This window comes from Streptomyces sp. NPDC028711 (assembly GCF_055565415.1).
Genome location: NZ_JBVHUJ010000002.1, coordinates 1 through 54,879, shown reverse-complemented (window position 1 = coordinate 54,879; position 54,879 = coordinate 1). Strand labels below are relative to the sequence as shown.

The window sequence follows — 54,879 nt, the reverse complement described above, 5'->3', positions numbered from 1 at the left end:
GCGGGTCTACGCGAGGCGGGCCTACGCGGGACGGGCCTACGCGGGACGGGCCTACGCGGGACGGGCCGGAGCCACCGGGGGGTGCCAGTCGGCGATGCCGTCGAAGCCGCGCAGCACGAGGCCGGGGCCGAAGCGGGAGACCGCGCCGACCAGCGTGGAGCGCAGGGCGACGGCGGGCCGGGCGGAGAGCAGGGTGACAGCGCCGGTGCGGGCGGCCTTGCGGACGATGGCGGTGGTACGCGGCAGCCGGTCGGCGGTGTACGCGGCGAGGGCGCTGCCGGGCACGAACTCCGGCGCCGAGCGGGCGTGGTGGGCGAGGACGACGGCGTCCTCGATCGCCTGGTTCCCGCCCTGGCCGAGGCTCGGCATCATCGCGTGCGCGGCGTCCCCGAGGACGGCGACCCGGCCCCGGTGGAAGGCCGGCAGCGGAACGGGCAGGTGGTACACGTCGTGGCGCAGGACCTCGCCGGGCTCGACGGCGGCGAGGATCTCGGGGACGGGGTGGTGCCAGTCGCCGAAGAGCCGCAGGAGTTCCGCCTTCTCGTCGTCGGGCGCGCGGCCTCCGGCGGGGGCCGCGGCCATGGCGTACGCGTAGATCCGGCCGTCCTTGAGGGGCTGGGTGCCCCACAGGCGTCCCGCGCCCCAGGTCTCGTGCGGGGCGAAGGGCCGCTCGGGGGCGGGGACGACGACCCGCCAGGTGGTGCAGCCCGCGTACCGGGGGCCGGGGTGTCCGGGGAAGAGCGCGTGCCGGATCGCGGAGCGGATGCCGTCGGCGGCGACGACGAGTTCGGCCTCGACATCGCCCTGCGGGGTGGTGAGGCGGGCGGGGGCGCGGTCGTCGCCGGGGTCGGCGAGTGAGGCGGGCGCTCCGGTGCGGACGGTTCCTTCGGGAAGAGCCGAGAGGAGGATCTCGACGAGGGTGGCCCGGTGGAGGAGGACGAGCGGCCCGCCGAAGCGCGCGGCGGCGGCCTTGGCGTTCGTCCGGGCGAGCCAGCGGCCGCCGGGGGTGCGCATGCCGCCGTCGCCCTGCCAGGCGGCGAGGGCGCGGACGCGGTCGCCGAGGCCGATGACGTCGAGCGCGCGCTGGGAGTTGGGGGCGAGGCCGATGCCGGCGCCGACGGGGGCGATGTCAGGGGCGCGTTCCAGGACGGTGACCTGCCAGCCGTTCCGGTGGAGGCCGACCGCGGCGGTGAGTCCGCCGATTCCGGCTCCGACGACGACGGCGCGGGGCTGTTCCATGGGTACTCCTCGGATCTGAAAACTACAGGTGTAGTGCATCCGGCATCCCGACCGTACTACAGGTGTAGTCGGCTCGGTAGTAGGTTGTCCCCATGACCGCATCCACGGAACCGACGGCGCCCGCAGCCTCCTCCGTCCCTTCCGCCACCTCCGGCTCCTCCACGGCCGGTGCCCGCGACGCCTCCGGCCCGGACACCCCCGGCCCGGAGACCCCCGCCTCCCGCGCCGAGCGGATCGGCGACGCCGCCCTCGACCTCCTGGTCGAGCGCGGCATGCGGGGTCTCACGCATCGCGCCGTGGACGAACGGGCGGGGCTGCCCCAGGGATCGACGTCCAACCACGCGCGCACCCGCCAAGCCCTCCTGGAGGCGGCCGTACGACGCCAGGTGGAGCTGGAGGCCCGGGTCCTCACCCCCGACGAGATGCCGCGCGGTACCGGCGGCGACGGCACCATGCCCGCCGGCGCCGGCGGTGACGCCACCGTGGACACCACCGCACTCGCGGACGCCCTCGCTCTCGCCCTGCACCGCTATCTCACCGACCACCGCGCCCTGCTCGTCTCCCGTTACGAGCTGGCCCTCGAAGCCACCCGCCGCCCCGAGCTCCGCGCCTTCTTCGACAGCGCGGGCTCCGTGTTCCACCGTCCACTGATCGCGATGATGACGGCGGCCGGATCGAAGGAGCCCGAGCGGCACGCGCTCTCCCTCATCGCCTGGAGCGAGGGGCTGATGTTCTCCTGCGCCGCCGGCTCCTTCCACACGGCCGTGCCCGGCCGCGCGGAACTGCGCACCGGTATCGACGAGTTGCTGAGAGGCATGCTCGGGAGCCGCACCCTCACCGCCTGACGGGAACCGGAAAGCGGTGGCACGAACCGTGGTCCTGGGGGACGATGCCGCGCATGACCACCGAACGCACCGAAACCGTCCCCCGCGTCGACCCGTCCACCACCTCGGGCGAGCGCGAGGCGCTGGAGCAGTGGCTCGACTTCCACCGCGCGACCCTCGCGAGGAAGTGCGAGGGGCTCGACGACGCCCAGCTGCGCACCCTCTCCGCCGCGCCCTCGGACCTCAACCTGCTCGGTCTCGTCCGCCACATGGCCGAGGTCGAACGCGGCTGGTTCCGCCGCACCCTGGCCGGCGAGGAGACCCGGGCGATCTACTCGACGGACGAGGACTACGACCGGGACATCCACGCCACCGAGGAGGACACGTACGAGGAGGCGTACGCCACCTGGCAGGCCGAGATCGCCCACGCGCGCAGCGTCGCGGCGGGCCGGGGCCTCGACGAGCTGGCCACGGGCAAGCACAGGAGCGGGAAGAGCTACAACCTCCGCTGGATCTACCTCCACATGATCGAGGAGTACGCCCGCCACAACGGCCACGCGGATCTCCTCCGGGAGCGCATCGACGGCGCGACCGGCGACTGAGCGGGTCAAGGCAGGCCCCGTGGCGGCTCACCCGTGCGGGGCATTCCCCGCCGGTAGGGGCGCGAAGATCACCGCGGGACCAGCAGAGTGGCGCGGTGCATGGAACCCGAACCACAGCGAAGATCCTGGTCGGAGCGGCCGTCGCCGCCCTCGCGGGCTGCGTCTCGGTGGACGCCCCGCCGACGGCACCCGCCCCCGCCCCCGCCGCGGAGACCGTACGCCCTGGCCAGGACGTGGCGCCGCAGATCGTCGAGGGCCCGGCCCGCGAGGCCCTCGAAGCGGCTCTGCCCGCTCCCCCGCCGACCGCCACGCCCCGTGTGACGCCCACGTCGGAGGTACGCCGGCAGGCGGCGGCACCGCCCCGCCCCGAGGCGCGGCACCCCAAGGCCGTACCGCGACAGCGTGAGCGTCCACGCCCGGCGCCCCGGCCGACGCTCCCCGAACTGCCGGAGCTGAGGGGGCTGCCGACGAAGGCACCGGTGTCCCGGGCGGAGGTCTGCGAGCTGGGCGAGCGGTACGGCGGCTGGGCCCCCGGCAGCGATCCGTCCAGGATCTGCCACGGCACGTACGGCCACTGAGCGGCCCACGGGCGGCCCCGCCTGGTGCGGACCGCCGCCGGGCGCGCCCCGGTCCCGTCCGCCGCCTCACTCCGCGCGGAGTCGTAGCTCCAGGCGCTCGATGGCGGCCCGTACCCCGTTCCCGTAGCCGTCGTCGTCCAGGTGGTCCGAGGCCGCGCGGGCCCGGTCCAGGTGGACCCGGGCGGCGTCGAACCGCTGGAGTTTGACGTAGTCGGCGGCGAGGTTGAGGTGGAGCGAGGGGTACAGCGCCCGGAGCGCGACGGCCGAGTCGTGCGCGGCGAGCCGCTCCTCCGCGAGTCCCTCGGCCGCGCTCAGGGCCCGGAGGTCCCAGGCCAGCTCGGTGTCGGGGTCGTCCTGGGCATCGGCCATGTAGTGCGCGAGGGTGCAGCGGTGCAGCGGGTCGCCGTCGGGGCCGATCTGCTGCCAGAGGAGCCCGAAGCGGTTGCGGGCCTCCTCCCGGTCGCCACCGTGGAGCAGCATCATGGTCTGCCCGATCCTGGTCATGACCCCGTCGTCCGACACCTGCTGCTGCTCGGTCACCGCGACCTCCACCCGCTCACCCACTGGGAGGGTCGACGCTAGCCGCACCCGGGCCCGATCGGGCCGAGGCTCAGCCGAGGTCCGGGATGCGCCAGTCGATCGGCTCGTGTCCCTGGGCCGCGACGGCCGCGTCGATCTGCGTGAAGGGCTGCGAGCCGAAGAACTTCTTCGCCGAGAGCGGCGAGGGGTGGGCGCCCTTCACCACCACGTGCCGCTCCTCGTCGATGAGGGGCAGCTTCTTCTGGGCGTAGTTGCCCCAGAGGACGAAGACGGCGGGGTCGGGGCGCGAGGCGACGGCGGTGATCACCGCGTCCGTGAACTTCTCCCAGCCCTTGCCCTTGTGCGAGTTCGCCTCGCCGGAGCGGACCGTCAGTACGGCGTTGAGCAGGAGGACGCCCTGCTCGGCCCACGGCATCAGATAGCCGTTGTCCGGGATCGGGTGGCCGAGCTCGGCCTGCATCTCCTTGTAGATGTTCCGCAGGGAGGGCGGGGTCTTCACCCCGGGGCGGACCGAGAAGCAGAGGCCGTGTCCCTGCCCCTCGCCGTGGTAGGGGTCCTGACCGAGGATCAGCACCTTCACCTTGTCGTACGGCGTGGCGTCGAGCGCGGCGAAGACCTCGTCCTTCGGCGGGAAGACCGGCCCCCGGGCGCGCTCCTGCTCGACGAACTCGGTGAGCTGCGCGAAGTACGGCTTGCGCAGCTCCTCGCCGAGGACGTCCCGCCAGGACTCGGGCAGCATGCTGGTGTCGGTCACGGTCAACAACCTCCGGTGGACGTTCCTGTCTATGTCCACGAACCTACCGGGGGCCACTGACAGTGGCCCCCGCAGGCCTCCCGCGACCGTCTTCTACCAGCTGGCCCGGCGGTGCAGCTGCCAGAGCTGCATGACCGTCTGCGGGTCGAGGGCGACCTCGCCGCCGCCGATGTCGTCGCTGGCCGCGATGTACAGCTTGCCCTGCCACAGCGGCAGCAGCCGGACGTCCTGGACCATGATCTCCTGGGCCTCGACGAACTCGTCCGTGACGGTCCCGCGGTCGCTCTCGCGGCGGGACTTCGGAAGCAGCTCGCCGGTGATCTTGGAGCTCACGTAGGGCGTGCCGAGGACGTTCTCCTCGCCGATGAAGGGGGCGACGAAGTTGTCCGGGTCCGGGAAGTCGGGGAACCAGCCGCGGCCGAAGACCGGGTACTCGCCCTTCTGGTAGCCCGCCTGGAACTCCTTCCAGGGCTTGCCCTCCACGGTGACCTTGAAGAGTCCGGACTCCTCGAGCTGGCGCTTGAGCTCCTTGAACTCGGCGGCGGTGGAGGAGCCGTACCGGTCCGTCGTGTACCAGAAGGTCAGCTCGACGGGGTCGGTGATGCCCTCGTCGCGGAGGAGCTTCTTGGCCTTCTTCGCGCTCGGCGAGCCGAAGCGGTCGAAGAACTTGGTGGTGTGGGCCGCGATGCCCTTGGGCACCATCGAGTACAGGGGCTCGGCCGTGCCCTGGTAGACCCTGTTGACCAGTTCGTCGCGGTCGACGAGCTGGGCGATGGCCTTGCGCACGGCGGGCTTGGCGACCGAGGGGTCCTGGGTGTTGAAGACGAGGTAGCGAATGTCGGCGCCGGTCGACTCGATGAGCTGCAGGCCCTTGTTCTCGGGCTTGTCCTCCTGGAGCGCGATGACCTCCTCGGCGGTGAGGCCGCGGTAGGTGGCGTCGATCTCCTTCTTCTTCAGCGCGGCGACCATCGCGTCGGACTGGTCGAAGTACTTGAGGGTCACGCCGCCGTTCTTACGGTCGGCGAAGCCCTTGTACGTGGGGTTCTTGGTCAGCTCCGCCGACTCGCGCTCGGTGTACGAGTCGAGGACGTACGGTCCCGAGCCGGTGATCTTGCCGTCCTTGCGGAGGCTGTCGGCCGGGTAGTCGGCCGGGTCCACGAGGGACATGGCCGGCGTGGCGAGGACGAACGGGAAGGTGGCGTCCGACTTGTTGAGCCGGAAGACGACGGTCCTGTCGCCCACGGTCTCGATCTTGTCGAGCGAGCCGAGCATCCCGTTGGGGCCGCCCTTGTGGTTGATCGTGCGGATGCGCTCGATCGAGTACTGCACGGCCTTCGCGTCCAGCTTGTGCCCGTTGGAGAACGTGAGGCCCTCCACGAGCTTGCACTCGAAGACCCGGCTGGCGGTGTCGGAGAACTTGCATTCGGCGGCGTCCGAATCCGGGATCGTACTGCCGGTCGGAAAACTCACCAGGGTCTGGAAGACATTCCGGAAGAGCTCCCAGGAATTGTCCCAGGCGGCGGCCGGATCAAGCGTGGTGGGAGAACTCGTCGTGCCGACGACGATTCTCTGATCCCCGGCGGATTCACTGTCCGAGAAGACACTGCATCCGGACACCAGGGATATGGACACAAGGGCTGCAGCGGCCTGCAGACTGGTCCGGTTGAACACGTGCACGCTCCTCGTTCAGCCAGGGGTCGGCCGACGATACCGCAGCACCCCGCCAGGTCAATCTTCGAGCCTGACGGGGCACTTGAGGCATTCTCTGCGCAACCGGGCGCAATCCGGACACAGATTCCGGAAAGTGTCCGGATATCGGTCACCCGACTCCGGCGTTCAGGAAAATCCCGCCGTCGACTACGAGCGTCTGACCAGTGATCCACTCCGACTGTGACGAGGTGAGGAAGGCGGCGGCGCCGCCGATGTCCTCGGGCTCGCCGAGCCGACCGAGCGGGTAGGCGGCGGCCGCCTCCGCTTCCCGTCCCTCGTACAGCGCCTGCGCGAATTTCGTCTTCACGACGGCCGGGGCAATGGAATTGACCCGCACGAGCGGGGCGAATTCATGCGCCAGCTGCAGGGTGAGATTGACCATCGCGGCCTTGCTCATGCCGTACGCGCCGATAAAGGGCGAGGCGGATACTCCGGCGACCGACGCGATGTTCACGATGGCGCCGCCGTGCTCCTTCTGCCAGGCGTGCCAGGTCCGCTGGGCGAAGCCGAGCGCGGAGACCACGTTCGTCTCGAAGACCTTACGGGCCACCCCGAGGTCCAGATCGGCGATCGGCCCGAAGACCGGATTCGTACCGGCGTTGTTGATCAGGAAGTCCACCCGGCCGAAGCCGTCCATCGCCGCCTCGACGGCGGCGGCCTGGTGGGCCTCGTCGTGGGCCTTGCCGGGGACGCCGATCGCCCGGTCGGCGCCGAGCCGCTCGACGGCCTCCTTGAGGGCCTCCTCGCCGCGCCCGGTGATGACGACGCGGTCACCGCGGGCGACGAGCGCCTCGGCGATGCCGTACCCGATGCCCCGGCTCGCGCCGGTGACGAGGGCGACCTTGCCGGACAGCTCCGGCCGTTCCTGTGCGGTCATGTCTGCCTCGCTCCTCTCGCTGCCGGTCGTCAGTTGAGCGGGCCGCCGGCCACGTACATGACCTGGCCGGAGATGAAGCCCGCGTCGTCGCCGGCGAAGAAGGCGATGGCGTTGGCGACGTCCTCGGGGCGGCCGACCCGCTGCACCGGAATCATGGACGCGGCGGCCTCCTGGAACTCCTCGAAGCCCATGCCGACGCGCTCGGCGGTCTGCGCGGTCATCTCGGTGACGATGAAGCCCGGGGCGACGGCGTTGGCGGTGATGCCGAACTTGCCGAGCTCCTTGGCGAGGGTCTTCGTGAAGCCCTGCAGACCGGCCTTCACGGCGGCGTAGTTGGCCTGGCCGCGGTTGCCGAGCGCCGAGGAGGAGGAGAGGGAGACGATCCGGCCGAAGCCCGCGTCCACCATGTGCTTCTGGCAGGCCTTCGCCATCAGGAAGGCACCCTTGAGGTGCACGTTCATGACGAGGTCCCAGTCCGACTCGGACATCTTGAAGAGCAGGTTGTCGCGGAGCACACCCGCGTTGTTGACGAGGATCGTCGGCGCGCCGAGCTCGGCGGCGACACGCGCGACGGCGGCCTCCACCTGGGCGCTGTCGGAGACGTCGCAGCCGACCGCGAGCGCGGTGCCGCCCGCGGCGGTGATCTTCTCGACGGTGTCCTTACAGGCCGCCTCGTCGAGGTCGAGTACGGCGACGGCGCGGCCCTCGGCCGCGAGGCGGAGCGCCGTGGCGGCCCCGATGCCCCGTGCGGCACCCGTGACGACGGCTACGCGCTGCTCGGTGGTGGACATGCTTGGTTCTCCTCGCCCTTGGATCGTCCCTTTGGCGGCCGAACCGGTCACCCGCTCCTGCGTCCCGCACATGAGCGACCGCTTAGTATCGTCCGCAGACGAGACGCTAGAAGCCCTGGCACCCGGTGTCAACGGCCCACCGGGTGCACCCCGTCACTCCCCGTCCCCGCCCTTGTGCGCTCAGCGCACCAGCAGGTCGAGCAGCCGTTCGACCTCGGCCTCGGGGTCCGCGGTGAGTCCGGTGTGCACGGGCCCCGGCTGGACGACCGTGGAGCGCGGCGCGATCAGCCAGCGGAAGCGCCGCCCCGCGTCGTCCCGCGCGGCCTGACCCGCGGCGTCACCCCCGAGACACACCCCTTCGACCGCGCGAAGGGCGGCCCGGACGCCGGCCACGTCGGCCGCCGGGTCGAGCACCGACAGCTTCGCCTCGTCCAGATGCGTACGGGCGGCGACGAAGGACCGGGCGCGGCAGTAGACGACCACCCCGGCGTTGAAGCACTCGCCGCGCTCGACCCGCGGCACCACGCGCAGCAGCGCGTACTCGAAGACATCGCGGTCGGTCACGGGGTGCTGTCCTTCTCGGTGGAGTGCGTCCGGGGCGCGAGGCGCTCGGCAAGCCAGCCGGGCGGCTGCTGCGGCCGGTTCTCGGTGCGCGGGCCGAGCGTGATCCGCTCGTGGATGGTGGCGGCGCGCGGCAGCAGCGCCCCGACGTACGCGGCGCGTACCTCGTCCGTGCTGTCGAAGCCGGGCTCGTCGACGAGCCACTCGTCGGGCACGTCGGCGGCGACCTCGTCGAGCAGCTCGCGGGTGACGAGCGGCGCGAGTTCGGCGGCCGCGGCGGCGACGTCCGGCGCGAAGGGCGCGAGAGCGTGGTCGGAGGCGTCGTACGCCTTGGCGGCGGAGGCCTGCGCGCCCGGCCAGTTGTGGTGCCAGATCATGGTGGCGCCGTGGTCGATGAGCCACAGGTCGCCGTGCCAGACGAGCATGTTCGGGTTCCGCCAGGAGCGGTCGACGTTGTTGATGACGGCGTCGAACCAGACGACCCTGCCGGCCTCCGCGGGGTCCACCTCGTACGCCAGCGGGTCGAAGCCGAGCGAGCCGGGCAGGAAGTCCATCCCCAGGTTGAGCCCGCCGCTCGCCTTCAGCAGCTCCTGCACCTCCTGGTCGGGTTCGGAGAGCCCGATGACGGGGTCGAGCTGGATGGCGGCGAGCTCCGGCACGCGCAGCCCGAGCCTGCGGGCGAGCTGCCCGCAGATGACCTCGGCGACCAGGGTCTTGCGCCCCTGCCCGGCGCCGGTGAACTTCATGACGTACGTGCCGAGATCGTCGGCCTCGACGATCCCGGGGAGCGAACCACCCTCACGCAGGGGCGTGACATAGCGGGTCGCTACAACCTCTTCCAACACTTTCCCAGGCCACCCATCTCGTCAGCCTTACGATCCACGGACGGACTCTTCCGGGGTGCGAAGGCGTGAATCACCGGTCGGCGGCGCTGGGGAGAACCTGGGGAGTTTCGGCCGGCGAGCTGGTCTCCCCGCTCCCCCGACAGACCCGCCGATGGCCGCGCCCCTCGCTGCACGACTTCCGGCACGAAGTGAGCATGGTACCGAGAGTGATCGCCGGTGAGGAGCGCCCGGCCCTGGTGCCGGCGGTGGCGCGCGGCGGTCGTCCGTCCGTCGTTTGCGGGCACCGTGCCCGGGCAGGCGCCGGAGCGACACGAGGCGCTCGGGCGGGCGCCGGAGCGATACAGCGCCATGGAGGCAGACGTGAAGTGGTCGCACCGCACGGTTCTCCTCGGTGTCGGACCGACCGCCGCCGCAGCAGCCCTCGACACGGTTCGGCGCTCGGCCCCGGACGACCCGAACCGCCGGCTGGTGGTCACGGTCGACCGGGCACCGACGGACGTGTATCCGGTGGGCGCTCCCCCACCACCGCTGGACCAGGCGCCGGGGGCCTACGACATGTTCAAGCACAAGACGGACGGATGCGTACGCGCCGTCATCCGGCCCGGGACGTAGCACCGTCCCCGGTCCGCGCCATCGGGAAGGAGAACCGTCATGACCACCCGCACCCGAGCCGCTTCCCGGACACCCGTGCAGCTCGCCGCCCTCCTGATGGGAGCGGTCTTCCTCCTGGTGGGTGTCCTCGGTTTCATCCCCGGCATCACCACCGACTACGACACCCTGAAGTTCGCCGAGCACCACTCCGAAGCCAAGCTGCTCGGCGTCTTCCAGGTCTCCGTCCTGCACAACATCGTGCACCTGCTGTTCGGCATCGCCGGCATCGCCATGGCCCGCGCAGCCGCGACCGCCCGCGCCTACCTCATCGGCGGAGGTCTGATCTACCTGGTCCTGTGGATCTACGGACTGGTCATCGACCACGACAGCTCCGCCAACTTCGTCCCGGTGAACACGGCGGACAACTGGCTCCACCTCGTCCTCGGCGTCGCCATGATCGCCCTCGGCGTCCTCCTCGGGCGCCGCGCCGCACTACGCACCTGAACGGAAGGCCGCCCCACGCCCCTGCCCCTTTCGCAGCAGAGCGTCGACCAGCTCGGCGGGGAGGCCGACGTCCTCGCCCGCCAGCGCCGCGACCACGCGGAACTCGACCGTCGGATGCACCTGTACGAGTCGCCGGGGCCGCCCCTGACGGGCGGCAAGAGGTCCTCAGGGACATCTTCCAGCTGACGTTCAGCCACGCCTTCGCGGAGGAGACCTCGGCTCAGCCTGGGAGACCGTACGGCGCACCGCCTTCACGCGACCCCACCCCGCCGTGTCGCGCCGGCCCCCCGGCAACGCACCGCCGCGCTGCGCCGCAAGCGCTGAGCGGATCAGCCGGGCGTCACCGCGGCCTCCAGCGCTCCGAACCACTCCTCCAGCGCCTCCGCCAGCCCTGCCGTCGACGTCGGCGCACCCATGTCGGCCGCCCAGGCCGTGAAGCCGTCCGGACGGACGAGGACCGCCGCCAGTTCCGGGCGGGAAGGGCACCCGGCCGTCAGGGTGTCGACGCGGCCGGCGTACCCCGCAGCGAGGGCCCGGAGCTCCGGGTCGTCGGTGAGGTCGAGCAGGAGCGCCCGGCCGCCGTGGAGGTGGTCCGCGAGGCGGCTGCCGTCGGTGAGTTCGAGGTCCGGGGCGCTGCGGCCGGTCAGCGGGTGCTCGCCCGGCAGCTCGTACCGCACGCCGCCACCGTTGAGCCGCGCGGTGAGGTACGTGGTGCCCGCGACCGTCCCCGCCAGGTCGCTGACGATCTCGCGGAGGGCCCGGGACTGCGGGTCCGGGCGCATGGCGGCGACCTGGGACCGGGTCCAGTCCAGGGCCCACGCACCGACGGGGTGCCGCTCGGAGGTGTACGTGTCCAGCAGCCCTTCCGGCGCTCGGCCGCCGATCACCGCGGCGAGCTTCCAGCCGAGGTTCATCGCGTCCCCGATGCCCAGGCTCAGCCCCTGGCTCCCGAACGCGGAGTGCACGTGCGCCGCGTCACCCGCCAGCAGCACCCGGCCCTTGCGGTACTCGGGGACCTGGCGGGCGTGGTCGGTGAAGCGGGTCGCGGTCCGCACACCGGTGATCGTGACGTCCACGCCGGATACGCGGCGCAGCCGCGCCTGGAGGTCCTCGCTGGTGACCGGCGCGTCCCGGTCGGCCGGCGGGCCGTCGAACTCCACGGTGACGACGCGGCCCGGCATCGGCCCGTGGGCGTACACCCCGGTGTCCGTGGCGGTCCAGCCGACCTTCAGGTCCTCGGCGCCGGTCATCTCCACGATCGCCTGGTGACAGGTGGTCTCCGGGTCCGTACCGGGAAATGCGAACCCCGCGAGCTTGCGGACCGTGCTGCGGCCACCGTCGCAGCCCACGAGCCAGCCGGCGCGTATCGCCCCGTGGCTGGTCCGTACGGTGACGGCCCCGTCGTCCGCGTCGAAGCCGGTCAGCTCCACTCCCCGGCGCACGTCGACGCCGAGCTCGTCCGCCCGCCCGCCGAGCAGCCGCTCGATGTCCTGCTGCGCCACGAAAGCGATCTCGGCGGCGGGTCCGGCGTCGCCGAGGCCCGGCTCCGTACGGTCGACCAGGTCGGCGCGCAGCATGATCCCGGCGAAGTGCCCGACGAACCCGAGCCCTTGGCCCGCGGCCTCACCCCCGTCCCCGCCGTTCCGCTCACGCAGGTACGCCTGGAAGCGGTCCATCGCCTGCCGCTGCACCTCGGCAAGGGCGGGCAGCATGCCCCGGCGGTAGAGCGCCTCGGCACTGGGCGTGGTGATCGCCCCGCCCTTGATCGTGGGCTCCACCTCGGTGAGGCGCTCCAGGACGGCCACCCGCGCGCCTCCGAGCCGGAGTTCGCAGGCCAGCATCAGTCCGACCGGGCCGCCTCCGGCCACCACTACGTCATAGTCCATGACGGCCACTATGACCGAGGGTCAAAGAGGCCCCATCACCGCCCTGACCAGCCACAACAGGCGCCGCGATGTCAAGGGACCGACGCGCGAGGAGGGACGGAATCGCGCTCTGCGGACAGGACGGCGACCCGACCGACTCCGACAAGGAGTCCCAGGAGGTCTCGATCCTCGCCCTGCACCTGCTCCAGTGAGTCCGTCACCACGTCACCACGTCACCAGAGGGCTGCACGAACCACCAAGGCCGCACCCGACAGTTCCTCAACGGTCCTGTCCGGTGCGGCCAACGGGTGTCACGGGCGGGTGGGTGTCATCCGTCGGCTCGTCCCCGCGTCACCCCCGCTCCCTCGTGCCGGTCCCGGCGTCGCCGGGGGCGTTCGGGGCGCTCGCGAGGCAGCAGGGCCACCGCAAGCAGCAGCGGTACGAGGACGAGCAGCGAGAAGGTCACGCGCCCTCCCCCACGCACTCCTTTCCGTGACGGGCGCGTCGCCGCGCGGTGGGTGGAGAGGCGCCCCAGGCGGCCGCGCGCAGCCGCTCCATCGCCGGGGTGATGCCGGTCAGCCGCAGCCTCCTGCCCCGGTCCGTCCAGTCCGTGAGGATCCGCAGGAGAGCGGAGTCCGCGAAGGTGACGCGCGAGGTGTCGAGGACGAGCCGGTGGTAGCCGTGGGCGGGTGCGACGGCCAGCATCACCCTCAACGGCCCCGCACTGTGATGGTCGACCTCACCGTGGAGTTCGACCCGCAGGGTGTGCGCGTCGGGGGTGGTGCAGGAACGGACGCTTATGGCGCAGGGTGCGGAGTCCGCACCCTGGTCCAGCGGTCCGGCGCCCGACGGGGCTGCGGGGGCTGCAGGAACGGCAGGGGTGGAAGGGGCGGTCAGTATCGGAAGGTTGCTTGCGGTACGCACACCGGGGCAACGGGGCCGGGGCCGCGGACGGCACGCCGACTCACCCCGCTGGACGGGCGGATGCGCACGTGCGGGGGAAATCAGTCACTCGTACGAGCCACGGGCGCGTGGCCCGGCGGGCGCCGGTGTCCCGACGCCGGCCGCCCTGCTCAGGCCCTAGTCGGGCATCAGAACGGTGTCGACGATGAAACGGTGGCGTTGGCGGTGGGAACGTTGCACGACCACCCCGGCCGGGAGTGCGGTGACGCGACCGGACCACCGGTGGGAAGCTCCCCGCCGAGGCCCTGTTGTCGTAGGTGTTTCGGAGACCGCGGCCGTGTGGATGGGTCATTCACCCGTTCGGGGACGGGGAGAGGCCGCGCGTTAGGGTGTGGGGTGCTTCCCCGAACCCTCCTCACCAGCGCGTCCCTCGCTGACGCCGCCCTCGGCACGCATGAGGAAGGGGGCCGCGCGTGGCCGCTCTTGGTGTGGGCCCCCGGGCCGGGCGTGCGCATGGTGTCGAGCGCCGTGCTCGGCGGAGGCATCGGGGAACGGGGGTGGGTGCTCAACGCCCAGGTCCCGCCCGGCTACGACCGGCACGACCCCGTGGCGCACCTACGTGACCTGGCATCGGACGCCGGGCTCGCGGGCCCCGGCGTGGGGCTGATGACGGCGGCCTCGGTCGCGGACCGGCGGCACGCCGAGGACGGCGGGGTACGGGCCGTGGTCACCGCCGGAATCGGTGTACGGGGCTGGGCCGCCGCACCGGGACCCGGAAGCGTCGGGGCCCCGCGCCCGGGGACGATCAACATCATCGTGTCGCTGCCGGTGGCCCTCACGGACGCCGCGCTCGTGAACGCGGTCGCCACCGCCACCGAGGCGAAGACCCAGGCCCTGGTCGAACTCGGGGCCGACGCCTCGGGAACGCCCACGGACGCCGTCTGCGTGGCCGCGCCCTCGCCCACCGGGACCGACGCCGAGCTGTTCGCCGGTCCGCGCTCGCTGTGGGGAGCGCGACTCGCCCGCGCGGTACACCGGGCCACCAAGGAAGCCTGCGCGGGCCTGCTGGCGGCCGAGGACCCGCGCCCGGCCGGCTGAGGCACTCGCATCGTTGGCGCGTCACACGCTCCACGCATGCCCGACATGGAGCAGGCGGTGGGACGCGGGTGAGAACTTTCGGCCGGCAGTACCGCTGGCTAGGGGTGTCAGCCCCGTCTGTCAGCATGCTGCCGTGACAGCCGTACATGATCAGCGTCCCGCCGAAGCCACTCTCGAATTCCTCCGCTCCGCGTTCCCGCCGGAATGGCGGGAACCGGCGCTCGGCCAGGAAGCCGTCGCAGCATGGGAGGCAGAGAACGGGGTGGTCCTCCCGGAGCCGTACAGAACCTTCGTCGCGGAGATCAGCAACGGTTCGAGCCTCGGACCCGCCGGCGACGGTGGTCTCCAGCCACTCGGCCGGTTGCCCGACGCCTGGCCCGACCTCGGCCCACGGCAGCCAGGGAAACCGTTCCCCCTCCAGGCAGCGTGGCACTGGGAGGACGATGAGGACGTCGACCCCGAGGACCCCCGGATCGATGCCACGTTCAACCAGGGGTCCGTCGTTCTCGGATGCGAGGACGGCCAGTCCTTCTGGCTTCTGCTGACCACGGGGCCCCGCCGTGGCGCAGTCTGGATGGTCGCCGACGTCGGCGCCGTCCCCTCACCCGGTGACCAGGCATGGGGCTTCGAGGAGTGGGTGCGGCGCTGGCACACCGGCGACGACTGGTGGGACTGAACGCTCCGTCGCCCGGCCGCGGTCGTGCTCTGGCGGCGGGCCCGCTCGACCGCGAACCATGCCCTGGCGCAGTACCCCCTCAGCCGTGCGAGAGCAGCGCCGCGGTGAGCTCCGCCGCGCGGCGGTGCCAGAGGTCCGCGCACCTGAGCATGGCGTGGCCTCCCGTCGGCATCGGGATGCCGACGGCGTCGGCGCCCGCCGCCCGTGCCCTGCGGACGAAGTCCCACGACTCACGCGCCGAGGTGACGCGGTCGTTCTCGTCGTGGAGCAGGTAGAGCCGCCGGCCGCCGAGGTGGTCCACGGGCTCGTCGGCGGGGCACCACGGCGCGAGGGCGACGACTCCGCGGACGGCCGGGTCGCCCGCCGCGCGGAGTGCCGCTCGGCCCCCCATCGAGTGGCCGATGAGGACAACCGGCACGGACCCGGCCCGCTCCCGGAGGGCGGCCAGCGCCGTCTCCGCGTCCCTCGCGGCGTCGGCACGAGAGCCGTTCCACCCCCGGTGGCGGTAGCGCACCTCGCCGATGAGTACGTCCCTGCCGCGTACGGCGCGGGTCACCGCGGAGGCGAAGGGGCGCATCCGCAGCGCCGGGAGGTTGAGGGCCGGCGGCGGCTCGGGCCCGTCGGCGCGCCCGCCGTGGAGCAGCAGCACGGCCGCGGTGGGCGCGGCCGGCGTGGTGCGGACGACCAGGGCGCTCGGGGTGACCGGCTCGGCCCGCCGGGTGCGGCAGGTCATCCCCGGGCCGTCCCGTTCGCACGCCGGCGCGGTGGCCGGGGGAACAACCCGCTCGTGCGGGCCGCGTGTCCGGGCCGCTGCGCCATAAGGGCCTCCATGAGTGGTTTGCCGTTTCCTCGGATGAGCGGGGCGCTCACGACGAGGGGGACGACCGTGAGGGGCGCAGTCTGCCAGGTCCGGCACGGCGTCAGATACGGCCCCTACCGCACGTGGAAGTCACGCGAGCCGAGCCGCCTCATGGCGGTCCGGCGGCGGACGTCCCGTCCGCCGCCACTGGCTGTCAGCCCCGCCGGCCCGTATGCCGCCGTGACAGCCACACATGATCAGCGTCCCGCCGAAGCCACTTCGCGTTCCGTCGCTCCGCGTTCCCGGGACCGGGCCCCTCCCCGTCCTCCCTCAGTCCCGACCCCTTGCCTGCCGGAACCGGCTCAGGCCCTCGGCGAGGTCCACCAGCGGTTCCGGGTAGTCGTACGCGGCCCGGTCCTGGCCCTTCAGCCGCCACGGCTCATGGATCAAGCGCCGTGGGAGGTGGGACAGTTCGGGCACCCAGCGCCGGACGTAGGCGCCGTCGGGGTCGTACCGCTTGCCCTGGAGCACGGGGTTGAGGACCCGGTTCGGCCGCGTGTCGGTCCCCGTGCCCGCCACCCACTGCCAGTTCAGCTGGTTGTTCGCGATGTCACCGTCCACCAGCAGGGCGAGGAAGTGCCGGGCCCCCTCACGCCAGTCGAGGTAGAGCGTCTTGGAGAGGAACGAGGCCGCGAGCAGTCGGCCCCGGTTGTGCGTCCAGCCCTCGTACGCCAGCTGGCGCATGGCCGCGTCGACCACGGGGTAGCCAGTTCTGCCCTCCTGCCAGGCCCTGAGGTCCGCCTCGGCCTCCTCGCCCCGCCGCCACAGGTCGTGCCGGGGCCGGTAGTCCTCGACGGCGGTCGCCGGCCGCGCCGCGAGCACCTGGTGGTGGAAGTCCCGCCAGCACAGCTGCCGTACGAAGGCCTCGGCGCCCGCGCCGCCACGGGCCCGCGCCCTGTGCACGGCCTCGGTCGCCGAGACCGCGCCGAAGTGGAGGTAAGGGGAGAGGCGGGAGGTCGTGTCGCCCGCGAGATCGTCGTGCGCCTCCTCGTAGGAGTCGGCGTGCCGGGACAGCCAGGCCCCGAGCCTCCGGCGCCCCTCGGTCTCCCCTCCGGTGGCGAGGCCCTCCGACACGCCCTCCACGGAGGCGCGCTCCGGCAGCCGCTCGGAGCGCGGACCCTGCGGCACCGACACCGAACGGGGGGCCGCGAGCGGAGCCCGGAGCGGTTCCGAGATCCAGCGCCTGAGGTACGGGGTGAACACCGCGAAGTGGTCGGAGCCCTGCGGTGTGACCTCGCCGGGCGGTACGACGGTGGTCACGGCGTCGTGCACGTACAGGCGGCGCCCGTCGGACTCCAGGGCCCGCCGCAGCCGCTCCTCGCGGGCGCGGGCGAAGGCGGAGTGACCGGCGGCCATGTGGACCTCGTCGGCGCCGGCCTGCCGCACCACCCCGCACACCTCCGTCACGGTGTCGCCGCCGCGCACGACGAGCCGGCCGCCACGCTGCCGCAGTCCGGCGTCGAGGTCGGCCAGGCAGTCCGCGAGGAAGGCAAGCCGGTTGGGCGCGGCGAACCCGGCCCGGTCCACGGCGGGGTCACGGACGAACAACGGGACCACCTCGCGCGCCGCCGCCACGGCCGCGCGGAGCGGGGGATGGTCGTGGACGCGGAGGTCGGAGGTGAAGAGGACGACGGAGACGCTCATGGCACCACTTTCCCGCTGGGACCGGCCGACGGTCGGGCCGCACGGCCGGAGCCCGGCGGCACGGTAGGCGAACGGGCCGTACGGCCCGGTGTCCCCATCCCCGGAGGGGCCCGCCGCGCCCGCCTCGGTCGCCTCACCCGTGGAACCCGCCCCGCCCCCCGCCGGCCGCGCCGCCCGCCTCGACCCGCTCCGCCGTCCGGGCGATGTTCCTCGCCATGCCGCCGAAGACGACGGCGTGGAACGGCGCCACGCTCCACCAGTAGAGCTGCCCCGCGAGCCCGCGCGGGTGGAAGAGTGCGCGCTGCCGGTACACGGTCCGCCCCTCGTCGTCCCGCTCGGCCCGCATCTCCAGCCACGCGAGCCCCGGCAGCCGCATCTCGGCGCGCAGCCGCAGCAGCGTCCCGGGTTCGATCTCCTCGACCCGCCAGAAGTCGAGCGCGTCGCCGACCCGCAGCCGCTGGGCGTCGCGCCGGCCCCGGCGCAGCCCCGCCCCTCCGGCGAGCCGGTCGAACCAGCCGCGCACGGCCCAGGCCAGCGGGAAGGAGTACCAGCCGTTCTCCCCGCCGATCCCCTCGACAACCCGCCAGAGGGCCTGTCGTCCGGCGTCGACGGTTCGTTCGCGTTCGTCGGTGTAGAGGCTGCCGCCCGCCCAGTCGGGGTCGGTGGGCAGGGGGTCGCTGGGTGCTCCGGCGAACGAGGCGGAGCTCCAGCGGGTCGTCACCCGGGCCTCCTGGACGCGTCGGAGGGCCAGGGCGAGGGCGTCGCCGAAGGGGATGGGGGCGCCCGGCGGGTCGGGGACGTACTCGGCGATGTCGTGCTCGGCGCACACCACCTCGTACCGCAGCGACTCGGCGAGCGGACGGGCCAGGGAGGCCGGCACCGGCGTCACGAGGCCGATCCACTGGCTGGACAGGCCGGGGGTGAGCATCGGGACGGGCAGGATGAGGCGTCGGCGCAGTCCCGCGACCTTCGCATAACGGATCATCATGTCGTGGTACGTGAGGATGTCCGGGCCGCCGATGTCGAAGCCCCGGTTGACGTCCTCCGGCATGGAGGCGCTTCCGACGAGGTAGCGCAGGACGTCGCGCACGGCGATGGGCTGGACGCGGGAGCCGACCCATTTCGGCGTGACCATCACGGGGAGCCGCTCGGTGAGGTACCGCAGCATCTCGAAGGAGGCGGAGCCGGAGCCGATGACGACGGCGGCCCGCAGCACGGTGGTGGGGACGCCGGAGTCGAGCAGGATCCGGCCGACTTCGGCCCGCGACCGCAGGTGCGGGGAGAGTTCCCGCTCGGGTACGTCCGCCGGGGTGAGTCCGCCCAGGTAGACGATGCGGCGCACCCCGGCGGCGCGGGCCTCCTCGGCGAAGGTGCGGGCGGCGCGCCGGTCGGTCTCCTCGAAGTCGTGGCCGGATCCCATGGAGTGCACCAGGTAGTAGGCCACCTCCACGTCACGGAAGGCGGGCCTCAGACCCGCCGGGTCGGTGACGTCCCCGCGTACCACCTCGACCCGGTCCGCCCAGGGGTGGTCCCGGAGGTTGGCCGGGGTGCGGGCGAGACAGCGCACGCGGTGACCGGCGTCGAGCAGCTCGGGGACGAGGCGGCCGCCGATGTAGCCGCCGGCGCCGGTCACCAGGGAGAGCGGTCGGCCGGGCGCGGCCCGGGGGTGCGTCGTCATGGTAGCTCCGTTCCGTGCGGGGGCTGCGAGGGCCCGCGGGGAGGGCGAGGACGTGCGGGGACCCGTGTGGGGTTCCCCTGCCATGCTTCCCGCCCGTGGCTCGGGCGGATGCGTGGGAGCGTTGTCTATAGGCTGACCGCGTGGCCCGCCGAGATGAACGAGACGCTCCCGCCGCCCCCGAGGGCCCTGCGGGTGACCTGCAGACCTTCGCCGTCGCGCTGCGGCGGACGCAGGGCGAGATCAACCGCCTGGTGCACGGATTCGCACAGGCGCAGGGGCTGCATCCCACGGACGTGCAGGCGCTGGCCGTGGTCCTGGACAGCCCGGAGCCGTTGACGCCGGGGCGGTTGCGCGAACACCTCGGGCTCACGTCGGGCGCGGTCACGGCCTGTCTCGACCGCCTCGAGAAGGCGGGACACATCCGCAGGACCCGGGAGAGCGCCGACCGCCGTGTGGTGCATGTCCGCTACGAGGACGGGGCGAGGGCGGTGGCCCGGCGGTACTTCATGCCGCTTGCGGAGGCGGCGGAGCGGGCACGGGAGCGGTTCGAGCCGGCCGAGCTCTCGGCGGCCCTGCGTTTCCTGACCGCGCTGAACGACGAGCTGGGGGCTCTGCGCGTGCCGCGCCGCTGAGGCGGTGCATCCGTCCGGGGGACTGCGACCGAAGGGGTGCCGAGAGCCGAGACACACGCATGGTAAAAAGTCTCTCAATCATTGAGATTGTTAATGGTAGAGATATACTTCGGAGCCCCGATGCCACCCAGCGCCGTCCGCAGGACCCGTCTCCTGCTACCCCTGGCCCTCCTCATCGCCTGGCTCGCCGTGGGCGCCGGGCTCGGCCCCTTCGCCGGGCGCCTGGGCGAGGTCGCCACCAACGACCAGGCGGCCTTCCTGCCGCGCAGCGCCGAGTCCACCCGGGTCATCGAGGAACAGAAGGCGTCCCGCCGGTCCGAGACCGTGCCCGCGATCGTGGTGTGGACCGCGCGGGACGGCGGACCGGTGGCCGCCGGTTCGACGGGGCCCGCGACCGAGGCCCTCACCGCACTCACCGGACGCGAGGGCATCGCGGGGCCGCCCTCGCCCGCACTGCTCTCCGAGGACGGCAAGGCACTGCGCTCCGTCGTCGCCCTGCGGCCGGATCTCGGCGACGCCCTGTCGGCGACGCTCGACACCATCCGGAAGGCGGCGGCCACGGTCCCCGGGACGACCGTCCAGGTCGCCGGCCCCGCCGCCACCCAGGCCGATCTCTCCGGCGCGTTCTCCGGCATCGACGGACTGCTGCTCGGCGTCGCCCTGATGGCGGTGCTGCTCATCCTGCTGGCCGTCTACCGCAGCGTCCTGCTGCCCCTGATGATCATCCTGGGGGCGGTCTTCGCCCTCGGCCTCGCCTGCGCCGTCGTGTACGTGCTCGCCGACGCCGGTGTGCTCAGGGTCGACGGCCAGGTACAGGGCATCCTGTCCATCCTGGTCATCGGCGCCGCGACCGACTACGCCCTGCTCCTGGCCGCCCGGTACCGCGAGGAACTCTCGGCCCCCGGCGCGGACCGCTACGCCGCCATGAGCCGGGCCCTGCGCCGCTCCTTCGAACCGATCGTCGCCAGTGCCGCGACCGTCGCCCTCGGCCTGCTCGCCCTGCTCGTCAGCGACCTGTCCAACAACCGGGCGCTCGGACCCGTCGGCGCCATCGGCATCGCCTGCGCGGCCCTCAGCGCGCTGACCTTCCTGCCGGCGGCCCTGGTCCTCACGGGCCGCGCCGCGTACTGGCCGGCGCACCCGAGGACCGCCCCCGACAGCACTGGCCCCGACGGCACCGGCACCACCGGGACCGGCACCACCGGGGCCCGGTCCGGCGGCCCCGGCGGCCGGTCCGGGGGCGCACCGTCCGGTGGCAATGCCGTCTGGCAGCGGATCGCCGCCCTGGTCGACCGGGCGCCCCGCACGGTGTGGGCGGTCACCCTCGCCGGGCTCCTGGCCTGCGCGGCCTTCGCGCCCGCCCTGAACTCGCGGGGTGTGCCGTTCGACGAGATCTTCGTGCACGACGCGCCGTCCGTGTCCGCGCAGGAGACCCTCGGCCGCCACTTCCCCGGCGGCGCCGGGAACCCCGCGGTGATCATCACGGACGCCGGTGCGGTCGCGAAGGTGGTCGCCGCCGCCGAGGCCGTGGACGGCGTCGACTCGGCGTTCCCGGTCGACGCCTCGGGCCGCCACGCCGCCCCCGCCGCACCGCTCCTGGCCGACAGCAGGGTCCGTGTAGACGCCACCCTCACCGCCGCCGCCGACAGCGACGCGGCGCGGGAGACCCTCGCCCGGCTCCGTACCGCCGTCCACGCGGTCCCTGAGGCGCACGCCCTGGTCGGCGGCTCCACCGCCCAGCAGTACGACACGCAGCGCACGGCGGCCAGGGACCGGACGCTCATCGTCCCCGTGGTCCTGGCGATCATCCTGGTGATCCTGGTGGCGCTGCTGCGCTCGCTTGTGCTGCCGCTGCTGCTCGTCGCCACCGTGGCCCTCAACTTCGCCGCCACCCTGGGCGTGTCGGCGCTCGTGTTCGAGCACGTCCTCGGCTTCACCGGCACGGACGCCTCCGTACCGCTGTACGGCTTCGTCTTTCTCGTGGCGCTCGGGGTCGACTACAACATCTTCCTGATGTCACGGGTCCGTGAGGAGTCGCTGCGTCACGGTGTGCGGGAGGGAGTCCGTACCGGTCTGACCGCCACCGGCGGGGTGATCACCTCGGCGGGCGTGGTGCTCGCCGCGACCTTCGCCGCGCTCGGCGTGATCCCGCTGGCCTTCCTCGTGCAGATCGCCTTCATCGTCGCCTTCGGCGTCCTGCTCGACACCCTGGTGGTCCGCTCGCTCCTCGTCCCCGCCCTCGTCCGGGACCTCGGCCCGGTGGCGTGGTGGCCCGGCGCGCTGAGCCGCCGTCCCGGGGGCGGTGAGCGGACCGGCCAATCCGTCGGCGTCGCCGCTCCGAAGTAACAGCGCATCCGAGCACACGCGGGAGGACACATCCGGTGAGAGAGCACGCACGCGTCGGCGGAGGTCCGGCCCCGGACCGGGGCGGCGACGGTCTGCCCGAGCTGATGGTCCAAGTCGCCCAAGGGGACCAGGAGGCCTTCGAGTCCGTCTTCGACCGGGTCTCCGGGCCCGTCCTCGGCGTGGTCCGCGCCGTGGTGCGGAATCCCGCGCAGTCCGAGGAGGTGGCCGAGGAGGTGGAGAACCGTCTGGACCACGAGCGGGTACGGCGCTGTCTCCGCGGCCTCACCGAACGCCAGCGGCAGTCCGTCACCCTCGCCTACTACCGGGGGCTGACCTACCGCGAGGTCGCCGAGCTGCTCTCGCTGCCGCTGGGGACCGTGAAGACCCGGATGCGCGACGGTCTCATCAGGCTCCGCGACTGCCTGGGGTGGCGGCATGACCGGCGGTGACCTGCACACGCTCACCGGCGCGTACGTCCTCGACGCGCTGGACACGGACCAGGAGCGGGAGGAGGTCGAGCGGCACCTCGCGGACTGTGCCACGTGCGCCCACGAGGTCCGGGAGCTGTCGGAGACGGCGGCGCGCCTCGGCCTCGCGGTCGCGGAGCCCGTCGCTACGGAGCTGCGTACCGAGGTGCTGCGCCAGATCGCGGGCGTACGTCAACTGCCGCCGGTGACCGGGACGTCAGGCCGTTCGTACGCATGGGGCCGGGGTCTGCACCGGCTGCCCCACTGGGCTCTTGCCGCCTCCCTCGCCGGTGCGGTGACGCTCGCCGGTCTCGCGGGCGTGCAGTACCAGCGGGCCGAGGAGGCCGACCGGCGGGCGGCCCGGGCCGAGGCGAGCGCGACGGCCGTCGCCGCGGTGCTCGCGGCGCCCGACGCCCGGGTCTCCACGGCGCGCCTCGCGGACGGCGCCGCGGGGACGCTGGTCCATGCCCCGTCCCTGGACCGGGCGGTGTTCGCGGCGGCCGGGATGCCCGCCCCGCCGGCCGGCAAGGTCTACCAGCTCTGGTACGACGACGCGGGGACGATGAGGCCGGCCGGCCTCATCACCTCGGACACGACGTCCTCGACGACGCTCCTGGAGGGGCCGGCGAACCGGTCCGCCGGGATCGGGATCACCGTGGAGCCCGAGGGCGGCTCCCCCCGCCCGACCTCGGCACCGGTCGCCACCATGCCGATGCCGAAGGCATGACCTCCCCGCCCCAGAACGGCGACGTCGACGGGAGAGAGATGTCGGCAGACCCGACCGGCCGGCCGTGGAAACACCGGCCTGACGGGATGGCGATCAGCCACCCCGTCAGGGGGCAGGTGCCGTCACGAGGCGAATCGGGTGACGTCCGTGACGCGGCACGTGATCTTGGCCGACACCTGAGTCAGACCCTGCGCCGTCACTTCCGACCGTTGCCCGGGCGCCACCCCGTTCGACGATGCAAGCGCCTCGCCGACTCGCTTGTTGGACGCATCGACGAACTCGACTTCCACGATGTAGTTGCTGGCTTTGCTCGACCGATTGGTGATCAGCAGTTTCGCACTCGGCCATTTCGTCGCCGGATCAACCTCACATGCTTCAATCCGGACATCCCCGCGAGCGCCGCTCTCGTCCTCCGGCCGCTCACGTTCCGCTGACCGCGGGGCGGGACTGCTCGGAGTCCTGTCCGGCTCGTCGTCGTCGCCGACGACGGCCATGAGGGCCACGACCAGTACGACGGCCAGAAGGATCAGGCCGAGGCACGAGAGTCCGATGATCTTTCCCATGCTCCTCTTGCGAGGCGGAAGCTGCCCTCCCTGACCAGACGGCTGGCCCCACCCTGGTGGAGGCGATTGTTGCGACATGAGCACAGCGTCCGCCGTGAATCGCCTGGCTGCATCCGGACCGGCCCGGACAGGCGAATGCCCCGTGAACACCAGCCGTCCGGCACCTGCCTTCCGACACTGCCTTCCGACACCGGTGAGACCGAGGTCGGACGCTTTCGTCGAAGGGTGTCCGACACTCTGCTCAGAGAAACAAGGCGCTCGGAGTTCCATTCCTGTGAACGGAACACAGCTCACAGCCGTAGCGTCGGATGCCGGACACCCGTACACGAGGGAAGAGGGGCAGCACATGAGCGGAGTGGCACGCCGGACGGTGGTCGCGGCGGCGGGGGGCGCCGGCCTGGCGGCGGCGCTCACCGCCTGCGGGGGCGGGGGCAGCAGCGACAAGGGCGAGGTGCGGGAGGGCGCGGAGGGCGCCACGCTGGCGCGGACCGGGGACATCCCGGTGGGCGGCGGGAAGGTGCTCGCCGATCAGGGCATGGTGATCACCCAACCGAAGGCAGGCGAGTTCAAGGCCTTCTCCTCCAAGTGCACGCACGCGGGCTGCGCCGTGAGCAGCGTCAAGGACGGGGCCATCGTCTGCCCCTGCCACCAGAGCCACTTCGACATGTCGGACGGCAGCGTGAAGTCCGGCCCGGCCACCGCACCCCTGCCGCCGACGCCGATCCAGGTGGTGGGTGACGAGATCAGCCTCGGCTGACGGCGGCCCCGGAACGCCTCGGGAGCTTCCAGCACCCCAGGACCTCGTCGGTCGTGGTGATCGTGGCGACCAGCGCGAGGGTGTGACGGATCATCGCGGGGGTGTAGTCGGCCGGCACCCCCGCGATGGCGTCGGCGGGGACGACCACCGTGAAGCCGAGATTCACGGCGTCGAAGACCGCGTTGGGCACGGCCACGTTGGCGGAGACGCCGGTCACGATCAGCGTCCGGCAGCCGAGGTTGCGGAGCAGCGGACCCACATCGGTACCGGCAAGCGGTGAGAGCCCGTGCAGGCGCCGTACGACGAGGTCCTCGTCGGCGACCTGGATGGGTTCGGCGATCCGTACGGCCGTGCTGCCGCTGTGCTGCTGCACGGGCAGCCGCGCGGCGGCCCGGAACAGCCGGGCGTTGCTGTTGGCGCCCCGCCCGTCGGGACGCCGTTCGGCGACGGCGTGGATCACCTGGACGTCCGCCTCGTGCGCGGCGGCCACGAGCCGGGCGACGTTCCGCAGGGCCCCCGACGCACGGGCGGCGGCGGCCAGTTCGGGCAGCGCGCTGTCCGGTCCGACGACGCCCTGCTGGCACTCGACGGTGAGCAGCACGACGCCGCCGTCGGGCCGGATCCGCTCCCCGAGCCGCTCCCGCGAAACCCGCCCTTGCGCGTGCGGCTGCGCTTGCGTTCGGCCTCTCCCCTGCCCTTCCCCTTGCCCGTGCGCTCGGCCTTCCCCCTGCTCCTGCCCCGACTGCCTCAGCCCCATGACCCTTCCTCCCCTTGCCCTTGCGCGGACGGACCCCCATGCTTTCTGACGTCCCATCAGAAATCCAGAAGGGGGTACGGACGATGACCGTCGCACAGCGCCGTGGACGCCGGATCATGATGACCCCGGCCGAGCTCGACTCCTTCCTCGCCGAACAGCGCACCTGCCGGGTCGCGACCGTGTCCGCCGACGGCCGCCCGCACGTCAGCGCGCTCTGGTTCGCGTGGGACGGCTCATCGCTGTGGCTGTACTCGCTGACGCGCAGCCGCCGCTGGGCCGAGCTGGGTGCCGACCCGAGGATCGCCGTCGTGGTGGACGACGGCGAGGAGTACGGCGAACTGCGCGGCGCCGAGCTGTCCGGCACCGTCACCTTCGTCGGCGAGGCCCCGCGCACCGGCGAGCCGTGCCCCGAACTCGACGTGCCGGAGCAGCTGTTCGCGGCGAAGAACTTCGGACTCGACGCGATGCCGCACGACGGCCGGCACGCCTGGATGCGCCTGACACCGGACGCCGTCGCCTCCTGGGACTTCCGCAAGCTCGGCGGCGCCTGACGGGCCGTCCGCCGAGAGGCGCTGCGGGGGCTCAGCTCGACAGCGGCTCGGCCGCAGCCCGCAGCGCGCCGACAACCGCGCGCACGGAGGGGCGGCGCCCCGCGTCGGCGCGCCAGGTGGCGTAGATGTGGCGCCGCACCTGCTGCCGTACGGGCACGAACACGACACCGTCCGGCACCGGGCGGCCGAGCCGGGGGGTCACGCACACCCCGAGTCCCGCCGCGACGAGCGCCAGCTGTGTGTGGTGCTCCCCCGCGAGGTGCCCGATGCGCGGCTCGATGCCCTGGGAGCGGAGGGTGAACATCAGCCAGTCGTGGCAGAACTCGCCCTCGGGCCAGGACACCCACTCCTCGTCGGCGAAGTCCACCAGGTCCGCAGCCTCGCGCCCGGCGAGCGGGTGGCCGGCGGGCAGGGCGACGTCGGCGGTGTCGTCGAGGAGGTGGGCACGCTCCAGGCCGCCCGGCACGGGGGCCCGCTTGTTGCTCCAGTCCAGGACGATCGCGAGGTCCGCGTCACCCCGCAGCACCGCGCGCACACCCTGCTCGGGCTCCAGCTCCGTCGTACGGACCCGGAGGTCGGGGTGGCCCTCGCGCAGGGCGGCGAGCGCGGCGGGGAAGAGCCCTCGGGCCGCCGTCGGGAAGGCCGCGGCCCGGACCTCGCCGACGACCTGCCCGCGCTGGGCCTCGATGTCGGCCTGGGCGAGCTGGACCTGGGAGAGGATCCGGGCCGCGTGCTCGGCGAGCAGCAGCCCGGCGTCGGTGAGCCGCACGCCCCGGCCGTTCTTGGCGAGCAGCTGCTGGCCCACCTCGCGCTCCAGCTTGGAGAGCTGCTGGGAGACGGCCGACGTGGTGACGTGCAGCCCGTCGGCCGCGCCGCTGACCGAGCCGTGCCGGGCTACGGCGTCGAGGGTACGGAGGCGCTCCAGGTTCAACATGTAAGCGATACTAAGGGAAGGGGTCGAGGAATTCTCGCTTGTCCTACGAGATCGGTGCCCTCACCCTGAGTGCATGAGCCCCGCAGCCCCGCCTTCCGCAACCACCTCCATCCCTCCCTCCCCCACCGCCCGGCGGATGCTCGACTGGCGGGTCCGGTTCGGTGTCCTGGCCCTGATCTGGGGCTTCAGTTTCCTCTTGATCAAAGTCGGTACGGAGGGCTTCGCGCCGTTCCAGGTCACCTTCGGGCGGCTCCTGTTCGGTACAGCGGTGCTCGCCGTCGCCCTGGTGGTGAAGCGCGACCGGCTGCCGCGCGGTGCCCGCGTCTGGGGTCATCTGACGGTGGCGGCGTTCCTCCTGAACGCGCTGCCGTTCTCCCTCTTCGCGTACGCGGAGCTGACGATCCCGTCGACCCTGGCGGGGATCTGCAACGCGACGACACCGCTGTGGGGCATGCTGCTCTCCCTCGTCGCGCTGTCCGAGGACCGCCCGAGCCGGGTCCGCGCCGCCGGTCTGGGCATCGGCTTCGTCGGGGTGCTCACCGTCCTCGGCGCGTGGCAGGGCTTCTCGGGACTCGACGTGACGGGCACCGCGCTGGCCCTCCTCGCCTCCTTCAGCTACGCGGTCGGGTGGATCTACGTCCGCAGGACACTGACCGGCACCGGCGCATCGAACCTCTCGCTCGCCGGATCCCAGGTGGGCCTCGCGACCCTGCAGCTGGCCGTGGTCACACCCCTGTTCACCTCGATGCCGGAGTCGGTGGAGCTGGTACCGCTGCTCGCCGTGATCGCGCTCGGCGCGCTCGGTACGGGGTACGCGATGCTGCTCCAGTACGGCGTGGTCGCGGAGGTCGGCCCGACGACGGCCGCCATGGTCACGTACTTCATCCCGGTCATCGCGACGGCGGCGGGAGTGGCGCTCCTGAACGAACACCTCAGCTGGAACACGCCGGTGGGCGCCGCGATAGTCCTGGCAGGCGCAGCCCTCACCCAAACCCGCCCCTCCCCCCGAACCCGAGCAACCCGTCCCACCACCCCCAAAACCCCCACCCCCTGCCGAACTTAACTCCCCTCGACATCCACATGCCCGGCCTCACCGGGCTCGACGTCGCCCGGCTGCTCGCCGGCCTCACCGGGCTCGACGTCGCCCGGCTGCTCGCCGGCTTCGCCCGGCTGCTCGCCGGCTTCGCCCGGCCGCCGCTCGTCGTCTTCGTCACCGCCCACGAGGGCACCCTCACCGTGCCGCCGCCGCCCACCCCCGTTGTGGGCAATCGTTCCGCTGGGGCGGAACGGGTGGGCACAACGGAACGGCGCCCCCTGCCGGGCCTAGGCTTCCGCGCCTGAACCCGCACCCGTTGTGCGCCGCGACTGGTGGTGCGGGTCCAGGCACAAGGGGCGGAGGCGCCCGCCAAAGGGCGCCGTCCCGTGTGCCCACCCGTCCCGCCCTGCGGGACGATTGCCCACACGGCGGGTGGGCGGGAGCGCGGGCCCAGCTCACACGGGGGGCGGGTGCGGGCGGGTGCTCACCACGGGGGGCGACAGGCGCGGGCGGTTGCCCGCACGGAGACGGCGGGCACCTCACCCCGCCCCGCCCGTCCAGGCACCGCCCACCCGCCCCACAGACAGCCACCCCTCAACACCCCCCGCCCCTACCCGAAGCTCCCCGCCACCGCCACCCCCGCCGCCCCCGCCACCGCATCCGCCAGCGGCTCCACATCCCCCAAGTCGAGCCCCGAGACGGTGAGCCGGACGGCCGGCCCCGTCTGCATCCGGAAGCGCGCCCCCGGCGCCACCGCCCACCCCGCGGCGAGCAGCCGCGCCACCGCCCCCGTCTCGTCGGCGACCGGAACCCATACGTTCATGCCGGCCCGCCCGTGGGCGGACACGCCCCGCCGGGCCAGCGCCCTCACGAGTCCGTCGCGCCGCTTCCCGTACGAGCGCGCGACGACCGCCGGGTCCACCGCCTCCGTGGCCCAGAGGTGCGCGACGGTCTGCTGGAGGAGACGGCTGACCCAGCCGGGGCCGAGCCGCTGCCGCCCGAGGACCCGGTCGACGGTCTCGGCGTCACCGGTGAACGCGGCGATCCGCAGATCGGGCCCGTACGCCTTGGCGACGGAACGGACAAGCACCCAGTGCCCGGAGCCCCTCACCAACGGATGGAGCGGCTGCGCGACGATGCCGTGCCCGTGGTCGTCCTCGACGAGCAGCACGCCGGGATGCCCGGCGAGGACCCGTCGGAGTTCCCGCGCCCGGCCTTCGGTGACACACGCCCCGGTCGGGTTCTGCGCCCGGTCGGTCACGATCACCGCCCGCGCCCCGTCGCGCCGGATGGCGCGTTCGACCTCCTCCGGCAGCGGCCCCTCGTCGTCGACGGCCATGGGGACGGGCCGGAGCCCGAGCGCGGGGACCAGGTCGAGGAGGCTGCCCCAGCCGGGGTCCTCGACGGCGACGGCGTCGCCCGGCCTGAGGTGGACGGCGAGCACGCGCTCGATGGCGTCGAGGGAGCCCGAGGCCACGCCGACGGGCCCGTCCGGCACGCCGTCCGCGTCGAAGGCGGCGCGCGCGAGCCGCGCGAACTCGTCGTCGAGGGGGGCCTCGCCGTACATTCCGGGCTGTTCGGAGTACCGCCGGGCGACCTCGGCGAAGGCCTCGCCGAGGGGTGGCAGCAGGGCGGGATCGGGGCTGCCGTTGCTCACGTCGCGGACGCCCTCGGGGGCCTCGACCCGGATCGAACCGCGCGCGGTCGTGGCGGGGCGCGACCGCACCCGGCTGCCGCGCCGCCCGTCGGTCTCGATGACTCCGCGCTCGCGGAGGGTGCGGTAGGCGGCGGCGACGGTGTTGGGGTTCACGCCGAGCGTGGCGGCCAACTCACGCATGGGTGGGAGGAGTTGACCGGGCGGAAGAGCCCCGTCGCCCACCCCTCGCTCCACGCTCGCGGCAATGTCCGATGCGCGACGACCTTCGATCCGATAATCTCCTAGCACAAACACAAGTATGCACTAGTGCAATGGAGTACGCAATGAGCACCGCCGCCGACACGTACACGAGGACCGACCGGACCGTGCCCACCCGCTCCCGGGAACGCGCCTCGTACGACAAGGCACTGGTCCACTCGATACTCGACGAGGCGTACGTCTGCCATCTCGGTTTCGTCCGCGACGGCGCCCCGGTCGTCCTGCCGACGCTCTTCGCCCGCGTCGGCGAACGCCTCTACGTGCACGGCTCCACCGGCTCGCGGCCGCTGCGCGCCACCGGCGACGGCGTGGCGGCCCCCGGACTTCCCGTGTGCCTGACGGTGACCCATGTCGACGGCCTCGTCCTCGCGCGCTCCGCTTTCCACCATTCCCTCAACTACCGCTCGGTCGTGGTGCACGGCACCGCCCACCAGGTCACCGACGCGGAGGAGCTCCGTATGGCTCTCGACGCGCTCGTCGACCACGTCGTCCCGGGTCGCTCCGCCGACTCGCGTCCCGCGAATGCCAAGGAGCTCGCCGCCACGGCGGTGATCCGGCTCGACCTGGACGAGGTCTCGGCGAAGGTCCGCACGGGCGGCCCGAACGACGACCCCGAGGACCGGGCGCTCCCCCACTGGTCCGGCGTCGTCCCGGTGGGCCCGGCCCACGGCACACCGGTCCCGGCCGACGACCTCGACCCGACGGTCGCCCTGCCGGACTACCTGACCGCGCTCTGAGCAGATCTGAGCAGATCTGAGAAAACGGAGGAGAGGGGTGGGCCGGGCGGGGAAGACAGCCCGCCCGGCCCTGAAGCCGCCTACACGGCCACAGCCTCCCGCCTCCGTTCGGCCGCCGCCGTCCGCGCCTCGGAGCAGGCCAGGCCCGTGACGGCCGCGAGCAACAGCAGCGTGCCGAACACGATGGCCGCGGTCAGCCGCTCACCGAGCAGCGAGACGGCGATCACGGCCGCGCTCACCGGCTCGAGGAGCATGATCACGGAGACGGTGGCGGCCCGGACGACCGCCGCGCCCGCGAAGTACAGCGCGTACGCGAGCGCGGTCGGTACGGCCGCCACGTACACGACGAGAAGGAGCACGCTCATGGGCGCGTCGGTGTGCGGTACGAGTCCCTCGGCGAGCGCCACGGGCAGCAGCCCGACCGCGCCGATCGCAAAGGCCCAGGTGGTGGTGGCCAGGGCGTCCGTACGGCCACCGCCACGGCCCAGCCGTCGGGTGAGCAGCGTGATGGCCGCGTATCCGGCCGCCGAGACGACCGCGAGGACGACGCCCAGCGGACGTACCTCCGTGGACCCGCCGCCCAGGACGAGGACGACGAGCCCGGCGAGCGCCCCGATGACGGCGGTGACGCCGCCGCGGCCGAGGCGTTCGCCCATGGTGAGCCGGGCGCCGACCGCGATGAGCACGGGTCCGGCGCCCAGGGTGACGACGGTCCCGACCGCGAGCCCGGTGGCCTGGACGGCGGCGAAGTAGGCGCTCTGGAAGACGGTGAGGCCGATCCCGGTACCGAGGATGCGGAGGGTCCGCCGGCGGCGCGGTTCCACGGTCGTCGGGGCGGCGGCGCGCCGGGACCGCAGGGCCAGTGCGCCGAGCAGCAGGACGAGGCCGCCGACGCAGCGCCAGAAGGAGAGGGCGAGGGGGCCCATGTCGCTGATGCGGAAGATCAGCGAGGCGGCGGCGCCGGCCGTGCCCCAGGCGATCCCGGCGACGATCAGATAGAGGAGGCTCCGCCCGACGGACAGGGCGGATTCCGATGAGTTCGACACGTGACTTCTCCGTGGAAGACAGGAGGGAAAGGTGGTCGCTCGGCTCCGCGCGCGGGCAGCGACGAACCGCTCGGGGGCGAGGAGTCGCCCGGCCGAGCCCGGTCTTCGTCGAGGAGAGTCTCCGCGCGCGCTAGGCGGCGGGAGGCGGAAGGACGGTCGAATGCATGAGCGGCACCCTACGGCGCCGTCCGCCCGGCGGCCAACTCCGGCCCCCGCCCGGCATCCCCGGAACCACCAGCCACATCCCCACCAGAACCACCGGCGGCCCCGACCGCACCGGAGCCACCAGAACCACCGGCGGCCCCGACCGCACCGGAGCCACCGGAGCCACCGGCCGCATCCCCACCAGAACCACCGTCCGCTCCGCCCCCACCGGAGCCATCAGCCACATGGGACCCACCCGCCACAGGGTCGGCCGCGGACGCCTTCGGCGTCGAGGACTGAGCGATGAAGGCACCGATCAGCACCACCGCGCCACCGATGATCTGCGGCGGGTCGAGGTGCTCGCCGAGCAGCACCCAGGCGAGGACGGTCGCGATGACGGCCTCAAGGCAGGCCACGACGCCCGCGACCTGCGGGGAGAGTCGGCGTACCGAGACGACGCCGGTGACGTAGGCGAGCACGGTGGCGATCAGCACGATCCACCCGAGCAGCAGCCACGCGGGCACGTCGCTGCCGTCCATGTCGGCGCTGCCGCCGAGGAGCGCCCAGTCCATGCCCCACGGGCGGGCGATCACGGTCAGGACCACCGTGCCGATGAGCAGCCCGTACGCGATGACGCCGAGTGGGTCGGCCTGCCCGTCCTCGTCGGAGCCCTGGTCGGAGAGGACGAAGTAGCCGACCTGGCAGCACGCGGCGGCGAGCGCCAGGAGCAGACCGACGAGGTCGAAGGTGAGCCCGGACCAGATCTGGACGACGCAGGCGAGGCCGCCGACGGCGAGGACGACGCCGAGGGCGGCGGCGCGGGTGACGGGCCGGCGCTGGACGAAGCGGACCCAGCCGAGGACGAGGGCCGGGGCGAGGTACTCGATGAGGAGGGCGACGCCGACGGGGATGCGGGAGATCGAGGCGAAGTAGAAGGCCTGGACACCGGCGACGGCGAGCAGGCCGAAGCCCACGAGGAGAGCGGGTTTGCGGCGCAGGAGGTCCCGGTGGCGCCAGGCCACCGGAAGCATGACGAGCGCGGCGCCGGCGACCCGGAGCCACACCACATGGAGCGGGTCGAGTCCCGCCTCGATGAGCGGCTTGGCCGCCACTCCCGAACCACCGAATGCGAAGGCCGAGGCCAGGGCGAGTCCCAGGCCGGCGCTTCTCCCCTGAGACGCGTGCATCGGGCCATGATGACAGGGCTCGGTCAGGCGCGTAACCCCCGTTACACCTGTTGAGACGGCTCGCCGATCCGTGCGACCAGCGCGGCCGGGTCGACGCCCGCCCGGCGCAGCACCTCCACGGCCCGGCTCTCGGGATCCGCGGCGATGACGGCCAGCAGATCGAGGCCGCGCGCCTGGCTGTCACCGCGGCCCGCGGCCCGCCGGAAGGCCTCCTCCAACGCGGCGGCCGCGGCAGGCGACCAGCCGGCTGCCCGGGGATCCTGGGGCTCGGCCGTACGGACGGCGGGCAGTCGGCGCCCGGCGTCCGAGTCCTCGACCGAGCGCTGCCAGCGCAGGCCGTAGCCGATGGACCGCTGGACGAGGTAGCCGAGGACCCGGGCGAGCTGGTGGCCGCCCTCGAACGCGGCGCCGGCCTCGGGGTCGGACTCCAGGAGGGAGTGCAGCAGGTGCGCGGTGTCGATCTGGCGGTCCCCGTCCCTGAGGGCTCTGCGGCGCGCACCCGTCACGACCGTCATGAGGGACGGCGTCAGGAGAGGCGTGAGCTCCGCGCGCGGGGCGGCGGGCTGCCGGAGTGACTGGGGAAGCGGGACGGGACGGTGCACCCTCCCACCTCATCAGGCTCGCGCCGCCGGAACATCGCCAGGGAGAAGCATGTCCGCATCCCACCGGAGTTGGGCACGCGCGCGCGGTTCCTCCTCCTTACGGATGAGATCGCGCGCGTTGCACCCACGGAGCGCGCGCCGCCTTGCTCTGCGCCCCCGATGCAACCACAGGCCCTTCCCCGTACGTCTTCCGGTTGTGTTCTGGATGGTGGCCCTGCTCGCGCTCGACGGGCGGCAGTACGTCTACCGGGTGTACGCGCCCCGGGAGGCGCTGCCGGCCGATCTGTTCTGGGCTGCGTTCCACTGCCACGAGGAGGACGGGGGGCCCCGCGCCTCCGACAGCTTCGACGCGGCCGAGATCTGGTGGATCGGCGACAGCGCGGGGCCGGCCGCCGCAGAACTGACGGTTCATCAGTATTGAATGTTCACGCCCGTCCCGCTACGTTCCGCGACACCGAAACCCAGCGGGCACGCATGAAGGGGTGGCCTCATGGCCGAAGTCACCGCGGAGGCACGGATCGAGGCACCGAGCGAGAAGGTCTGGGCGCGGCTCATGGACTTCTCCTCGTACGGCGAGTGGAACGCCACCCACACCGGCTTCCCCGACGGCGGCCCGACGGCCTTGGAGGCGGGCGCCACCTTCACGGAGAACATGAAGCTGATGGGCTTCCCCGCCGAGGTGCTCTGGACTGTCGAGGAGCTGGAGCCGGAGCGCGCCTTCGCCATCAAGGGCAAGGGACCGATGGGCGTCCTCGTCACCACGCGCTACTCGCTGGCGGCGGACGGCGACGCGACGAGCGTACGGATCGACGGCGAGTTCACGGGAGCGGCGGTCTCCCTGATGGCGGGCAAGCTCAAGGACTCGGCGACGGCGGCCCTGACCGAGTCACTGCGGAAGCTCTCGGAACTGGTCACCTGACGAGAGCAGCGGTTCCGCGCCCGGCAGCACACGAACGCCGTCGCGCACACACCGAAGGGCCCCGTGGCACGCGCCACGGGGCCCTTCGTCCCATCCGGTCCGCACGGGCACCGGTCAGTCCTCGTCGGCCAGGATCAGGTACAGCTTCTTGCGCGCCTCGTTGATCACGCCGACCGCCTTCTGCCGCTGCTCGGGGGTACCGGTCTTCCAGACCTGCCCGAACGCCTCCATCAGACCGAATCCGGCCTGTCGGACCTCGTTCAGGGCCTCCCAGTCGACCCCGCGCCCGGCCTCCTCCCACGGAGCCTCGGGACCGGCCTCGGCCTCGGCGCGCCCGGTGTCGGTGAGCGTGAACAGCTTCTTGCCGCCCTCGCTCTCGCTGGTGATCAGCCCCTCGTCCTCCAGCATCTGGAGGGTCGGGTACACCGAGCCGGGACTGGGCTTCCACGCCCCGTCGCTGCGCTCGCCGATCTCCCGGATCATCTCGTAGCCGTGCATCGGGCGGTCCTTGAGGAGCGCCAGGATCGAGGCCCGCACGTCGCCGCGCCGCGCCCTCCCCCGGCCGCCACCGCCACCGTGACCGCGACCGCCGCCGAAGGGCCCGCCCCGGAAGGGTCCACCGCCGAAGCCCGGCCCGAAGGGGCCGAACGCGGCACGCCGTCCCTCGAAGTCACCACGAGGCCCGGGGCCGAAGCCTCCGCGCTCGGCTCCGTGTCCGTTTCCGCACTCGTGTCCATGTGAACGCATCGCAACGCTCCTTCCATCGAGATCCCATCGCTGAACTGTCGCGATGCCTCAACGATATATCGGAACTGTTCACCGAGCAAGCAATCCGACCGAACGACTCCGGGCGCGGTCGACGTGGTCGCGGACAGGCTCCCCATCGCACTCAGGCCGAGACCCGCCTCTCTCAGCCGACCGGCACCGACGTGCCGAGACCTCCTGCTGGCACCGACATGCCGAGGCCGACATGCAGAGGCCGACGTGCAAGCCGACCGCCTCCTCGTCACCGTCCGTCCCGTTCGTCGTGGCCTCCGCATCCGCCTCAGTACGGCCCCCTCCACCAGGTCCAGTTCTCCACGATTGGCCTTGGCCCCCGGAAATCAGCTCCCGGTACGGTCGCCGGCATGCGCATCAGAATCGTCGACGCCTTCACCGACCGGCCCTTCTCCGGCAACCCCGCAGGAGTCCTGCTCCTCGACTCCTTCCCGGACGACGCCTGGCTGCAGCAGGTCGCCGCGGAGGTCAACCTCTCCGAGACGGCCTTCGCCCACCCTCTGCCCGCCGGCGGTGAGGCCGACTGGGCCCTCCGCTGGTTCACTCCCACCACCGAGGTCGACATGTGCGGCCACGCCACACTGGCCACGGCCCACGTCCTGCACTCCACGGGCGCGGCGACCGGCGCCGTCCGCTTCGCGGCCCGCTGCGGCGTCCTCGGCGCCACGGCCGAGTCCGACGGCACGATCACGATGGACTTCCCGACCTCCTCCCTCACGCCCGTCCCCGTACCGGACGGCCTGGAGAAGGCACTGGGCGCCGAGGTCCTCGCCGTCCACGACACGGCCGACCACGTCGGCGACCTCGTCGTCGAGCTGCGCGACGAACCCACCGTGCGGGGGCTCGCGCCGGACTTCGCCGCCCTCAAGGGCCTCTCGTCGCGCGGTGTCATCGCGACCGCCGCGGCCGAACTCCCGGAGCACGCCTACGACTTCGTCTCCCGCGGCTTCTTCCCCGCCGTCGGCATCGACGAGGACCCGGTGACCGGCAGCGCCCACACCGCGCTCGCCCCGTACTGGTCGGCCCGCTTCGGCCGCGACGACCTCGTCGGCTTCCAGGGCGGCGCCCGTACGGGCATCGTCCGCACCCGCCTGCGCGGCGAGCGCACCCTGCTGAACGGCCACGCGGTCACGGTCATCGAGGGCGACCTGCACGCCTGACCCACACCGGCACGCGGAGAAGCACAGAACCGCGCGGCCACGCCCAGAGCGCACACACAAGAGGGGCGTACGGAGATCTCCGTACGCCCCTCCCCCGCACACGTCACACCGTGGGCAGCCACCCCACCTTGCCCGCGAGCAGCCCGTATCCGACGAAGGCCACGATGTCGAGCAGCGCGTGCGCCACGACCAGCGGACCGACCCGGCCCCAGCGCCGGTACAACAGGGCGAAGACGACGCCCATCACCACATTGCCGAGGAAGCCGCCGATGCCCTGGTAGAGGTGGTACGAGCCGCGCAGCACCGAACTCGCCCCCAGCGCGGCCATCGGGGACCACCCCAGCTGATCGAGCCTGCGCAGCAGATAGCCCACGACGATGACCTCCTCGAGGACGGAGTTCTGGATCGCCGAGAGGATCAGCACCGGGTACTTCCACCACACGTCGGGCAGCGACTCGGGAACCACCGTGAGGTTGAACCCGCTCGCCCGCGCCGCGAGATAGAAGGCGAGTCCCGCGCTCCCGATCCCCGCCGCGACCAGCGCGCCGCGCCCGAGGTCGAACCACTGCCGGGTCCGGTCGAAGCCGATGGCCCGCAGCCCCGATCCCTCGCGCAGCAGCAGATGGGCGACGAGGAGTACCGGCACGAGGGCGGTGGCGATGCCGAAGAGCTGCCAGGACAGGTCGAGCCACGGCCGCCCCGGCGCGTACGAGCCGTTGAGCGTCGCCGCCTGCTCCTTCAGCGCCCCGGGCTTGGTCAGCGAGCCGACGAAGCTGATGAGGGACGACACCGCGCTGGCCCCGAGGGAGAGCGCGAGCACGATGAGCGTCTCGGAGCGCAGTACCCGGCGGGGCGGACCGCCGGACGGCAGGGAAGCGTCACTCACTCGTTGCTCCGACACCACACCTGTCCCCACTTCCCGGTCGCCGACGGACGCCGCCGCGGCGGCCCGACCACTTTGTCATGATCAGCCGCCGCCCCGCCCACGCCCCCTGGCCCAAAGGCCGAGCCACCGACGTGGAGAGCGCTCAGTCGAAGCCCACCAGCAGGCCGACGGGCGCTCAGTCGATGCCCACCAGCAGGAACGGCGGGCGCTCAGTCGAAGCCCACCGGCCACGTGTGTACCGGCTCGCCCGCGTGCATCAGCGTCCGGTAGCGGCGGGTCGTCGCCGCCAGCGCCGCCTCGCGGTCGAGGCCCGATTCCAGGGCCCGGTGGAAGGTGTCGGCCTGCCAGGAGGCGCCGTTCACCCGCCGCAGACAGCGCTGCTCGATCACCCCGAGGTAGAAGTCCCGGTCGGCGGGCTCGATGTGCCAGGCGTCGAGCCCGGCGGCGGCGAGCGGCAGCAGCTCGTCGAGGACGAGCCGTACCGCCGGAACGGTCGCGATGCCGCCCGCGCGACCCGAGCGGGGCCAGCGCAGCTCCGCCTCGATGCCGTGGCGGCAGGCCGTGGCGAAGTTGGCCTCGGCGTCCTCGAAGGTCATGCGCTTCCAGACCGGCCGGGGGTCGTCGGCGAGCGAGCGTACGAGCCCGTAGTAGAAGGCCGCGTTGGCGATGACGTCGGTGACGGTGGGCCCGGCCGGCAGCACCCGGTTCTCGACGCGCAGGTGCGGGACGCCGTCGACCCAGCCGTACACGGGCCGGTTCCAGCGGTAGACCGTGCCGTTGTGCAGGACGAGCTCGTGGAGGCGCGGCACCCCGCCCTCGTCGAGGACGAGCAGCGGGTCCTCCTCGTCGCAGATCGGCAGCAGGGCCGGGAAGTAGCGGAGGTTCTCCTCGAAGAGGTCGTACACCGAGTCCACCCACCGCTCCCCGAACCAGGTGCGCGGCCGGACGCCCTGGGACTGCAGCTCGGGCGGGCGGGTGTCGGTGGCCTGAAGGAAGAGCGGCGGCCTGGACTCGCGCCACAGCTCACGGCCGAACACGAAGGGCGCGTTGGCGCCGAGCGCGATCTGGACGCCCGCCACCGCCTGAGACGCGTTCCACACGGCCGCGAACCGGGCCGGCGTCACCTGGAGGTGCAGCTGGACGGAGGTGCAGGCCGCCTCGGGCACGATCGACTCCGAGGTGGCGAGGAGTCGTTCCACGCCGTGGATGTCGAGCGTGAAGTCCTCGCCGCGGGCGGCGAGTATCTGGTCGTTGAGGAGCGTGTAGCGGTCGGCGGCCGACAGGTTCTCGAAGACCAGGTCGTCCTGCGTGAGCGTGGGAAGTATTCCGATCATGACGACACCGGCGTCGAGTTCGGCGGCCATGCGGTCGGCATATCCGATCCCGGTTCCGATCTCCTCGGCGAGCCGGTCGAATACGCGCCCGTCGAGCTGGTGGGGCGCGATGTTCACTTCGAGATTGAACATTCCGAGTTCCGTCTGGAAATCAGGGCTGGCGATCTTTTCGAGAACCGGCCCGTTGAGCATGCGGGGCAGCCCGTCGGCACCGGCGAGATTGAGTTCGATCTCCACGCCCATGAGATTGCGGGGCCGGTCGAACCGCTTCTCCGCCAGGAGCCTCGCCAGTCCCGCGAGACACTGCTGGAGCTTTCTCCGGTACTGCTGCCGGTCGGACGGGCCGAACCCGTCGGCCACGACCTTCTCCCCCATCGAAGCGTCCCTCCCCGAGCGGGCAGCCGCCACGGCGGCCGCGTGTCACGGACGATGATGCCCACCCCGCTGATCCACAACGCCTGCGGAAGAGGGGCGTCGGAGGATAGGCTGGATGCAGCACCCCAACAGCACATCCCGAAGGCACGGACAATCGACATATACCAATGTCCTATTGTCTTGGAACTCGGGGTCGACATTCAGCCGTCCAACTCCCCGAGGAATACGCAGGTGAGGGCGGCGCCACCAGATGATTCCGCTTCTGCGGCCCAGGTTTTACGGCCTGATGACGCCTTGTCAGGAATATCGGCGACGTCTAGCGGAAACACTCCGTGAACACGTGTCGTATAAACTCCGCGGACGAGGCAGAGTGTTGGCGCCCGGCCATGGCCCGATTGGCCCTCCTCTGGCCCCGCCGCCGACAGCGCCGTCGTACCTGCCCACGCGTCACCGTGTCTCCTGAGTGAGAGGCGACCCACCATGCTCCGACCCTCCCCGGCCCCTGCGCCGGCCCTCCGCAGCGTCCTCGCGGCCCTCGGCTCACCGACTGCCGTCCACGAGGCGCGAACCCCCGCGCTGCGGGCCGCGCAGGGACCACTGAGCCCCGAACTCCCCCTGCCCGTACACGTCCTGGGCGTCGCCGGAGCACCGGGGCAGGCGCCCCGGATCCGGCTCGCCGGCTGGCGTTTCCTGATCAGGAGCGGGGGCCGGGCGATCGCCGCCGCGGACACCATGCTCACCCCCGACGGCTGGTCCTTCTCGCACTTCTTCGAGGGCCCGTACGTCACCGCCACCGAGCGCGCGCTCCTCCAGGCCGAGGCGCTGCCCGTCCCGTACCAGCCGCGACTGCTGTCCGTACCGGAGCTGTACATGCAGACCCTCTGGCTGCACGCCGACCCGGAGGCGGACGGCGCCACCGCCGCCTTGGCCGCGGCCGACCTGTTGGTGCCGCTCGCCCCCGCGCCGCCGGGGATCGCGGCCCACCGCGCCTACCAGATCACCGACCTCCTGCCCGTGCTCAGTACGCGTCTCGCGCCGCCGCCCCTCATGGGCTCGCCGGCGCCCGCCTGATCCACCGCACGCGCACCGCCGCCCCGTGACCCGTCCGGGTCACGGGGCGCACTGCTGTCCGACGGGCCCGTACGAACACTCCGCCCGAACACCCCTCCCGGACGGACTAGCCCGCTGGGACCACCCCGAACCATCCGAAGGGACGGTGCAGTTGACCTGAACCGCCCCTGCGGGTGATGCGTCTTCCCAGGAAAGGACGAGCTGCCGCGAAATCCCTGCGGAAGCGCGTCCATGGGGCAAGACTGGGACCGGAACCGAACCGACCGGACGGGGGCGGCGATGAGCGCGAACAGCCGCAGGACATCCACCACGACGCAGCGAAAGAACCCACCCATGTGCCAGCACCAGCCTGCCTGTCCCACCGCCGACTCCGCCGACCGGGAGGCGGCCCGACTGACGGCACACCACCCGGAGCAGGGCTGGAGCCTGCTGTGCAACGGCGTCCTGCTCTTCGAGGACACCGGCGAACTGCTGCCGGACGGGCAGATCATCGACCCGCACCGGCCGCTGACGACGGGACAGGTGACGACCGCCGCCTGAGGACGGCGGCCGTCATCGTACGAGGGACGCGCGGGAAACACCGAGGGCCGGCCCGGAGAGACTCTCCGAACCGGCCCTCACGTCATGCGACGTGCTCTCAGTGGTCGTACTCGTCCAGCGGCGGGCAGGAGCAGACCAGGTTCCGGTCACCGAAGGCACCGTCGATACGACGGACCGGCGGCCAGTACTTGTCGGCGGCCGAGACCCCGGCCGGGAAGACCGCCTCGTCCCGCGTGTACGCGTGGTTCCACTCGCCGCCCAGCGCCGCCGCCGTGTGCGGGGCGTTGTGCAGCGGGTTGTCATCGGCGGGCCACTGGCCCGAGGCGACCTTCTCGATCTCGGTCCGGATCGCGATCATGGTGTCGCAGAAACGGTCCAGCTCGGTCAGGTCCTCGGACTCGGTCGGCTCGATCATCAGCGTGCCGGCCACCGGGAACGACATCGTCGGCGCGTGGAAGCCGTAGTCGATGAGGCGCTTCGCGATGTCGTCGACCGTGACGCCCGTCGCCTTCGACAGCGGGCGCAGGTCCACGATGCACTCGTGGGCGACAAGGCCGGCCGGGCCGGTGTAGAGCACCGGGAAGTGCGGCTCGAGGCGCTTGGCGATGTAGTTCGCCGCGAGGACGGCGACCTGGGTGGCGCGCTTGAGGCCCTCGCCGCCCATCAGACGCACGTACGACCACGAGATCGGCAGGATGCCGGCGGAGCCCCACGGGGCGGCCGAGATCGGACCGACACCGGTCTCCGGGCCCGCGGCGGGCTGGAGCGGGTGGTTCGGGAGGTAGGGGGCGAGGTGGGCGCGCACGCCGACGGGGCCGACGCCCGGACCGCCACCGCCGTGCGGGATGCAGAAGGTCTTGTGCAGGTTCAGGTGCGAGACGTCGCCGCCGAAGTGTCCCGGCTTGGCCAGGCCGACGAGCGCGTTGAGGTTGGCGCCGTCCACGTACACCTGGCCACCGGCCTCGTGCACCTCGGCGCAGATGTCGGCGACGTGCTCCTCGAAGACGCCGTGCGTCGACGGGTAGGTGATCATCAGGACGGACAGCTCGTCGCGGTACTGCGCGATCTTGGCGCGCAGGTCCTCGACGTCGACCTCGCCGTCGTCGGCAGTCTTGACGACGACGACCTTCATGCCGGCCATCACCGCGGAGGCGGCGTTGGTGCCGTGCGCGGAGGACGGGATGAGGCAGACCGTGCGCTGCTCGTCGCCGTTGGCGCGGTGGTAGGCGCGGACGGCGAGGAGGCCGGCCAGCTCGCCCTGCGAACCGGCGTTGGGCTGGATCGACACCTTGTCGTAGCCGGTGACCTCGGCGAGGCGCTCCTCGAGCTCGGTGATGAGCGTGAGGTAGCCCTGCGCCTGCTCGACCGGGGCGAAGGGGTGGATCTGACCGAACTCGGGCCAGGTCACCGCCTCCATCTCGGTCGTCGCGTTCAGCTTCATGGTGCAGGAGCCGAGCGGGATCATGCCGCGGTCGAGCGCGTAGTCACGGTCCGCGAGCTTGCGCAGGTAGCGCAGCATCGAGGTCTCGGAGCGGTGTGCGTGGAAGACCGGGTGGGTCATGTACGCGTCGGAGCGCAGCAGAGCCTCGGGCAGCGTGTCCTCGGCCGTGGCGTCGAGCGCCTCGACATCGGCCGTGACGCCGAAGGCGGCCCACACGGCGGCGAGCTGCTCGCGGGTGGTGGTCTCGTCGCAGGACATGGACACGTGGTCGGCGTCGACGCGGTAGAGGTTGACGCCGGCCTCGCGTGCGGCGGCCACGACCTCGTCGGCCCTGCCGGGCACGCGCGCGGTGAGGGTGTCGAAGAAGGCGCCCTGGGTGAGCTCCACGCCCCCGGCCGTCAGACCGGCTGCGAGGATCGCGGCGTACCGGTGGGTGCGGCGCGCGATGCCCTTGAGGCCCTCGGGGCCGTGGTAGACGGCGTACATGCCGGCCATGACGGCGAGCAGCACCTGAGCGGTACAGATGTTGCTGGTGGCCTTCTCGCGGCGGATGTGCTGCTCGCGGGTCTGCAGGGCGAGGCGGTACGCGCGGTTGCCGTCGGCGTCGACGGAGACACCCACCAGACGACCGGGCAGGGAGCGGGCGTGCTTGTCCTGGACGGCCATGTAGCCGGCGTGGGGACCGCCGAAGCCCATGGGCACACCGAACCGCTGCGTCGTTCCCACCGCGATGTCCGCGCCCAGCTCGCCGGGCGAGGTGAGCAGGGTGAGCGCGAGCAGGTCGGCGGCGACGGTGACGATCGCGCCGAGCTCGTGGGCGGCGTCGATCAGCGGCTTGATGTCGCGGACGGCGCCGGAGGCACCCGGGTACTGCACGAGCACGCCGAAGACACCGCGCTCGGCGACCTCGGCGGGAATGCCCTCGCTCAGGTCGGCGACGACGACCTCGACACCGGTCGGCTCGGCGCGGGTCTCGATGACGGCGATCGTCTGCGGGAGGGCGTCGGCGTCGACGAGGAAGACACCGTTCTTGACCTTGCCGACACGGCGGGACAGCGACATCGCCTCGGCGGCGGCCGTGCCCTCGTCGAGCAGGGAGGCACCGGAGGTGGGCAGTCCGGTCAGGTCGGCGACGACCGTCTGGAAGTTCAGCAGGGCCTCGAGGCGCCCCTGCGAGATCTCCGGCTGGTACGGCGTGTACGCGGTGTACCAGGCCGGGTTCTCCATCACGTTCCGCAGGATCACCGGCGGGGTGAAGGTCCCGTAGTAGCCGAGACCGATCATGGGCGCGAGGACCTGGTTGCGGTCGGCGAGCGTACGCAGCTCGGCGAGGACCTCGGCCTCCGTGCGCGCGGCCGGCAGGCCCAGCGCCTCGGTGTTCTTGATGACGTCCGGCACCGCGGCGGCCGTGAGCTCGTCGAGGGAGCCGTAGCCGACCTGGGCGAGCATCTTGGCGCGCGCCTCGGCGTCGGGCCCGATGTGCCGCTGCTCGAACGGGATGCCCTGTTCGAGTTCGGAGAGCGGAATGCGGTTGACGGTCATGTGCGGAGGCCTCCTGGTCGTCACGACCTGCGAGGGGCACCACGGCGCGGGTACCCGGACGGCCTCCCCCTCTGTCATCTCAACCTGAGAGTTTCACCGGCACGCCTCGCGGCACGCCGGCTTTCACCGTCGGTGAGAGCGCATGCCGTCGGACACCGCTCTGCTTTCCAGAGTGACCTCGTCCGCGCGGTACAGGGGCCTGAGAGATTCCGGGGAGGATTTGCTCCTTCGGCGCCCTCCGGAAGATTTCTCCGGGGGACTCTCCCGCACGGGGTCGACAGCCACAGCCAGCCTACCAGCGCGGTTACGGCTCCTGTCGCTCAAGTGGCCGACATCCCAGATGTGCACTTTCGTAGGGGTAGAGCAGTTGCGACCAGTTGGAGGGACCGTGCAGACCGACATCGATCCGCGCAGCCTGATCGGCCGCAAGGCGTTCGACCGTGATGGACACAAGATCGGAACCGTCGACGAGGTGTACCTGGACGACGCGACCGGCATACCGGAGTGGGCGGCGGTCCGCACCGGCCTCTTCAGCCGGGACGCCTTCGTCCCCCTGGACCCGAGCGAACTCCTCGACGACGGACTCCACATCCCGTACGAGCGGGCCCTCATCAAGGACGCCCCCGACTTCGGCGTGGGCCGCCACCTCTCCCCCGAACAGGAACTCCAGCTCTACCGCCACTACAGCCTGACGCTCCCCCCACCCCCCTCGGACGCCCCGGACACGGACTTCGGCCGCCTGGCAGGCCAGTAGCCCCCCAGCGCCGCCCACCCCTCCGCCGGCCGCCGGCGGCGCGGGCCCCCGGCAAGGACGACCGCATCCGCGCACCGACCCGCCACGGCCTGCACGGGCCGGGCCCCCGTCCCGGCCCCCACGCCGTCACCCGTCCCCGGCACCACCCCGCACCAACGGCAACGCCTCCCCCGGCGCCAGCTCCGGATCGTCCACCGCGAAGGTCCGCACGCGCCCCGGCTCCGACCACGGCACCTCGAACCGCACCGTGACCCGCCCGACCCCACTGCCCTGGACCCACCCCGCCCCGTACACGGCGTGATGTACGTCATGTCCCGGCGCCCAGTGCCGCTCCGCGGTCACCGGAGCGTCGGGCTCGGTCGCGCCGGAGTCCTCGGCCGCGGCCTCGGCGGCATCCGCCTCACCCCCGGCCGCGCTCTCCGCCTCCGCCTGCGCGAACAGGTCCTCCTGCGTGTAGTCCGCGAGCCCACTGACCCCGACGCCCAGCAGCCGCACGCCTCCCGTCGTGTCCACCGCGTCGAGCAGCCGCCCCGCCGCCTCCCGCACCACGCCGGGGTCGTCCGTGGGCCCCCGGAGCGTCTCGGACCGGGTCAGGGTCGAGAAGTCGTACCGCCGCACCTTGAGCACGATCGTCCGCCCCGAGTGCCCCGAGGTCCGCAGCCGCCCCACGCACCGCTCCGCGAGCCGCTCCACCTCGGTCCTGATCCGCACACGGTCGTGGAGGTCCACGTCGAAGGTGTCCTCGACCGACACCGACTTGGCGTCCCGCTCGGCCACCACGGGCCGATCGTCGTACCCCCGGGCCATCCGGTACAGGGAGGTCCCGTGCGCCCGCCCGAGGAGCCGTACGAGCTCGTCCTCGCCCGCCTCCGCGAGGTCGGACACCGTGGTCATGCCGGCCCGCCGCAGATGCTCCCCGGTCGCCGGACCGACACCCGGCAGGATCCGTACGGAACGCGGCCCGAGGAGTTCCCGCTCGGTACCGGGTTCGATCAGCACCAGCCCGTCGGGCTTGGCCTCCTCGGAGGCGATCTTCGCGATCATCTTGGAGCCCGCGAGCCCCACCGACCCCGTCAGGCCCGTCGTCGCGAGGATGTCGCCCCGCAGCCGCTCCCCTGCGGAGCGGGCGCTCGCGCTGTCGTCGGCGATCCCCCCGGCCTCCAGGTCGACGAAGGCCTCGTCGAGGCTGAGCGGCTCCACCAGCGGGGAGAGCCGTCCGAGCAGCTCCATGACCTGCTCGCTGATCGACCGGTAGAAGGCGAAGCGGGGGACGAGGTAGGCCGCGTTCGGCGCGAGCCGTCGCGCCTGACCCATGGGCATGGCCGAGTGCACTCCGAACCTGCGTGCCTCGTACGAGGCGGTGGCGACGACCCCGCGTGGCCCCAGACCGCCGACGACCACGGGTTTTCCGCGCAGGCTGGGCTTCGCCGCCTGCTCGGCGGCGGCGAAGAACGCATCCATGTCGAGATGCAGGATCGTCGGCGCGGCTCTCACGCCTCCGATGCTGCCCTACGCCACTGACAACGCCGCCACACCACCGCGCGCCGCGAGGGTCGCCCGGGCCTGCGGACGAACCTCAGACCGCCTTGTCGCGCCGCCGTCTCGCCAGCTCGTCCCCCGGGTTGTGTCCCACGAGCGTCTCGCCCGTGTCGACCCGCTCCCCGTGCAGCTGCGAGAGCGCCGACTCGACGTCCCGCCACACCACACCCACGGCGATGCCGAAGACACCCTGCCCGCCCTGGAGGAGATCGACGACCTCGTCGGGCGAGGAGCACTCGTACACCGTGGCCCCGTCGCTCATGAGCGTCATCCGCTCCAGGTCCCGGAATCCCCGGGCGCGCAGGTGCTGCACGGCGGCCCGGATGTTCTGGAGGGCCACCCCGGTGTCGAGGAAACGCTTGACGATCTTCAACACGACCACGTCGCGGAAGCTGTAGAGCCGCTGTGTCCCCGACCCGTACGCGGGACGTACGCTCGGCTCCACGAGCCCCGTACGCGCCCAATAGTCCAGCTGGCGATAGGTGATCCCGGCCGCCGCGCAAGCCGTCGGGCCTCGATAGCCGACCACCTCGCCGGCCGCGCCCGGCCCCGTACCGCCCGGTCCGGTGCCCGCACCGGCGTCCGTACCGAAGTCGCCCACACTGCCGTGAAGCGGATACGGACCGCTCTCTCCGGACGCGCGTCCGAGCGAGCTCCCTGCCGTACCGTCCGCGCTGCTCATCACGCCGACCCTCCGTCCTTGACCTGCCCACACGAAGGTAGGCAGTCACCCGGGGTGCGTCAACGATCGCCACACTCGGCACGCCGAGTGATAATCACCCTGAGAGTGGTTTGCCGTGTCTCTCCCCGGGGAAAGGCTACTCGAATGCCCTGACGGCACCCCGCGAACGGCCCGCGGCCGCGTCGCTCAGCGTCACTGACTGTTGGTCCCGAAGTCCTCCGGTGAGATCTGGTCGAGGAACTCGCGGAACTTCTCCACCTCGTCCTCCTGCTCGTCCGGAATCGCGATACCGGCGTCGTCCAGGACACCGTCACTGCCGTAGATCGGCGTCCCTGTCCGCAGGGCCAGTGCTATCGCGTCCGACGGCCGCGCACTCACCTCGACGCCGCTGGCGAAGACCAGCTCGGCGTAGAAGACCCCGTCACGCAGATCCGTGATGCGGACTTCGGTGAGTTCCTGCCCCACGGCCTCCAGCACGTCCTTGAACAGGTCGTGCGTCAGCGGCCGCGGCGGGGCCATCCCCTGCTGGGCGAAGGCGATAGCGGTCGCCTCACCCGGTCCGATCCAGATGGGGAGGTACCGATCGCCTCCCACTTCACGCAGGAGCACGATCGGCTGGTTGGAGGGCATTTCCACCCGGACACCCACAACGTCGAGCTCGTTCACACAGCAACCCTAGGACGTGCTCGACCGGTTTGGATAGTCGGGCCCTCCCAAGGCCGCCGCCGAGCTCACTGGAGACGGATCCCCAGAGCCGTCTGTACGAGGGCCGCGTGCAGCCGCACCGACTGCGCGGCGAGCTCCTGGGCGGTGGCCTCCGCATGTGCTCTGGTCTGCGGATTGCGGTGCCGGCGCAGCGGCGCGACGACCTGTTCGATCAACCCGGCCTCCCGGTCGGCGGCCGCCTTGACGGCCCTCAGATGCCGGGGTTCCAGACCGAATCTCCCCAGATCCGCGACAAGCCTCGCGACGGTCACGGTCTCGGGGTCGTAGCCGCCGTTCTCCGTCTCGGAGATCAGACCGTACGACTCCCACTCGACGAGCTCGGCCTCGGAGACCTCGGCGGCGGCCAGCAGCTCCGCCCGCCCGATCCGCGCGGCGGTGGGCGGCTCCGCGTCCTGCTCCCAGGCCCCTTCGACCAGGTCACGCCGGCGCCCGGGGGCCGGAAGCCTGATCTCCTCCCCCCTGGCGAGGGCGTCGAGGTGCTCACGGATGACCTTCAGCGGAAGGTAGTGGTCCCGCTGCATCCGCAGGATCTGAGCGAGCCGCTCCACGTCCTGCGGGCTGAACTTCCGGTACCCGGAGGCCGTACGCCGGGGCTCCACGAGCCCCTCGGCCTCCAGGAACCGGATCTTGGAGATGGTCACTTCGGGAAATTCGTCGCGCAGCCGGCTCAGCACCGTGCCGATGCTGACCAGCCTGTCGCCCGCGGTGGGGGCGCCGGCATCGGCGCCGCCCGTCGGTGTTCGCAGCATGGACCTTCCCTGAAGGCTTCTCCGAGGCGTCACACGCCCCGCTGGCTCGAGTAGAAGACCAGCCGGTACTTGCCGATCTGCACCTCGTCGCCGTTGGACAGAACGACCGATTCGATCGGTTCACGGTTGACGTACGTGCCGTTCAGACTGCCGACATCGGACACGGTGAAGCTGCCGTCCTGACCCCGCCGGAACTCGACATGGCGCCGGGAGACCGTGAAGTCGTCCAGGAAGATGTCGCTCTGGGGGTGACGGCCGGCCGTCGTCAGTTCGCCGTCCAGCAGGAACCGGCTGCCGGAGTTCGGCCCACGGCGCACCACGAGCAGCGCGGAACCCAGAGGCAGTGCCTCCACGGCCGCCAGCGCCTCAGGAGAGAGGGAGGGCAGCTGGGTCTGACCGGTGACCTCCGACTCGTAGGCCTCAAGACCCGAGATGGAGATCGTGGACGTCGTCTCCGAAGCACGCTCGGCGGCGACCCCGCCCCGCAGCGGCGTACCGCAGTGGGAGCAGAAGCGACTGTCGGCCGCGTTGCGGTGACCGCACCTCGTACACACCGGCATGGACGCATCCTCCTGCCGCGGCTGCCCCGCCGAGGTCTGTGTCGCATACGGATCGGAGGCAAACCCTCCACCCGTACTTGAGGTTGATGGTTCTCCGAAACCTATGCGGGCAGCACCGGCGGGGTCAACAGACGACGCGCCGGGCGCGCCCGGAATGTCACCGCCCTGGCCGCCGACCTCGTCGCGGAACAGCGGGCGCTCGCCGCCCTGCTCCTCGCTCTGGGCATGGCGCGACGCGCGATGCCTGGCGTTGCCGCCGTCCTCGCGTGCGCTCTTGCCGAACAACTTCGCAAACAACTTCACGGGCGATTCCCCTTGACCGAAACAGACCCGCCCGTGGGGCAGGACGAACCGAGATCCATCACACCTGCCGACCCGGACACCTTCACAACGTCCGTATCCTCCGGACAGTTTCCACCACGCACCACCGTTGTGGTGCGCCGACCCCCCGCAACGTCGTGCCCATGTCGCGGGACCCCCCTCGTCCCCCTCTCACTGCGAGGACGACTGAGCGTAGTCAGGCCGCTTCGCGGGTCGCAAGGCGTCGACGACGATCTTCGCCGACCGCTCCACCGTGGCTGTGGCCTGCTCCTTCTCCAGGGTCTGGACGACACCGCCGGGGATGTTGAGCGCGGGCTCGAGATCCTCCGGCTTGCCGATGACCTTGAAGACGTACGGAGCGGCCACCTTCGTTCCATCGATCCGCATGTCTTCACCGCTACCGGTGAAATAACTGTCCGCGACCACCCGCACACCGTTGACCTGGATCGCCTCGGCGCCCGCGGCGCGCAGCTCCTGGATGGCGTCGAGCAGCATGTCCGACTCGACGGCCCCGGTGGGGTCGCCGACGGTGAGCGTGATGCCCGGGCCCTCGGCGGCGACCGTACCGGCCAGGATCCCGAGCTGCTGCTCCTTCTCCTGGGTCTGCCTCCGCGCCTCCTCGGCCTGGTCCGAGCTGGACTCCAGCTCGGTGCGCTGCTTCTCGAGGCGGGCCTTCTCGTCCTCGAGGCGCTGGGTACGGTCGTCGAGCTCGTCGAGGATGCGCACCAGGTCCTCCTGGCGCGCCCCGCGCAGCGCGCTGTTGTCACTGGTCGAGGAGACCTGGATGGCCAGGCCGAGACCGAGGACGAACAGCAGCAGCGCGACGACGAGTTGAGCGCGGGTCACCCGGGGCGGCCAAAGGGCGGAGACCAGCCTCCGCCGCCCACTCGGCTCCGCGACGGGCGACGGGCCGGCCACGACGGCCGCCTCGGGCACCTCGGAGGCCTCGGAGGCCTCGGAGGCCACGACATCCGCACGCGGCTGCTCGGACGGCAGAGGCTCGGAGCGCGCAGGCTCAGGCTTCGCGCCGCCGGGGATCTCGGACTTCCCGGCCTCGGGCCTCTCGGCCTCGCGCTTCTCGGGCTGCTCGGGGTTCTCGCGGTTCTGCGGGTTCTCGGGGTTCTGCGGGTTCTCGCTCATCGGCGTCACGCCCGGAAGACGTGGCGCCGGATGGCAGCCGCGTTGGAGAAGATCCGGATACCGAGCACGACGACCACACCCGTCGACAGCTGCGCGCCGACGCCGAGCTTGTCACCGAGGAAGACGATCAGCGCGGCCACCACCACGTTGGACAGGAAGGAGACCACGAAGACCTTGTCGACGAAGATGCCGTCGAGCATGGCCCGCAGTCCGCCGAAGACCGCGTCGAGAGCGGCGACCACGGCGATCGGAAGATAGGGCTCGACCACCGCCGGAACCTCGGGGCGGACCAACAGTCCGACCACGACTCCGACGATCAGGCCCAGTACGGCGATCACGATGTGCCCTTCCCTGTGTCGGCCGTGGCCCGACCGGAAGGCGTCGCGGCCCCGGCCCCCCTCGGCTCTGCGGTACGTACGGTCAGGCTCGGCGCGGCCGGCAGGCGTACGTCGCCCTCGGCCGAGATACCGCTCCTGATCCCGAAGTTCTCCACCAGCGCGTGCAGGTACTGCCCGTCGGCGCTGTCCTGGAACGCGGTGCTCAGCCTCTGCCCGTCCCCGATCGCGAGGACGGTGTACGGCGGCACCAGCGGCTTGTTGTCGACCAGTATGGCGTCGCCGGCCGCCCGGATCGCGGACAGCGATGTCAGCCGCTGCCCGTTGATGGCGACCGCCTCGGCGCCCGACTCCCAAAGACCGTTGATCACGCGCTGCATGTCCCGGTCACGCACCCGGCCGGTGTCGGCGAAACCGCTGCTCTCCCGCGGCCCGCCGCCTCCGGTGTCGGTGCCCTTGGCGTCGTCGACGACGAGCTTCACGCCGGGACCGTGCACCGGCGTCGCGCCCGAGAGCAGTGCCACGAGCTCGCCCTGGTCGCCGCCGTGCTGCTCCAGCGCCTGCCGCTGACGTTCGCCGACCTCGCTACGGATCCGCTCGACGTCCTGCTCCAGCTGGTCGGCCGTCGACGTCTCCGCCTCGATCCGGTCGATCAGTTCCTGCCGTTCCTTGGCGACGACCGGCGCGGAGATCCGCGCCTCGGCCGCTCCCACGGTCACCACGGCGGCAGCGAGCAGCAGGCCCGCGGCGACACCGAGCTTGGCCCGCAGACTACGGGGCAGCCCGCCGCCCTCGGCCGCGCGCCGGGCGGTCGCCTCGGCGTAGCCGTCGTCGAGCGCGTGGTCGATCACGTTGTTCAGCAGCGACATGGACGCGTCCGGGCGCGGCGGCGGTGATCCGGTGCTCCGAACGGGGGGCTGCTGCGACATGCCGCACATCGTCGCACGTCGCACGACCTACCGCCGAATGGCCCCTCCGACAGGCGGGGAGGCACCCCGTGGGGCGCCTCCCCGCCGTACGACCCGTGCCGCCGGCTACCCGGCGCTGTCGACCACCGCGGCCCACTCGTCGAGCAGGGCCTGCGCCGAGGCGTCGTCGGGACCCTCCGCCCACAGATGGGTGACGGCCTCCGCCGGGTCGGGCAACACCATCACCCATCGGCCGTCGGCCTCGACGACCCGCACACCGTCGGTGGTGTCCACGGAGCGGTTCCCCGCCGCCTCCACCACCCGCCGCATCACCAGACCCTTGACGGCCCACGGCGTCGCGATGTCCTTCTTGAGGACGTGCGCCCGCGGGATCCGCGCGTCGATCTGGCTCAGGGTGAGCTGCGTCCGCGCGACGAGACCGATCAGCCGGACGAAGGCGGCGGCACCGTCGAAGACGCTACTGAACTCGGGCACGATAAACCCGCCGCGCCCGTCGCCGCCGAAGATCGTCGACTCCTCGCGTCCGACCCGGGTGAGGTCGTCGGGCGAAGTCGTCGTCCACTCCACCTGTGTGCCGTGGTAGGCGGCGACCTGCTCGGCGATCCGCGTGGTGGTCACCGGCAGCGCCACCCGCCCCGAGCGCCGCTCGGCCGCCACGAGATCCAGCATCACCAGGAGCGCCCGGTCGTCCTCGATGATGCGCCCCCGCTCGTCGACGAGCGAGAGCCGTTCGCCGACGGGGTCGAACCGCACGCCGAACGCCGCTCGTGCCGAGGCCACGATCTCCCCGAGCCGCACGAGCCCGGCCCGCCGGCTCTCGGCCGACTCGGTGGGTCTGGACTCGTCGAGCCCGGGGTTGATGGTCAGCGAGTCGACCTGGAGCCGCCCCAGCAGGCTGGGCAGCACGAGCCCGGCACTCCCGTTGGAGGCGTCCACGACGACCTTCAGACCGGCTTCCGCGATCCCGGAGGTATCGACGTTCCGCAGCAGCGAGCCGGTGTACGAGTCGAAGACGCTCGCCGGGAAGGAGAGGTCACCGATCTCCCCGGGGAAGGCCCGCCGGTACTCCTGGCGGGCGAAGACGCGGTCCAGCTTCCGCTGCCCGCCCTGGGAGAGATCCGCTCCGCGTTCGTCGAAGAACATGATGTCCACGGAGTCGGGCACCCCGGGCGAGGTCCGCACCATGATTCCGCCGGCGCTTCCCCGCGCGGTCTGCTGCCGCGCCACCGGCAGCGGTACGTTCTCCAGGTCCCGTACGTCGATCGCACTGGCCTGCAGCGCCGAGATCACCGCCCGCTTGAGCGCTCGCGCACCCCGGGAGTGGTCACGCGCCGTGGTGACGGTCGCCCCCTTCTTGAGGGTCGTGGCGTACGCCCCCGCGAGTCGGACGGCCAGCTCGGGGGTGATCTCGACATTGAGGATGCCGGAGACCCCTCGGGCACCGAAGAGGTGGGCCTGCCCGCGGGACTCCCAGATGACCGAGGTGTTGACGAAGGCGCCGGCCTCGATCGTCTTGAACGGATAGACCCGCACGTTGCCCTGCACAATCGATTCCTCACCGACCATGCACTCGTCGCCGATGACGGCGCCGTCCTCGATCCGGGCCGCCCGCATGATGTCGGTGTTCTTGCCGATCACACAGCCGCGCAGATTGCTCTGCTGACCGATGTAGACGTTGTCGTGCACGACGGCCTTGTGCAGGAAGGCACCGCTCTTGACGACCACGTTCGACCCGACGACGGTGTGCTCACGGATCTCGGCGCCGGCCTCGACCTTGGCGTAGTCGCCGATGTAGAGCGGCCCGCGCAGCACCGCGTCGGGATGCACCTCGGCACCTTCGGCGACCCAGACACCCGGAGAGATCTCGAATCCGTCGACGTCGACCTGGACCTTGCCCTCCAGGACGTCGGCCTGTGCCTTCACATAGCTCTCATGGGTGCCGACGTCCTCCCAGTAGCCCTCGGCGACATAGCCGTAGATCGGCTTGCCCTCCTTCATGAGCTGCGGGAAGACATCACCCGACCAGTCGACCGGAACATCCGCCTCGACGTAGTCGAAGACCTCGGGCTCCATCACGTAGATGCCCGTGTTCACGGTGTCCGAGAAGACCTGCCCCCAGGTGGGTTTCTCCAGGAAGCGCTCGACCTTTCCCTCTTCGTCGACGATCGTGATGCCGAATTCCAGAGGATTCGGTACCCGGGTGAGACAGACCGTGACGAGGGCGCCCTTCTCCTTGTGGAAGGCGATGAGATCAGTGAGGTCGAAATCGGTGAGCGCGTCCCCGGAAATGACGAGGAAGGCGTCGTCCTTCAACGCTTCCTCGGCGTTCTTCACACTGCCCGCTGTACCGAGTGGCTTCTCCTCGTTGGCATACGTGAGCTCCATGCCGAGCTCCTCGCCGTCGCCGAAGTAGTTCCTGACGAGTGAGGCGAGAAACTGCACGGTCACGACGGTCTCGTTGAGACCGTGCCTCTTGAGCAGTCGTAGGACGTGCTCCATGATCGGCCGGTTCACCACCGGCAGTAGAGGCTTGGGCATGCTCGAGGTCATGGGGCGAAGGCGGGTTCCTTCGCCACCGGCCATCACGACGGCCTTCATGTCGGAAGCGTCCTCCTTGAAGAGACGACGGTCCTGCCGACTTCGCCTGTCCGCTAGCCCTCGGACATCCTCGTTGTTGCCGGCGGCGTTGCTCGGCACAGGACGGACGGGCTCAATCGGCCTCGGTATCCGCCTTCACGAGTCGGCGGACCTGGACCACGTAGAGGATCCCTGCCCACCAATACAGAGTTGTACCCCATCCGGCGAAGGCCCATCCGAAAACTTCAGCGAGTGACGATAGCCAGCCCGTTCCGTCACTGAGAAGCAGCAACGGGAACGCGTACATCAAGTTGAAAGTCGCAGCTTTGCCGAGGAAGTTCACCTGCGGCGGCGGGTAGCCGTGCCGGCGGAGGATTCCCACCATGACGAGCAGCATGGCCTCGCGCGCCAGAAGGGCGGCGGTCAGCCACCAGGGCAGGATCTCGCGCCAGGTGAGTCCCACGAGAGTGGACAGGATGTACAACCGGTCGGCGGCGGGATCGAGCAGCCGGCCGAGCCTGCTGATCTGATTCCAGCGCCGGGCCAGCTTGCCGTCGAGATAGTCGCTGACGCCGCTGAGCATCAGGACGAGAAGCGCCCAGACGTCACTATTGGGCCCGCCGAACTCCGGCCGGAGAATCAGCCACAGAAACAGCGGCACGCCGACGAGGCGAGCCATGCTGAGAATGTTGGGGATGGTGAGGACCCGGTCGGTCTGAACGCGGGTCTCCTGGACCTCCACCCGGGGGCCTCCTGCTGGGAACGTACGGACGATGCCCCCTGACCTTACCCTCAGCCACCACACCCCGGAGCACAGGGGGCGCTTCCGGCCCCAGAACGCAAAAATGCCTCAACCCCCGGACAGAGTCCGGGGGTTGAGGCTAAAAATTGTTCGGCGGCGTCCTACTCTCCCACAGGGTCCCCCCTGCAGTACCATCGGCGCTGAAAGGCTTAGCTTCCGGGTTCGGAATGTAACCGGGCG

The 54,879-nt window shown here is 71.9% G+C and carries 58 protein-coding genes, 1 rRNA gene and 1 riboswitch; of the genes, 23 read left to right on the top strand and 36 right to left on the bottom strand.

Going from position 1 to position 54,879, the window contains the following annotated elements; translation table 11 throughout:
- Positions 1-51: 51 nt before the first annotated feature.
- Entirely contained in the window at positions 52-1,239 is a 1,188-nt protein-coding gene (locus ACZ4VK_RS06090; protein ID WP_468348996.1) for an FAD-dependent monooxygenase, read from the bottom strand.
- Between the two features lie 92 nt (positions 1,240-1,331).
- Between ACZ4VK_RS06090 and ACZ4VK_RS06085 the strand changes: the two genes are divergently transcribed.
- From ACZ4VK_RS06085 to ACZ4VK_RS06075, 3 genes are all read left to right on the top strand, one after another.
- A complete protein-coding gene (locus ACZ4VK_RS06085) occupies positions 1,332-2,084 on the top strand; it encodes a TetR/AcrR family transcriptional regulator (RefSeq protein ID WP_468348994.1) in 753 nt (250 codons plus the stop codon).
- A 53-nt stretch (positions 2,085-2,137) separates the two neighbouring features.
- Positions 2,138-2,665: a DinB family protein gene (locus ACZ4VK_RS06080; RefSeq protein ID WP_468348992.1), complete on the top strand. Its 528-nt coding sequence runs from the start codon at positions 2,138-2,140 to the stop codon at positions 2,663-2,665.
- A 95-nt stretch (positions 2,666-2,760) separates the two neighbouring features.
- Positions 2,761-3,243, top strand: coding sequence for a hypothetical protein (locus tag ACZ4VK_RS06075; protein ID WP_468348990.1), 483 nt, complete (start codon positions 2,761-2,763; stop codon positions 3,241-3,243).
- A gap of 66 nt (positions 3,244-3,309) precedes the next feature.
- On the opposite strand, the gene ACZ4VK_RS06070 is transcribed toward ACZ4VK_RS06075, so the two are convergent.
- From ACZ4VK_RS06070 to ACZ4VK_RS06040, 7 genes are all read right to left on the bottom strand, one after another.
- Positions 3,310-3,783, bottom strand: coding sequence for a hypothetical protein (locus ACZ4VK_RS06070; RefSeq protein WP_468348988.1), 474 nt, complete (start codon positions 3,781-3,783; stop codon positions 3,310-3,312).
- 70 nt (positions 3,784-3,853) lie between these two features.
- On the bottom strand, positions 3,854-4,537 hold the full coding sequence (ung, locus tag ACZ4VK_RS06065; RefSeq protein WP_250766037.1) for a uracil-DNA glycosylase: 684 nt from the start codon (positions 4,535-4,537) through the stop codon (positions 3,854-3,856).
- Positions 4,538-4,630: 93 nt separating this feature from the next.
- Positions 4,631-6,208 (bottom strand): ABC transporter substrate-binding protein, encoded by a 1,578-nt coding sequence (locus ACZ4VK_RS06060; RefSeq protein ID WP_468348986.1) that lies wholly within the window; start codon positions 6,206-6,208, stop codon positions 4,631-4,633.
- Between the two features lie 148 nt (positions 6,209-6,356).
- Complete coding sequence (locus ACZ4VK_RS06055; protein ID WP_389682795.1) at positions 6,357-7,124, bottom strand: SDR family oxidoreductase; 768 nt, start codon at positions 7,122-7,124, stop codon at positions 6,357-6,359.
- Positions 7,125-7,153: 29 nt separating this feature from the next.
- The gene (gene fabG, locus ACZ4VK_RS06050; RefSeq protein WP_468348984.1) at positions 7,154-7,915 is read right to left on the bottom strand and encodes a 3-oxoacyl-ACP reductase FabG; all 762 of its coding nucleotides are present in this window, start codon (positions 7,913-7,915) and stop codon (positions 7,154-7,156) included.
- Positions 7,916-8,095: 180 nt separating this feature from the next.
- The gene (locus tag ACZ4VK_RS06045; RefSeq protein ID WP_468348982.1) at positions 8,096-8,479 is read right to left on the bottom strand and encodes a DUF3037 domain-containing protein; all 384 of its coding nucleotides are present in this window, start codon (positions 8,477-8,479) and stop codon (positions 8,096-8,098) included.
- Positions 8,476-9,321, bottom strand: a complete 846-nt coding sequence (locus tag ACZ4VK_RS06040) for a HipA family kinase (protein WP_468348980.1) — start codon at positions 9,319-9,321, stop codon at positions 8,476-8,478. The genes ACZ4VK_RS06045 and ACZ4VK_RS06040 overlap by 4 nt, the downstream gene beginning before the upstream one ends.
- A 360-nt stretch (positions 9,322-9,681) precedes the next feature.
- Here ACZ4VK_RS06040 and ACZ4VK_RS06035 point away from each other — a divergent pair, with 360 nt between their 5' ends.
- Positions 9,682-9,933, top strand: a complete 252-nt coding sequence (locus tag ACZ4VK_RS06035) for a hypothetical protein (protein ID WP_468348978.1) — start codon at positions 9,682-9,684, stop codon at positions 9,931-9,933.
- Between the two features lie 39 nt (positions 9,934-9,972).
- Complete coding sequence (locus ACZ4VK_RS06030; RefSeq protein ID WP_468348976.1) at positions 9,973-10,416, top strand: DUF4383 domain-containing protein; 444 nt, start codon at positions 9,973-9,975, stop codon at positions 10,414-10,416.
- A gap of 329 nt (positions 10,417-10,745) precedes the next feature.
- On the opposite strand, the gene ACZ4VK_RS06025 is transcribed toward ACZ4VK_RS06030, so the two are convergent.
- The gene (locus ACZ4VK_RS06025) at positions 10,746-12,302 is read right to left on the bottom strand and encodes an FAD-dependent monooxygenase (protein WP_468348974.1); all 1,557 of its coding nucleotides are present in this window, start codon (positions 12,300-12,302) and stop codon (positions 10,746-10,748) included.
- Between the two features lie 68 nt (positions 12,303-12,370).
- On the opposite strand from ACZ4VK_RS06025, the gene ACZ4VK_RS06020 reads away from it, so the two are divergent.
- A complete protein-coding gene (locus ACZ4VK_RS06020) occupies positions 12,371-12,493 on the top strand; it encodes a hypothetical protein (protein ID WP_468348972.1) in 123 nt (40 codons plus the stop codon).
- A 116-nt stretch (positions 12,494-12,609) separates the two neighbouring features.
- On the opposite strand, the gene ACZ4VK_RS06015 is transcribed toward ACZ4VK_RS06020, so the two are convergent.
- Together ACZ4VK_RS06015 and ACZ4VK_RS06010 are read right to left on the bottom strand one after the other, a co-directional pair.
- Entirely contained in the window at positions 12,610-12,747 is a 138-nt protein-coding gene (locus tag ACZ4VK_RS06015) for a hypothetical protein (protein ID WP_468348970.1), read from the bottom strand.
- Complete coding sequence (locus tag ACZ4VK_RS06010) at positions 12,744-13,205, bottom strand: STAS domain-containing protein (protein WP_468348968.1); 462 nt, start codon at positions 13,203-13,205, stop codon at positions 12,744-12,746. The genes ACZ4VK_RS06015 and ACZ4VK_RS06010 overlap by 4 nt, the downstream gene beginning before the upstream one ends.
- 375 nt (positions 13,206-13,580) lie before the next feature.
- Here ACZ4VK_RS06010 and ACZ4VK_RS06005 point away from each other — a divergent pair, with 375 nt between their 5' ends.
- Both ACZ4VK_RS06005 and ACZ4VK_RS06000 read left to right on the top strand, forming a co-directional pair.
- The gene (locus ACZ4VK_RS06005) at positions 13,581-14,282 is read left to right on the top strand and encodes an adenosylcobinamide amidohydrolase (RefSeq protein WP_468348966.1); all 702 of its coding nucleotides are present in this window, start codon (positions 13,581-13,583) and stop codon (positions 14,280-14,282) included.
- A 133-nt stretch (positions 14,283-14,415) separates the two neighbouring features.
- The gene (locus ACZ4VK_RS06000) at positions 14,416-14,958 is read left to right on the top strand and encodes an SMI1/KNR4 family protein (RefSeq protein ID WP_468348964.1); all 543 of its coding nucleotides are present in this window, start codon (positions 14,416-14,418) and stop codon (positions 14,956-14,958) included.
- Positions 14,959-15,037: 79 nt separating this feature from the next.
- On the opposite strand, the gene ACZ4VK_RS05995 is transcribed toward ACZ4VK_RS06000, so the two are convergent.
- From ACZ4VK_RS05995 to ACZ4VK_RS05985, 3 genes are all read right to left on the bottom strand, one after another.
- Positions 15,038-15,691: an alpha/beta hydrolase gene (locus ACZ4VK_RS05995; RefSeq protein ID WP_468348962.1), complete on the bottom strand. Its 654-nt coding sequence runs from the start codon at positions 15,689-15,691 to the stop codon at positions 15,038-15,040.
- 396 nt (positions 15,692-16,087) lie between these two features.
- A complete protein-coding gene (locus tag ACZ4VK_RS05990) occupies positions 16,088-17,461 on the bottom strand; it encodes a cryptochrome/photolyase family protein (protein ID WP_468348961.1) in 1,374 nt (457 codons plus the stop codon).
- Positions 17,462-17,594: 133 nt separating this feature from the next.
- On the bottom strand, positions 17,595-19,139 hold the full coding sequence (locus tag ACZ4VK_RS05985; protein ID WP_468348960.1) for an SDR family oxidoreductase: 1,545 nt from the start codon (positions 19,137-19,139) through the stop codon (positions 17,595-17,597).
- Between the two features lie 140 nt (positions 19,140-19,279).
- Here ACZ4VK_RS05985 and ACZ4VK_RS05980 point away from each other — a divergent pair, with 140 nt between their 5' ends.
- The 4 genes from ACZ4VK_RS05980 to ACZ4VK_RS05965 all read left to right on the top strand — a co-directional run bounded on the left by ACZ4VK_RS05980 (position 19,280) and on the right by ACZ4VK_RS05965 (position 23,311).
- Positions 19,280-19,771, top strand: a complete 492-nt coding sequence (locus ACZ4VK_RS05980; RefSeq protein ID WP_468348959.1) for a MarR family winged helix-turn-helix transcriptional regulator — start codon at positions 19,280-19,282, stop codon at positions 19,769-19,771.
- Positions 19,772-19,891: 120 nt separating this feature from the next.
- Complete coding sequence (locus ACZ4VK_RS05975; RefSeq protein WP_468348957.1) at positions 19,892-22,117, top strand: MMPL family transporter; 2,226 nt, start codon at positions 19,892-19,894, stop codon at positions 22,115-22,117.
- Positions 22,118-22,152: 35 nt separating this feature from the next.
- Positions 22,153-22,566: a sigma-70 family RNA polymerase sigma factor gene (locus ACZ4VK_RS05970; protein WP_468348955.1), complete on the top strand. Its 414-nt coding sequence runs from the start codon at positions 22,153-22,155 to the stop codon at positions 22,564-22,566.
- Positions 22,553-23,311 carry an anti-sigma factor gene (locus ACZ4VK_RS05965; RefSeq protein WP_468348953.1) on the top strand — a complete coding sequence of 253 codons (759 nt, stop codon included), beginning with the start codon at positions 22,553-22,555 and terminating at the stop codon, positions 23,309-23,311. The genes ACZ4VK_RS05970 and ACZ4VK_RS05965 overlap by 14 nt, the downstream gene beginning before the upstream one ends.
- Positions 23,312-23,433: 122 nt before the next feature.
- On the opposite strand, the gene ACZ4VK_RS05960 is transcribed toward ACZ4VK_RS05965, so the two are convergent.
- A complete protein-coding gene (locus ACZ4VK_RS05960; RefSeq protein ID WP_468348951.1) occupies positions 23,434-23,874 on the bottom strand; it encodes an FxLYD domain-containing protein in 441 nt (146 codons plus the stop codon).
- A 346-nt stretch (positions 23,875-24,220) separates the two neighbouring features.
- On the opposite strand from ACZ4VK_RS05960, the gene ACZ4VK_RS05955 reads away from it, so the two are divergent.
- On the top strand, positions 24,221-24,631 hold the full coding sequence (locus tag ACZ4VK_RS05955) for a Rieske (2Fe-2S) protein (RefSeq protein WP_468348949.1): 411 nt from the start codon (positions 24,221-24,223) through the stop codon (positions 24,629-24,631).
- Here the strand turns inward: ACZ4VK_RS05955 and ACZ4VK_RS05950 are convergent.
- Positions 24,618-25,232, bottom strand: a complete 615-nt coding sequence (locus tag ACZ4VK_RS05950) for a cysteine hydrolase family protein (protein WP_468348947.1) — start codon at positions 25,230-25,232, stop codon at positions 24,618-24,620. The two genes, ACZ4VK_RS05955 and ACZ4VK_RS05950, sit on opposite strands and share 14 nt — an antisense overlap.
- A gap of 239 nt (positions 25,233-25,471) precedes the next feature.
- Between ACZ4VK_RS05950 and ACZ4VK_RS05945 the strand changes: the two genes are divergently transcribed.
- Positions 25,472-25,939: a pyridoxamine 5'-phosphate oxidase family protein gene (locus ACZ4VK_RS05945; RefSeq protein ID WP_468348945.1), complete on the top strand. Its 468-nt coding sequence runs from the start codon at positions 25,472-25,474 to the stop codon at positions 25,937-25,939.
- Between the two features lie 31 nt (positions 25,940-25,970).
- On the opposite strand, the gene ACZ4VK_RS05940 is transcribed toward ACZ4VK_RS05945, so the two are convergent.
- Positions 25,971-26,873, bottom strand: coding sequence for a LysR family transcriptional regulator (locus ACZ4VK_RS05940; protein ID WP_389682825.1), 903 nt, complete (start codon positions 26,871-26,873; stop codon positions 25,971-25,973).
- A gap of 73 nt (positions 26,874-26,946) precedes the next feature.
- Here ACZ4VK_RS05940 and ACZ4VK_RS05935 point away from each other — a divergent pair, with 73 nt between their 5' ends.
- Both ACZ4VK_RS05935 and ACZ4VK_RS05930 read left to right on the top strand, forming a co-directional pair.
- Positions 26,947-27,936 carry a DMT family transporter gene (locus ACZ4VK_RS05935; protein WP_468348943.1) on the top strand — a complete coding sequence of 330 codons (990 nt, stop codon included), beginning with the start codon at positions 26,947-26,949 and terminating at the stop codon, positions 27,934-27,936.
- A gap of 17 nt (positions 27,937-27,953) precedes the next feature.
- Complete coding sequence (locus tag ACZ4VK_RS05930; RefSeq protein WP_468350839.1) at positions 27,954-28,214, top strand: hypothetical protein; 261 nt, start codon at positions 27,954-27,956, stop codon at positions 28,212-28,214.
- 305 nt (positions 28,215-28,519) lie between these two features.
- On the opposite strand, the gene ACZ4VK_RS05925 is transcribed toward ACZ4VK_RS05930, so the two are convergent.
- Positions 28,520-29,854, bottom strand: a complete 1,335-nt coding sequence (locus tag ACZ4VK_RS05925; protein WP_468348941.1) for an aminotransferase class I/II-fold pyridoxal phosphate-dependent enzyme — start codon at positions 29,852-29,854, stop codon at positions 28,520-28,522.
- A gap of 35 nt (positions 29,855-29,889) precedes the next feature.
- Between ACZ4VK_RS05925 and ACZ4VK_RS05920 the strand changes: the two genes are divergently transcribed.
- Complete coding sequence (locus ACZ4VK_RS05920; protein WP_468348939.1) at positions 29,890-30,561, top strand: pyridoxamine 5'-phosphate oxidase family protein; 672 nt, start codon at positions 29,890-29,892, stop codon at positions 30,559-30,561.
- 80 nt (positions 30,562-30,641) lie between these two features.
- Here the strand turns inward: ACZ4VK_RS05920 and ACZ4VK_RS05915 are convergent, their stop codons facing one another.
- The 3 genes from ACZ4VK_RS05915 to ACZ4VK_RS05905 form a co-directional block, all read right to left on the bottom strand.
- Positions 30,642-31,607 carry a DMT family transporter gene (locus ACZ4VK_RS05915; RefSeq protein ID WP_468348937.1) on the bottom strand — a complete coding sequence of 322 codons (966 nt, stop codon included), beginning with the start codon at positions 31,605-31,607 and terminating at the stop codon, positions 30,642-30,644.
- Between the two features lie 176 nt (positions 31,608-31,783).
- Positions 31,784-32,938: an EamA family transporter gene (locus tag ACZ4VK_RS05910; protein WP_468348935.1), complete on the bottom strand. Its 1,155-nt coding sequence runs from the start codon at positions 32,936-32,938 to the stop codon at positions 31,784-31,786.
- Between the two features lie 41 nt (positions 32,939-32,979).
- Positions 32,980-33,453 carry a Clp protease N-terminal domain-containing protein gene (locus ACZ4VK_RS05905; RefSeq protein WP_468348933.1) on the bottom strand — a complete coding sequence of 158 codons (474 nt, stop codon included), beginning with the start codon at positions 33,451-33,453 and terminating at the stop codon, positions 32,980-32,982.
- A 283-nt stretch (positions 33,454-33,736) separates the two neighbouring features.
- Between ACZ4VK_RS05905 and ACZ4VK_RS05900 the strand changes: the two genes are divergently transcribed.
- Both ACZ4VK_RS05900 and ACZ4VK_RS05895 read left to right on the top strand, forming a co-directional pair.
- Positions 33,737-33,961, top strand: a complete 225-nt coding sequence (locus ACZ4VK_RS05900) for a hypothetical protein (protein ID WP_468348931.1) — start codon at positions 33,737-33,739, stop codon at positions 33,959-33,961.
- Between the two features lie 69 nt (positions 33,962-34,030).
- Positions 34,031-34,459, top strand: coding sequence for a type II toxin-antitoxin system Rv0910 family toxin (locus ACZ4VK_RS05895; protein ID WP_468348929.1), 429 nt, complete (start codon positions 34,031-34,033; stop codon positions 34,457-34,459).
- Between the two features lie 114 nt (positions 34,460-34,573).
- Here the strand turns inward: ACZ4VK_RS05895 and ACZ4VK_RS05890 are convergent, their stop codons facing one another.
- Positions 34,574-35,206 carry a PadR family transcriptional regulator gene (locus ACZ4VK_RS05890; RefSeq protein WP_468348927.1) on the bottom strand — a complete coding sequence of 211 codons (633 nt, stop codon included), beginning with the start codon at positions 35,204-35,206 and terminating at the stop codon, positions 34,574-34,576.
- A 380-nt stretch (positions 35,207-35,586) separates the two neighbouring features.
- On the opposite strand from ACZ4VK_RS05890, the gene ACZ4VK_RS05885 reads away from it, so the two are divergent.
- Complete coding sequence (locus ACZ4VK_RS05885; protein ID WP_468348925.1) at positions 35,587-36,396, top strand: PhzF family phenazine biosynthesis protein; 810 nt, start codon at positions 35,587-35,589, stop codon at positions 36,394-36,396.
- 103 nt (positions 36,397-36,499) lie between these two features.
- On the opposite strand, the gene ACZ4VK_RS05880 is transcribed toward ACZ4VK_RS05885, so the two are convergent.
- Positions 36,500-37,282, bottom strand: a complete 783-nt coding sequence (locus ACZ4VK_RS05880; RefSeq protein WP_468348923.1) for a CPBP family intramembrane glutamic endopeptidase — start codon at positions 37,280-37,282, stop codon at positions 36,500-36,502.
- Positions 37,283-37,491: 209 nt separating this feature from the next.
- Positions 37,492-38,991: a glutamate-cysteine ligase family protein gene (locus ACZ4VK_RS05875; protein ID WP_468348921.1), complete on the bottom strand. Its 1,500-nt coding sequence runs from the start codon at positions 38,989-38,991 to the stop codon at positions 37,492-37,494.
- Between the two features lie 480 nt (positions 38,992-39,471).
- Between ACZ4VK_RS05875 and ACZ4VK_RS05870 the strand changes: the two genes are divergently transcribed.
- Together ACZ4VK_RS05870 and ACZ4VK_RS05865 are read left to right on the top strand one after the other, a co-directional pair.
- Complete coding sequence (locus ACZ4VK_RS05870) at positions 39,472-40,062, top strand: hypothetical protein (RefSeq protein WP_468348919.1); 591 nt, start codon at positions 39,472-39,474, stop codon at positions 40,060-40,062.
- A gap of 333 nt (positions 40,063-40,395) precedes the next feature.
- Positions 40,396-40,602 (top strand): DUF5999 family protein, encoded by a 207-nt coding sequence (locus ACZ4VK_RS05865; protein WP_468348917.1) that lies wholly within the window; start codon positions 40,396-40,398, stop codon positions 40,600-40,602.
- 97 nt (positions 40,603-40,699) lie between these two features.
- On the opposite strand, the gene gcvP is transcribed toward ACZ4VK_RS05865, so the two are convergent.
- Entirely contained in the window at positions 40,700-43,585 is a 2,886-nt protein-coding gene (gene gcvP / locus ACZ4VK_RS05860) for an aminomethyl-transferring glycine dehydrogenase (RefSeq protein ID WP_468348915.1), read from the bottom strand.
- 177 nt (positions 43,586-43,762) lie between these two features.
- Positions 43,763-43,862: riboswitch (glycine riboswitch) on the bottom strand.
- Between the two features lie 63 nt (positions 43,863-43,925).
- On the opposite strand from gcvP, the gene ACZ4VK_RS05855 reads away from it, so the two are divergent.
- Complete coding sequence (locus ACZ4VK_RS05855; RefSeq protein WP_389682842.1) at positions 43,926-44,339, top strand: PRC-barrel domain-containing protein; 414 nt, start codon at positions 43,926-43,928, stop codon at positions 44,337-44,339.
- Between the two features lie 126 nt (positions 44,340-44,465).
- Here ACZ4VK_RS05855 and ACZ4VK_RS05850 read toward each other — a convergent pair whose 3' ends face one another.
- The 11 genes from ACZ4VK_RS05850 to rrf form a co-directional block, all read right to left on the bottom strand.
- The gene (locus ACZ4VK_RS05850) at positions 44,466-45,833 is read right to left on the bottom strand and encodes a DNA polymerase IV (RefSeq protein ID WP_468348913.1); all 1,368 of its coding nucleotides are present in this window, start codon (positions 45,831-45,833) and stop codon (positions 44,466-44,468) included.
- Between the two features lie 82 nt (positions 45,834-45,915).
- Positions 45,916-46,560: a whiB transcriptional repressor BldO gene (gene bldO, locus ACZ4VK_RS05845; protein WP_468348911.1), complete on the bottom strand. Its 645-nt coding sequence runs from the start codon at positions 46,558-46,560 to the stop codon at positions 45,916-45,918.
- 192 nt (positions 46,561-46,752) lie between these two features.
- Positions 46,753-47,226 (bottom strand): bifunctional nuclease family protein, encoded by a 474-nt coding sequence (locus ACZ4VK_RS05840; protein ID WP_015032172.1) that lies wholly within the window; start codon positions 47,224-47,226, stop codon positions 46,753-46,755.
- A 65-nt stretch (positions 47,227-47,291) separates the two neighbouring features.
- Entirely contained in the window at positions 47,292-48,035 is a 744-nt protein-coding gene (gene ftsR, locus ACZ4VK_RS05835) for a transcriptional regulator FtsR (protein WP_468348909.1), read from the bottom strand.
- Between the two features lie 29 nt (positions 48,036-48,064).
- A complete protein-coding gene (locus ACZ4VK_RS05830) occupies positions 48,065-49,006 on the bottom strand; it encodes an FHA domain-containing protein (protein WP_468350762.1) in 942 nt (313 codons plus the stop codon).
- Between the two features lie 81 nt (positions 49,007-49,087).
- Entirely contained in the window at positions 49,088-50,056 is a 969-nt protein-coding gene (locus ACZ4VK_RS05825; RefSeq protein WP_468348907.1) for a DUF881 domain-containing protein, read from the bottom strand.
- 5 nt (positions 50,057-50,061) lie between these two features.
- A complete protein-coding gene (locus ACZ4VK_RS05820) occupies positions 50,062-50,394 on the bottom strand; it encodes a small basic family protein (RefSeq protein ID WP_015032176.1) in 333 nt (110 codons plus the stop codon).
- Entirely contained in the window at positions 50,391-51,320 is a 930-nt protein-coding gene (locus ACZ4VK_RS05815; RefSeq protein ID WP_468348905.1) for a DUF881 domain-containing protein, read from the bottom strand. The genes ACZ4VK_RS05820 and ACZ4VK_RS05815 overlap by 4 nt, the downstream gene beginning before the upstream one ends.
- A gap of 105 nt (positions 51,321-51,425) precedes the next feature.
- Positions 51,426-53,918: a sugar phosphate nucleotidyltransferase gene (locus ACZ4VK_RS05810; protein ID WP_468348903.1), complete on the bottom strand. Its 2,493-nt coding sequence runs from the start codon at positions 53,916-53,918 to the stop codon at positions 51,426-51,428.
- Between the two features lie 112 nt (positions 53,919-54,030).
- Positions 54,031-54,639: a CDP-alcohol phosphatidyltransferase family protein gene (locus tag ACZ4VK_RS05805; protein WP_468348901.1), complete on the bottom strand. Its 609-nt coding sequence runs from the start codon at positions 54,637-54,639 to the stop codon at positions 54,031-54,033.
- A gap of 148 nt (positions 54,640-54,787) precedes the next feature.
- Positions 54,788-54,879, bottom strand: a 5S ribosomal RNA gene (rrf, locus tag ACZ4VK_RS05800); the annotation flags it as partial.

Excerpts from the sequence above, each read along its gene's own strand:
- ACZ4VK_RS05875 (WP_468348921.1), bottom strand. The coding sequence starts at position 38,991 with ATGGGGGAGAAGGTCGTGGCCGACGGGTTCGGCCCGTCCGACCGGCAG.
- ACZ4VK_RS05810 (WP_468348903.1), bottom strand. The coding sequence starts at position 53,918 with ATGAAGGCCGTCGTGATGGCCGGTGGCGAAGGAACCCGCCTTCGCCCC.
- ACZ4VK_RS05965 (WP_468348953.1), top strand. The coding sequence starts at position 22,553 with ATGACCGGCGGTGACCTGCACACGCTCACCGGCGCGTACGTCCTCGAC.
- ACZ4VK_RS05825 (WP_468348907.1), bottom strand. The coding sequence starts at position 50,056 with ATGAGCGAGAACCCGCAGAACCCCGAGAACCCGCAGAACCGCGAGAAC.
- ACZ4VK_RS05890 (WP_468348927.1), bottom strand. The coding sequence starts at position 35,206 with ATGCGTTCACATGGACACGAGTGCGGAAACGGACACGGAGCCGAGCGC.
- ACZ4VK_RS05920 (WP_468348939.1), top strand. The coding sequence starts at position 29,890 with ATGAGCACCGCCGCCGACACGTACACGAGGACCGACCGGACCGTGCCC.
- ACZ4VK_RS05865 (WP_468348917.1), top strand. The coding sequence starts at position 40,396 with ATGTGCCAGCACCAGCCTGCCTGTCCCACCGCCGACTCCGCCGACCGG.
- ACZ4VK_RS05895 (WP_468348929.1), top strand. The coding sequence starts at position 34,031 with ATGGCCGAAGTCACCGCGGAGGCACGGATCGAGGCACCGAGCGAGAAG.
- ACZ4VK_RS05955 (WP_468348949.1), top strand. The coding sequence starts at position 24,221 with ATGAGCGGAGTGGCACGCCGGACGGTGGTCGCGGCGGCGGGGGGCGCC.
- ACZ4VK_RS05940 (WP_389682825.1), bottom strand. The coding sequence starts at position 26,873 with ATGTTGAACCTGGAGCGCCTCCGTACCCTCGACGCCGTAGCCCGGCAC.
- ACZ4VK_RS05990 (WP_468348961.1), bottom strand. The coding sequence starts at position 17,461 with ATGAGCGTCTCCGTCGTCCTCTTCACCTCCGACCTCCGCGTCCACGAC.
- ACZ4VK_RS05910 (WP_468348935.1), bottom strand. The coding sequence starts at position 32,938 with ATGCACGCGTCTCAGGGGAGAAGCGCCGGCCTGGGACTCGCCCTGGCC.
- ACZ4VK_RS05935 (WP_468348943.1), top strand. The coding sequence starts at position 26,947 with ATGAGCCCCGCAGCCCCGCCTTCCGCAACCACCTCCATCCCTCCCTCC.
- ACZ4VK_RS06030 (WP_468348976.1), top strand. The coding sequence starts at position 9,973 with ATGACCACCCGCACCCGAGCCGCTTCCCGGACACCCGTGCAGCTCGCC.
- ACZ4VK_RS05930 (WP_468350839.1), top strand. The coding sequence starts at position 27,954 with ATGCCCGGCCTCACCGGGCTCGACGTCGCCCGGCTGCTCGCCGGCCTC.
- bldO (WP_468348911.1), bottom strand. The coding sequence starts at position 46,560 with ATGAGCAGCGCGGACGGTACGGCAGGGAGCTCGCTCGGACGCGCGTCC.
- ACZ4VK_RS05975 (WP_468348957.1), top strand. The coding sequence starts at position 19,892 with ATGCCACCCAGCGCCGTCCGCAGGACCCGTCTCCTGCTACCCCTGGCC.
- ftsR (WP_468348909.1), bottom strand. The coding sequence starts at position 48,035 with ATGCTGCGAACACCGACGGGCGGCGCCGATGCCGGCGCCCCCACCGCG.
- ACZ4VK_RS06085 (WP_468348994.1), top strand. The coding sequence starts at position 1,332 with ATGACCGCATCCACGGAACCGACGGCGCCCGCAGCCTCCTCCGTCCCT.
- ACZ4VK_RS05885 (WP_468348925.1), top strand. The coding sequence starts at position 35,587 with ATGCGCATCAGAATCGTCGACGCCTTCACCGACCGGCCCTTCTCCGGC.
- ACZ4VK_RS05855 (WP_389682842.1), top strand. The coding sequence starts at position 43,926 with ATGTGCACTTTCGTAGGGGTAGAGCAGTTGCGACCAGTTGGAGGGACC.
- ACZ4VK_RS05960 (WP_468348951.1), bottom strand. The coding sequence starts at position 23,874 with ATGGGAAAGATCATCGGACTCTCGTGCCTCGGCCTGATCCTTCTGGCC.
- ACZ4VK_RS05870 (WP_468348919.1), top strand. The coding sequence starts at position 39,472 with ATGCTCCGACCCTCCCCGGCCCCTGCGCCGGCCCTCCGCAGCGTCCTC.
- ACZ4VK_RS06055 (WP_389682795.1), bottom strand. The coding sequence starts at position 7,124 with ATGACCGCACAGGAACGGCCGGAGCTGTCCGGCAAGGTCGCCCTCGTC.
- ACZ4VK_RS06080 (WP_468348992.1), top strand. The coding sequence starts at position 2,138 with ATGACCACCGAACGCACCGAAACCGTCCCCCGCGTCGACCCGTCCACC.
- ACZ4VK_RS05905 (WP_468348933.1), bottom strand. The coding sequence starts at position 33,453 with ATGACGGTCGTGACGGGTGCGCGCCGCAGAGCCCTCAGGGACGGGGAC.
- gcvP (WP_468348915.1), bottom strand. The coding sequence starts at position 43,585 with ATGACCGTCAACCGCATTCCGCTCTCCGAACTCGAACAGGGCATCCCG.
- ACZ4VK_RS06020 (WP_468348972.1), top strand. The coding sequence starts at position 12,371 with ATGTCAAGGGACCGACGCGCGAGGAGGGACGGAATCGCGCTCTGCGGA.
- ACZ4VK_RS05945 (WP_468348945.1), top strand. The coding sequence starts at position 25,472 with ATGACCGTCGCACAGCGCCGTGGACGCCGGATCATGATGACCCCGGCC.
- fabG (WP_468348984.1), bottom strand. The coding sequence starts at position 7,915 with ATGTCCACCACCGAGCAGCGCGTAGCCGTCGTCACGGGTGCCGCACGG.
- ACZ4VK_RS05815 (WP_468348905.1), bottom strand. The coding sequence starts at position 51,320 with ATGTCGCAGCAGCCCCCCGTTCGGAGCACCGGATCACCGCCGCCGCGC.
- ACZ4VK_RS05995 (WP_468348962.1), bottom strand. The coding sequence starts at position 15,691 with ATGACCTGCCGCACCCGGCGGGCCGAGCCGGTCACCCCGAGCGCCCTG.
- ACZ4VK_RS05985 (WP_468348960.1), bottom strand. The coding sequence starts at position 19,139 with ATGACGACGCACCCCCGGGCCGCGCCCGGCCGACCGCTCTCCCTGGTG.
- ACZ4VK_RS06025 (WP_468348974.1), bottom strand. The coding sequence starts at position 12,302 with ATGGACTATGACGTAGTGGTGGCCGGAGGCGGCCCGGTCGGACTGATG.
- ACZ4VK_RS06090 (WP_468348996.1), bottom strand. The coding sequence starts at position 1,239 with ATGGAACAGCCCCGCGCCGTCGTCGTCGGAGCCGGAATCGGCGGACTC.